This window comes from Leptospira stimsonii, assembly GCF_003545885.1.
Classification (GTDB): domain Bacteria; phylum Spirochaetota; class Leptospiria; order Leptospirales; family Leptospiraceae; genus Leptospira; species Leptospira stimsonii.
This window is the reverse complement of the sequence record NZ_QHCT01000001.1, coordinates 288,358-344,626: the sequence shown is the minus strand read 5'-3', so window position 1 is coordinate 344,626 and position 56,269 is coordinate 288,358. Positions and strand designations below refer to the sequence as shown.

Sequence of the window (56,269 nt, the reverse complement as noted above, 5' to 3'; positions counted from 1 at the left end):
GTAATCGTTTTTCCGTCCGGGGAATAGGAGGACGCGTTTGAAATGAGGTTTAGAAGCATATGTTCCAAAAGGACCCAATCCGCGTATATCATCAGAGGTCCGTTCATCTCGACCACGAATTTTTGGTTCTTTGAAGAGATGACACCTTCCACGGTGTAACTTAAATTCTCCACCAAGGACTTAAGGGAGAATTCTTCATCTCCGGATATTTTTGTCTGATTCTCGATTCTTGTTATCGTGAGCATATCTTCGACGATACGGACCATTCGGTCGGTGTTTCTCGAGATCGCGTCGAGGAATCTTTTTTCGTGACTTTCCGGAGACAATTTGAGACGATCGAGTAACGTTTCCGTATAACCTTTGATAGACGTAATCGGAGTTTTGAGTTCGTGAGACGCATTCTGAACAAACTGTTCACGGATGATATGGGATTGTTTTTCCTCAGTGATGTTTCGGATAACGCCGATAAACATCAGAATTTTTCCGTTGGTTCTCAAGGGATACATCTTGATCGCGTAGAAGTTTTGACCGAGATCGATTTCCATTTTAGAATCGCCCGATCCTTTCAAATGAGCCGTAACAAATTCCAAAAGTCTGTGATCTCTCGTTGCATCGGCGACTTTTCTGGATCGAGAATTCGGCTCTATCAAAGAACCGGGAACACTTTTGTTTTGAAAAAGAATGGAAGCGTTGTCTGGATCGATCGCAAAAACGCCTTCCTTTAAGTTTTGCAAAACGGAATCGAATTTCTCTTTTTCAATCGTAAGATCCACGAATTGATTTTTGAGTCTGGTCGACATCAGGTTGATCGAAGAAGCTAGGTCGGCAAGTTCGCGAATGTCGGGAAGTCCCAGCTCCGAACCGAAATCTCCGGCGTTGATATCTCCCGTTTTTTTTTCGATTCGATCCAGAGGTTCGGAAACGCTCTTCGCGATCGAGTAGGACATATAAAACGTTCCGAACATCGCAAAGAGAACGTAAAATGAAAAAAGAAGAATTTTAAAATCGGGATGAACGAATTTTTCTACAAAGAGGACGGCGCCCGCTACAACAAGCAAAACGAGCAGGAGCAACCAGTTGCTAAGAAGAAGTTTTGAAAATAAGCTACGCCTCATTGAATCTATAGCCGATTCCGCGGATGGTCTCGAGTCTTTCTTTTTCTTCCCCGAGTTTATCGCGTAATCTCTTAATATTTACGTCGACCGCTCTATCCGTTACGTAAATATCTTTTCCCCAAACTCGATCCAATAATTTATCTCTCGTAAACGCAACGCCTGGATTAGTCATAAAAAGATTCAGAATCTTATATTCGATTAACGTTAAATCCACTTCGGTGTTATTGATAAACGCTTTGTGTGCTTTTAAATTTAGGAAAATGCTACCGATCGTGATATTTCCTTCGAATTGTTGTTCTTCTTCGGCATCTTTGGTTCTTCTTAAGACGGACCGAACTCTCGCGATCAATTCTCTTGTGCTGAAGGGTTTACGAACGTAATCGTCGGCACCGAGTTCTAAACCGAGAACCGCTTCCGTTTCTCCGGACTTTGCGGTGACCATGATGATCGGCATGGAATATTTTTCTTTGATTCTTTTGCAAAGATCCATTCCTCCGATACCGGGGAGCATCAAATCTAAAATTACGAGGTCAGGAGTATTCTTTTCGAGCTTGGGAAGAACTTCTAATCCGTTTTGGCACGTGTCTACTTGGTAGCCGTTTTCCTCGAGATGGAATCGGATCAATTCGGCGATATCTTCCTCATCGTCTACAACGAGGACTTTTTGTCCCGGGTTCCCTGATTGGTTTTTCATGAGTCCTATTCTTTTTTGCCGGCTTTACAGTTTATCTTACAACTTGATTTTCGTTTTCGAAAATTCTAAGTATAAAGATTCTGACCGATTTGGACAGATTGTCTATCTCTACCGAACAAAGTTTATAGTTCTAATATTCCAGAAATTCGTTACAATTAGAATACGAAAAAATTACAAACTCCAGAAAATCGATTCTCTCTAAAGAATTAGATGACAGAGAGAAAACAAAGGTTATTCTTTCTCGCCCAATTGTGAATTTATTTTACGAATCAACGCTCTTTGACGGAAAATTGAAAAGACGAGGAAACCTCCAAGTAATATGGATCCGATTAGATAAACTTCATTGAGACTTTTGAGTCTTTCTTGTTCTTCTTCGATCGCCTTGATAGCTTCCAAGTGAGAGATTAAGAAGTAAAATTTATCCGCATTCTGCCATTCCTTTTTGGATTCTTCCCTAATTTGAGTAATTAGTACCGCGGCGTCTTCCTTTTTCATTTTTTGAATGATCGGGAACACTTGGTCCAATTCGGAATTCAAATATTCTTTTGCGCTCATCACGGGTTTGGAATCGGAAGATATCTTATCAGCAAAAACCGCTCCAATCGGATAAAATAACAAAAGAGTAAAAATGGTAAGGATATAAATTCTCAGTGTAGTTTGGTTCATTCAAAAAAGCCTAATTTGTTTTTCCATTCTTTCGTATATGGATTTCTATAATGGACAAGATAGATTCCGGCCAATATCGCGAAAACACAAAACAGAATGCTACTTGTTACTAAAATCAGAGGTAACAACCCCGTTTCAATCAGAAATCCTATATCGATAAAGAAGAGGACAGTAAGAGGGGAGAATCCCAAAAGAAAAAGGCCGGATAAGATAATCTTAATATTTCGAACCGGAATGATGTGAAGCATCACCCTTTTTTTTAAATCGGGAGGAACGGTCATATTCTCGGAAGAGTTCCCTGGTTGTTCCTCGAAAAAATGCAATCTTTCTTCAAGGTCGGGAGGAACGGAATCCTGGAGTTGAGAGTGGGAAGGTGAATTATTCTTGTTTTTCATTCTCTTCCTTATTCAACCAATCTCTCATGATTTCTTTTCCCCTGAAAATATAACTCTTCAGAGTGTTCATTTTCAAGTTTAATTTTTTTGAAATTTCTTTATAGGACATATTCTCAAAGTAGTGGAGCGCGATCGGTTTTCGATATACATCGGGGAGGTTTTCCACGAGATTCCGAATCTTTTCCGAACTTTCTTGATTTAAAAGTTTGTTTTCTTGTTCGGAAGTGATTTCTTTTTTTTTCTCCTTTTCATTTTCGGCGAGAATCAAGGCATCCAAACCGGAAATCTCCGGGTGTTCTTTTCGATATCTTCTGATAATTTCATTTCGGGCGATCGTAAAAAGCCAAGTGGAAAATTGGGAACGCCCTTGAAAGGTGGACAAACTTTCAAATGCTTTTAGGAATATGTCTTGGGTGAAATCCTCAGCCTCCGTTTCATTTCGAAAGGCTTTGATCGCTTGCGAGTAAACCAGTCCTTGATACCGGTTCATCAATTGTTCGAAAGAGTTGAAATCTCCATGTAAGACTTTTTGAATGCAATCCCAGTCTTCCGGTTTGCATAGGATGGAAGGATTTTCCCTCATCGGGAATATTTATAATAGCAGAGTAATCCTAACCCGGTTCCGAGGGGAACGAGTCCGCCGAGCATCGCGAGTGATTGTCCTAATACGGAAATAAATCCGATAGAAAGGGCGATTCCGACAAATGTGAGAATCAATCCTAAGAAAAAAGAATACGTTCTAAGATCGAAGGACTCTTTTTTGTAAAGCCCGGCTTTGATTATCTCAATCCGTTGTCTATACCACCAATAAAAAACAAAAAACAACAAAGCGCATCCGAAGACGATTCCAAAGATAGGTACAGAATACAGCACAACTTTATATTCCGATCCGGAGCTGGCGTTTTGATCCTGAAGGTGTTTCAGAATCAAATCCAGTGTTTGTAGTAATTTTGCTTTTTCTTCTGGGTTCATCTTACAATGGCAGTAGTAGTTTTTCTATTTTCCGCTTTCGTCTTGAAGTAAGGAAATCTTTCTTCAATGCCTGGGCGATTGATCAGAGATTGATACCATTCTTCTTCTTGAAAACTTTCTTTTAAGAATGAATTACGAATTTCGGTTTGAAATAAGTTCTTTAGTATTTTCATCGTTTTTACCTCCTTATAGATTATGTCCGATTAAATTATCGGCAGAATCAAAAATTCCATCCAATAATTTACGACTTCTGCCTTGCTCCGAATTATTTTCTACGAAAAAGGTGGAAGGGAAAGAGCCGTCTCTTTTCTACCGAATTCTTCGAGCCGTTTCCAAAATGACTTCTCTGAAAAGATCAAACTGGGAATTCAACGCGCGCTTCGAGTCGCTTCAAGGTTCCGCCCGTTATGGGACAAGTTCCTATCCACAATTTTCAGACGTAGATCTAGATGAAGAAAAAAAAGTCTTTTTAACTTTTTTTAGAGAATTTACGAATCGGATCAAAAAAAGGAGGAACTCCTAAGTTTGGTTCGACTCTGACCGGTTCACGATTGAATTCTGCGTGTTCTCGGAGAAAATTTACGATAATTCTTCCGGTTGCACCCCAAAGTAATCCTTCTTCCAAGTCGAAATAGTAAATTTCCAACTCTTTTGCGCCGGATCTTCGAATTCGAATCGAATAGAACGGAGAAGTTTCCAGGCGATTTAGATCCAATAAAATAGATCGTTCTACTTCTTCCGGGTTTGTATTGAACTGAAACGTTCCGTTGTATCTCGCTATAAACGGTGAAATGTGAAATCCAGTATGAGTATAAAGTCCCGGATATTCTCCTAAGACGTCGAGGACGGAACTCGGTTCTCCCATTTCCTCTTCCCATTCTCGAAGTGCGGTTTGTAAAAGATTCTTATCTTCCGAGGAATGCGCGCCTCCCGGAAAGGAGATTTGTCCCGGATGGGCCTTGAGATTGGAATTTCTTTTTTGAAGAATGATACCTTGCGTTTTGTCCGGTTTTTCGTAGATCGGAAGAATGACCGAAGAAGCTTTTGTTTTTTCTTCTCCGGGTAAGGGAGGCGCCGGAATTCCGTTAAAATTCTCCTGAGGAATCGCGAGTCGTTCTTTCAGCGTTTGAAAATCGAACTTCATCTTGAATCTACATTCAGAAAATTGAATCTTCCTTTATTCGAATTTTTTGTTAATCGGAATCAATCCTTTGAGATTCGATTCGTACGGAATGTTTTCCAGTGCGGATAAAATGGAAGGTCCATAATGAATTACTTTCCATTCCGAGAACAAATTCATTTCCCTCAGTTCGTCCAAGGTTTTCGGATTTCTCTGAGCGAGTTCGGCGATCATTTTATTGGAAGGCATCATCTGATGACTCATTCTTCGAATGGACATGATCGTTTCTCTCCAGATTCTCAAACGTTTGAATCTTTCGCCTTCTTCGTTTGTGAGATTTTCTCCGGGCTTTTTGAAAAGTTCCGATTTCTGAATCGGAGGTCCGCTCGGATTCGCATAAATTTGAAAGAGAGTTTCCGCGTCTTTTTTTCCGAGAACTTCCGTTAGCTTCGCCATATCTCTTCTGTTTTTCATGAGAAGGACCACTTTTTCGTTGTTAAAAACTCGAAAGGGGGCTTTGTTCAATTTGCGCGACTTATCATCGCGGAAAACCAACGTATCGTAGATAAATCTTCTCTCATCCGCGCTGAATTCTAAGATTTCGGGAAACTTATCCAAAGAGATGGAGTTCCCTTCGGAACCGGCTTCTTCCATCGCGATTTTTTCGAATTCGGAAAGCGCTTCGTCATAGAGGTTTCTCTTAATGAGTTCCTCTTTCATTTTTTCCCAAATCGTTTCTAAGTAAACGGTATCTAAAGCCGCGTATTGAAGCTGACTTTTTTCCAAGGGCCGCTTTTCCCAGTTAGACTTCTGTTCTTTCTTCGAAAGCTTTATTTTATGATAATAATCGACAAGATGTGTTAGGGAATATTGCTCATGATCCAAAAGACGAGAGCTGAATCCTGTATCCGCGATATTCTTAAACTTAAAACCGAAATCCTTTTTGAGGGCTTTGATATCATCAATGGCGGAATGGAAGATTTTTAGAATTTTTTCTTCTTCAAAGAGCGCGCCCAGACCCTCTAAGTTTTGTAACTTTAACGGATCGATGATGTAATTTTTTCCCTTCGCGGAAATTTGAATCAGACAGACTCTGGAAAAATACGTATAATATCCGGAGGACTCCGTATCTATGGAGATCGAGTCAGCCTGACCCAAATTGATGAGAACGAGTTGTAGGCTTCGAATTGTATCTACGACGATGTAATCGGAATTTATTTGCATGAAAAACGCGACCTGAGATTTTAAGCTTAAGAAGGCAGAGAATGAGCTCAATTCCCGATAAATCCAGAGTAAGAAGACAAGCCCAGGATGACAAACCAAAAGATGAATGCGCGATATTTGGTATTTTCAACGCACCGGAAGCTTCTAATTTCACATATTTAGGTCTCTACTCGATGCAACATCGGGGGCAGGAATCCAGCGGGATTGTTTCCTCGGACGGCGAGCATCTGTACCGATACGCTGGGATGGGATTGGTCGCCAATATCTTTACCGAGACCAAACTAAAAGAACTTCAGGGCAATTCCGCGATCGGCCACAATCGTTATTCTACAACCGGAGCCAGTTTTTTAAGAAACGCTCAACCTCTTCGGGTCGAATCCCATCTCGGTCCGGTTTCTCTCGCTCACAACGGAAATCTTGTCAATTCTTGGGAACTCCGGAGCCAACTGGAAAAGGAAGGGAGCATTTTTCAAACTACGATCGACTCCGAAGTGATCGTTCATTTGATGGCACGATCCGGAGAAACCGATTTTCTTTCCGCACTTTCCACCGCTCTGAAAAAAGTGAGAGGCGCTTATTCGCTCGTGATTCTTACCAAATCTCAATTGATTGCGGTCCGTGATCCAAACGGCTTTCGTCCGTTGGTAATGGGGCGAAGAGAAGACGGAGCCATCGTTTTTGCATCCGAAACTTGCGCCTTTGATATAACCGATACGAAATATGAAAGAGACGTAGAGCCTGGAGAAATGATCGTCGTTGATAAAAACGGAGTCAGTTCTTATTATCCGTTTCCAAAGGCGACACCAAGCCTCTGCATTTTCGAATACATCTACTTTGCCAGACCCGATTCCAATATTTTTGGAGAATCCGTTTACAAGGTTCGTAAGAATTTAGGAAGATTCCTCGCCAGAGAATTGCCGGTGGAAGCCGACGTGGTCATCCCGGTTCCGGATTCTGCGAGTATCGCGGCCTTAGGTTATGCGGAAGAATCAGGTATTTCTTATCAATCGGGATTGATTCGTTCGCATTACATAGGAAGAACTTTTATCGAACCGGATCAGAAGATTCGGGATTTCGGAGCGAAAATCAAATACAACGTTGTGCGAAATGTCGTCGAAGGAAAAAGAGTCATCGTAGTCGATGATTCTATCATGAGGGGAACGACGAGCCGAAAAATCATCAAAATGATCCGCAACGCGGGAGCGAAGGAAATTCATCTTCGAGTTTCTGCGCCTCCGACGGTTTCTCCTTGCTATTACGGAATCGACATCCCGACTCACAACGAACTGATTGCGGCAACACATACGATCGAAGAAATTCGAAAGTATCTCAGAGTGGATAGCATCGCTTATTTATCCGTTGAATCCATGAATCGTGCGGTGATCGATCATAAGGGCGGAGGTTTTTGCAACGCCTGTTTTACTTCGCAATATCCCGTTGAGTTTCAGAGCGAGTTGGGAAATCAGAAGAGTCTTTTTAAAGAATACCAAGTCGAAGAAAGAGCCGTTTACTAAATCGGCTCTTTCTTTTTTCAAGACGGAATTTTGATTATACCTTATCCGGTGTAGGATGTTGTTTATCTATTTTTACCTTTAGATTGTGGAAAGGTCTCTCGATGATGAGATACAAAATCCAACAAGAAATAAAAATCTTGAGACAAACGATCACGTAGATCGAGAAAAATCCGGACCAACTCAAGTTATCCATTCCTTTCCTGACAAATCGAATCGCTAAAATTCCGTGCCAAAGGTAAATCGTATAACTCAATCTCGAAATCGGTCTGAATAAGAACGAAGAGAAAAACTTATAGACCGGACTAGCGGGAATCATCGCCGAAATCGTAAGCAGAATAAAAACGATGTGGTAAAGATTATAGCTCAACGTGTGTTCCAAAACCGGATGTTTCCGAATTTGTACTCCGATGATAAATAAAACGACCGCGCCTAAGAATAAGAAAAAAGCATGAAGGCCGTTCCAGTTCTGAAAGTATCTCTTGTTGAAAATTTCAAAAGTGATGATACCGACGAAAAGTGCATCAAAACGCGTATGTGTCGCATAATAAATTCCGCCAATCGGTCCATAATAATAATGATAAAATCGAAAGAAAATGGGAATGATATAGATTACGGATAAAACGAGCATTCTTCGTTGAAACGGAAGTTTGAACAAAGCAAACAAACAGAGAAAAGGAAGGATGATATAGAAATGCTGTTCTAAGGACAAAGACCAACCGAATTCGAAAACACGGTTCGGATTGTAATTGGAATACAGAAAAATATCGGACCAAGGATTGGAAATTGCGACGGATGCTCGATTTAGAACGAAGGCTTCAACCTCGTTTAAGTTCGATTTCGCCTTCATTTCGTTGTAAATCACGATCGAAAATAAAAAGGTAATCATCAAAACCGTATAATAAGCGGGATAAATTCTTAATATTCTCTTCAGATAAAATTCTTTTATATTGAGTGTGGAATATTTTTCGTAAGCACGGAACAAACCCGCATAGATCAAAAGACCGCTCAAAAGGAAAAATAAATCCATAAAATGAATCATACTCAAAATCGAATTGAGAGATGATTCGGTTACCAATCCTTGTTCTAAAAATTGGTGGGCGTTGTTTTCCCATAAGTGAAAAAATAAAACGATTAATATTGAGAAGGCTCTTAAGCCGTTGAGAGATTCGATTTCTTTGGGATCTTTTTTAAAAACACCGAAAATATAATCCAGGATCTTGTTTTTCATTTTTTATCTTTGTACCGAACTGACTTCATTGAATTCTTTGGAAACTTCACCTTGATGACGGGTGACACCGCTATCGTCAACTCGTAAACAAGTGTCAGAAACGAGGTCTAACGAGCGTTTTATCCAAATTCAATTTTCCATCTGGCACGTTATTCGTTTGAGCCTATTGTAAGGGAAAAAAATTGATTAAGAATGTTTTAATTGCGCGGTTAGCTTTCCTAACGTTTTGATTTTTTCCTCTACCTTTGGTGTTAAACGAATTCCTCCGCTCAGTCTGAGGAAGTTTCTAAAGTTTCCCGTTCCCGAAAAAATAGGACCGGGCGCGATGGAAATATTGTATTTCCATGCTTCGTTTTGTAGAAGAAGACTATCCACTTTGGCCGGGAGTTCTATCCAAAACACAAGACCACCTTGCGGATTGGAAATTGAAGTGGTCTCCGGGAAATGTTTTAAAACCGATTCTCGAATCTTAGCAAGATTGGAAGAAAGATTTCTTCGAAGAATTTTTATATTTCTTTCATAGGAAGTTTTGAGATATTCACTCAACGCGATCTGCGGAATACTAGGAAGCGCTAATCTGGAAAGTTTTAATTGTTTTTGCAATTCCTGTCCTTTTTTTCCGGGAAGAATCCAACCGATTCTCAAATCAGGGGAAACAATTTTAGAATAAGAAGAAATCTTATAAACGATTTCTTTTTTATCGAAGGATTTTAAGGATAAGGGACGAGACGACGTAAAATAAAGATCTCCGTAAATATCATCTTCGATGATCGGAATGTTTTTATTCGAGCAAAGCTCCACGATGATTTTTTTGTTCTCGCTGGATAGAAGACTTCCGGTTGGATTTTGAAAATTCGGATTTAAGACGATACATTGAATCGGATATCGATTTAGAGCGTCTTCCAAATGAGAAAGACTCATTCCATGAATTGGGTCCGTGGGGATTTCTAAAACTTTTCTTCCCAACCTCTGAATGCTCTGGAGAATCCCAAAGTAAACCGGAGATTCAACTGCGATTAGGTCGCCCGGCTTTGTCAAAACTTGGATACAAAGATTCAACGCGTCTTGACAACCGTTTGTAACGATGATTTCGGATTCATGACTTGCGATTCCTTGAAGAGAGGATCGTAACGAAATTTGTTTTCTAAGTCCCGGATATCCCTGTGAATTTTGATAGTTATGACTATCCGCGATTAAGATCGCTTTTTTTAAATTCTTGTGGAGAGAGGGAATGGGTAGATATTCTTTTTCCGGAATAGCGGTTCCCAACTGAAGAATATCAGGATTTTGTAATGAATCCAAAAGAGACGAGATTCTTTCGTCGATCCCGAAGGAAGAAACGAGTTTCGGTTTTTTAGGCATCGTCGGAACTTTCAATCCAGTTTTCCTCGAAAGTACAACGTACCCCGATTTAGGCCTGGATTCAATGTAACCTTCGTTTTCTAAAAGTTCGTAAGCCAATAAGACTGTCGAGATGCTAACTTTGCTTTCAATGGAAACCTTTCGCAACGATGGAAGTTTATCACCTGCCTTTAGAGTTCCCGATTCGAGCATGGATTTGAGCGAAATTGCGATCGACTCATATTTAGAATTTTGATCTGTACTGGTTGAAATGTTCATTTCTGTATCTGTTATGATCGAGGTAAATTTGTTATAACATAATACAGTGCCAAAGGAAATCATTTTTTATGAAACTGAGAATTCTACAGATCGACGCTTTCGCTGAAAAAGTGTTTCAGGGGAATCCGGCCGCCCTTTGTCCTTTGGAAAAATGGATCTCTGAAGATTCCATGCAGAAGATCGCCCTTGAAAATAATCTGAGTGAAACCGTTTTTTTCGTACCGGAAGGGGACTTCTTTCGAATTCGGTGGTTTACTCCCGAACAAGAAGTAGACCTCTGCGGTCACGCAACTCTTGCTACGGCCCATTATCTTTTCGATCAAGGACTGATCAAAGGAGACGTGGCCCGATTTCAATCTCTTTCGGGTGAACTTTCCGTTTTTAAAAAGGAGAATCTTCTTTATCTCGACTTTCCTTCTCGAAAGCCGATTCGAGTGGAGAATACTCCGAAAGAAATTATAGAATCATTTTCAATTCTACCCAAAGAGGTTTGGAAATCCAGAGATTATCTTCTCGTCTATGAGAATGAAAACGATCTTCGTGAGCTTTCCTACAACGTCGAGATAGCGAAGAATTTGGATTCTTTAGGAATTATAGCGACCTGCCCCGGAAATGATTATGATTTTCTCTCCCGATTCTTTGCACCTGCCGCGGGTTTGTACGAGGACCCTGTTACAGGTTCGTCTCATTGTTCCTTGATTCCTTTTTGGTCGGAAAGATTGGGGAAGAAAAATCTAAACGCGTACCAAGCTTCTCGAAGAGGAGGAAAACTTTTTTGCGAAGATTTGGGGGAACGAGTTCGAATCGGAGGAACCTGTGTTCCGTATTTGGAAGGATGGATCGACGTATGAACGAAAACGAATTTTCATATTCGGATCGGATTTTAAAAACGAATCGATCTTTCATTCGAGAAATCTTAAAGGTGACATCTCATCCGGAAATCATTTCCTTTGCCGGAGGACAACCTGATCCCGCTTTGTTTCCTTTGGAAGAATTACGAAGTGCAACGGATTCCGCGTTTCAAAAATACGGTTCTCAACTGCTTCAATACGGTATTTCCGAAGGATATACTCCACTTCGGGAAAAAATCTTTGAAAGATATTATAAAAACATAAAATATCCTGGCGTGAGTTCGGAAAATATTCTTATTACTACCGGATCACAACAAGCTTTGGATTTGATCGGCAAAATTTTTATCAATCCGGGTGATCCGATTCTCATGGAACGTCCAGGATATTTGGGAGCAATTCAAGCGTTTTCTCTCTATGAACCGTTTCTGATCGGAGTTCCCTTGGAAGACGATGGATTGGATCTTGTCGCATTAGAAAATACTCTTTCTAAAACGAATCCGAAATTTTTGTATTCCAATCCCACTTTTCAAAACCCGACGGGCAAAACTCTTTCCTTACAAAAAAGAGAGTGGATCGCCGAGATTCTGGGAAAGCACAACTGCATTCTAATCGAAGACAATCCTTACGGCGAAATTCGTTTTGAGTCGGAGGCCATTCCTAGTATTCAATCTTTGTATCCTGAAAGGACGATCAGTTTAGGAACGTTCTCAAAAACTCTTTCACCCGGATTTCGAGTCGGTTGGATTTGTGCTCCGAAAGAAATCCAGAGCAAATTTTTAATCGCAAAACAGGCGAGCGATCTTCATTCCAATATTCTTTCTCAGATCGTATTGAGCGAGTATCTCGATCGTTTTGATCTGGATCTTCAAATCGACAAGATTCGAAATTCTTACAGATTCAAAAAAGAACGCATGGAAGAATCTTTGAATCGTTATATGATCGATTTAGCTGATTGGGTTTCGCCGAATGGAGGGATGTTCTTCTGGCTCACTCTGAAAAACGAAATGAATTCCATGAAACTTTTCGAGGCCGCAATTGCAAATAACGTGGCCTTTGTGCCAGGGATTCCTTTTTATACGGAAAAACCTGAAACGAATACGATGAGAATCAATTTTTCCCATTCTTCGATTGAAACGATCGAACTTGGAATTCAAAGAATCGGCGAATCGATTCGAAAACTTTCGACGATTTCTGTCTGAGAGGATATATGATAAGTCCGGAACACTGTAGACTTTTGGCTGAATACAATCGATGGATGAACGAAAAAGTTTATTCCACCTCTTCGAAGTTAAGCGATCTTCAGCGTAAAGAAGATAGAGGCGCATATTTTAAATCGATCCATTCCACTTTGAATCATATTCTTTGGGTGGATTTGTCTTGGCTGGCGAGATTTCAAGGAAAGGAACTTCCAAAAGGAACGGCCGGTTCTGATCTTTATTCGGACTTCGGTGAATTGTTTCGAAAGAGAAAAGAATGTGATGAAAAGATCATCGAATGGGCCTCAGGAATTGAATCGACTTGGCTTGAAACCCCTTTCCGTTTTTTCAGCATCGTTTATCAGAGAGAACTTGAAAAGCCGACTTGGGTTTTAGTCGATCATATTTTCAACCATCAAACCCATCATCGTGGTCAGATCACAACTCTCCTTTCTCAAATGGGTCTTGATGTCGGAATCACGGATCTGGCGTGGATGTAGTATCGATTTGAATTCTTCTTACGATTCGGATTCTTTCAAAACTATTTTCTTTAGAATCAGAAACGGTTTCTCGATCGCCAAGTATAAGATCCAAGAAACGAAAAAACAAGAGAGAATCGCCAATAATACGGCGATAAAAAATTCGCCGATGCCGGGAGATCGAACTCCTGAAAGAACTTTCGAAACTACAATGCCCGCGATTACGACATTCCATAAATACATCGTATAACTGAGTCTCGCGATCGGTCGTAAGATGGAAAAACTGAGTAAGGATGAAAGTAGGCCATCATTCCGAAGGGCGGAGTAGATTATCAATGTATAACCTATATTAAATAAATTGAAACCGATCGTTCTTCGGAACCAATGCTCTAACGGAAAAATGTGTCCCACGAAAAGGAATAAAATTGATAGAATTAAAACTGAATGTTCCTTCAGTTTTCGGTTTCTCGATTCTAAAGGTTGCGGAAGACATCGAATTTCCGCAAGGATCATACCCGCGATCAAACTGTCCATCCTAGTGTGTGAATAAATCAGAACTGAAATATCGGAATTCTTGATAAAGTAGAAAAATCGAAAGAACAAAGGAAGTAAGTAAAGAATCGTCAAAAAAAGAATCCTTTTCGAAGGCCTTAACCTCAGCAAAACAACCGTCGAGAAAAGGGGAAGCAGTAGGTAGAACTGTTCTTCAATTGAAAGAGACCAGCCGACCAAGGAAAGACGATGTTCGGTATAATTCGAGATATAAAAAAAATCCGAATAACTATTCTGCAACATCTGGGAAATTGAATTTAATTCCGCAGACTGAAATTCGTTCGGATTTGGAATACTGTATAATTTCTGAAACTGTCCGTGAAAATATATGAAAAGTATGATAAGGCAAAAATAATATGCGGGAAAGATACGAAGGCTCCTTCCGATCAAAAACCTTTTTTGACTAAATTTAGCCGGTTCATTTTGGTATTTTAGAATTCCTGAATATATCAGAAAGCCGCTCAAAACGAAGAAAAGGTCTACTCCGGAGTTAAAGTTCGAAAGTACGGTCTGAAGAATTTTCGGCATCTTTGTAACGGAAAACGGGAGCCAAACGTGATAGATGATTACCAAAAGAATCGCGATAGCACGGATTCCATTTAAGGATTGAATTTCTTTTTCATTCTTTAGAAAAGGGGAAAGAATATACTGGAGAAGTTTTTGAATCAAAGTCAGAACTCGGGATCAGTGTTTCGGAGATTTTTGCTTATAGAGCAGTTCTTTGATCAGATTCTTTTCCGATCTTCCTAAAATTCCTTTTTCTTCGAAAATTCCCAAAATCTCCATCGTTATTTCCGGCTCTAAAACGGAAAGATCGGCGTATAGAGATTGATGATTGAGTTTTCCTGATTTGTATTTTTCAAGAATCGTATGTGAAGACTCTATGATTTGTTGCTTTCGAGAAACTAATTCTTCCATCGTAGAAAGAATCATAAAAATTTCCGGATCGTCTTCAAAAAGTTTCAGAATGTGATGATAGATGCCCGGGCTTCGGATTGGAAGTTCGTAAATTCCGTCTTTGAGAGAAAGATATAATTCTTTCTCTTCCTCAATCGATAACCCGGCTAGAGTTTTTAGATCGGATACGGTTTCCGGAGGAAGAACGGTCAGAAATTGAGATGCAAATTCAGGGTCTCTCGCTTCCCGAACACAGTAGGCCACGAAGTTACAAATTCTTTTTGAAGAAAGGGATTTCCAAAAATCGTTGGATTTTAAATCCAAAAAAGTGATGTTCTTTCTTTCCCTTCGACGTTCGTCTTCGGACTGCATGAATATGTTGTATTCATGTATTACAATTTTATAAAGTAATTTGTCGCTAAACGCGTCTATGACTTCTTTGATTTTTTCCGGCTCGATGATCGCAAGAAAATATCTTAGAACTTCAAAGTAGACGTCCCCCCTTGCGATAAATCCTTCTAAGACGAGAGGATGCGCCTGCAAGAATGCCGATGCACCCACGTTGATCCCAACCCTTCCTTCCGCAAAGGCATTCATCTTCTCTTCGGCTATGCAAGATTCTCTGATTTCTCGACTCCATTCATTTGGAATGAGATTCTGTCTGCAATTTGCAGGACACGGCTCCCCTAGTGAAATTCCGATTTTGCAGAGAGTTTTTGTAGTTTTTTCCAGAGGTCTTCCTTAAATCAGGGAACAAGATCTCCACAGTCTCTCATTTCAGGAGCATATGGATTTTGTATTTTCGTACCTTGCAACACCCAGGTTTTTTTCACCATCGGACAGTAAAATTTATTAAAGACGCCGTTTCCGCCCGCGAGTTTCACGCTTTCTGCGAGAGTTTCGGAAAAAGAAGAATACGCTTGGAAAAATTTTTCAACGTCCTTCGAATCCTTATTCCGGAGCGAACTTAACATTTTCTCCGCCTCGGATTTTAGACCTCCGTTCAATGCGATCAGAGCCTGAACGTTCGTCTCCAATTTGGAGAGTTCGGGTATTTTTCCTTCTTCTTTCATCAAGAAGCTATGTATCGATTCATTCTCTAATAAAATTGACTGAAGGGCGTCTTTTTCAGGTTCTGTGATGGGGGTTCTTTGTTTCGTACAAACGGTAAGGAATAGAAGAATCCCGATGGATATTAAAAACGGACGGAACATTTTCAAGTTCTCCAAGATGATCATAAGGTTAAGTCTAAGATTCTAGAAAAAACCTTGGTGTAAAGTAAGGAAAAGATGAAAATACAAAAAATGAAAAATACCTTCTTTAACGATCCCCTTGATTTAGAAAAATGCAAGATGTTGGAAAAACCTTCAGATCGATTGTTGTTTGCACCCTTCTTTGATTTTCCCAATTTATGTCCGCCAAAACATTCGAAAAGTGATCCGATCCTCACGATTCCATTCGGGAAACAGGTTGCACAATCTACCTGGTTTTGGATTCTACTGAAAATGAAAAAGAGGTTCTTTTCCCATGGCTGACTTTTACAACAAACACATTTTTGTTTGCGAAAACGTAAGGGGAGAAGGGGAAAGGGTTTCTTGCGGACGCACCGGTTCGATTCAGCTATTGGCTTCTTTGAAGAAGAAAGTAAAGGACTTATCGATTCCCGGTAAAATACGAATCCAAAGAGCAGGTTGTTTGGATCGATGCGAACTCGGTCCTGTCCAAGTGAGTTATCCGGAAGGAAGATGGTTTTCTTTGAAGACCGAAGAAGACGTAGATATATTCTTAAAGTATTATATAGAATCGGAACAAATTGAAAAGGTAGAACATTTGATTATTAAGGAAAACGCATGAACCTTCCCAAAACATACAAAGCATTAGAACTCAGAGAATACAGCGAAAACAAAAACAGAGCGCAGATCGTTGAAAAAACGATTCGTCCTTTAAAAAAAGGAGAGGTCCTGATTCGGATGCATTCCGCCTCCATTAATCCTTCGGACCTCATGTTCTTACGCGGACTTTACGGTATTAAAAAGAAACTCCCGGTTGTCCCAGGTTTCGAGGGGAGCGGTCAAGTCGTTGCCTCGGGTGGAGGTTTTTATGGTTCTTATTTAAAGGGCAAGAATGTGGCCTGCACTGCGCCCGGAAGAGGAGACGGAGTTTATGCGGAGTATATGATCACGGAAGCATTCAGTTGTCTACCGATCGGAAAGGATCTTTCTCTAGAACAAGGAGCATGTCTTTATGTAAATCCGATCACGGCGATTGCGATGGTGGATCTCGCTGAAAAATACGGAGCTAAGGCGATCGTTCAAACCGCCGCGGCAAGCGCCTTAGGAAAAATGGTCGTCGGTATCGCGGCGAGAAAGGGAATGAAAGTGATCAATGTCGTACGCAAACCGGAACAAGAAACGGCTTTAAAGGCGGTCGGCGCGGAACATATTCTCAATTCCGAGGCATCCAATTTTGAAAGACAACTTCGAGTCCTTTCCAACGAACTCAAAGCGACAGTTTGTTTGGACGCGGTGGCTGGAGAATTGACAACAAAGGTTTTACTTGCAATGCCTTACGGAAGCCGTGCGATCATCTACGGCGCTCTTTCCGAAAAGGAAATCCCATTACATGCAGGAATGATGATATTCCAAGATAAGAAGCTGGAAGGTTTTTGGCTTTCTACATGGGTTCCTCAGCAAAGTCCTTATAAGATCTGGAAACTTTCCAAGGAACTGAGATCTTTGGCAAAGAAAGAACTAAAAACGGATATCGCCGCAAGATTTCCTTTGGAGAAGGCGGTGGAAGCAATCGATAACTACGCGGCAAACATGACGAAAGGAAAGGTTTTGATTCAAACTCCTTTCGCGGAAGGAAAATAGAATTTGAAAACAACGGAATCTAAAATTCGAATCGGATGCGTATTCTTTTTCGGATTCTTATTCTTTTTTCTTTCTTGTTCCGCGCTAAGGGAAAATTACAAGGCTCTTCAGAAATGTAAGTTTCAAGTTTTGTCTTTGGAAGCTCAAAAGGCGGAACTGATCTCTTTTCCGCCGGTTCCTAAAATTATCTTTTTAGCAAAAGTCGAAATCGAAAATCCGAACGAAACGGAAGTCACGATTCATAAATTCGATCTTTCCTTTTATGTTCCCGATTCTTCCGAAAAGGAATCGGAGTTGGCCCGCGTCCTATCGAATGAAAAAATCGTGATTCCTCCACTTCAAAAAAAATTGGTAGATCTTCAAGTCGAGACTTTATTTGAAAAGAAAATGGATCGAAACCTTCTTCAAATTGCTTTGGGGATTTTACAGGCGAGCCTTTCCGGAAAAGAACTCCTGTTTTCCATTCGAGGGACTTTCGAATACGAAACGATCTTCGGTGCGGTACAAATACCGGTGGATGAAAAAATTCCTCTCAAACCTTCAAAGAAGAATTCAATCGGATTTTGATGAGTCTTTCCTATTTGAAACCAAATGTCTTTCGGAAGAAATGGTGAATACGATGTATTTTTCATTTTGTAAGTTCTTTTTGCAAAAGAGTTCTCGGTCTTTTGCGATAGGATTCTTATTCTTTTATTTATTTAACGGATGTTATCAGAAGAATACGGATGCGGACTTTTACGACTTTGAGGACGCCAATACCAAATTGATCGTCGCTTATCAAGCAAAGGACGTTCTTTGTAATACAAGTCGTAGAGTGACCGCGTTCGTTCCGGGTCGAGCCAGAAAAAAGGACATCGATCTTTGCGTGAGCGCGGTTTTTGCGGTGAGCTGTCAATCTTGGTCCTCCACTTCCGCAGATGCCACGCCCGCAACCTGCAAAGCGATCGAGTTTCGATATTAAGGAAACTGAATGAAGCCGGCGGAATGGTTTTTCGGGATCAGCCTTTTGCTTGCGGGTTTGATTTATCTTTTTCTTCTTTTGGTAAGAAAGAAAGAAAAAACAGGGTCCAACTCGATTGTCAAATACGGTCTTCCCAAGGAGGATTCTGCCTCTGCTCAGAATCGTTCCGATTCTCGAGATTCAAAAAATCCGAAAACAAATATCCTGGAAGTTTTCGATTACAACGGAATCAAGATCATGCACGAGAACGGAATTTATACGGTGAACACCGGAGGGGAAATCGAAGTCTACGCTTCCTGGCAAACTCTTCCTTCTCGTTATCAAAGAATGGTCAAAGAGATGGACCATCGGGCCACGGGCGAGAAGAAAGCCGGAAAATATTATATGGAGATTCTCAACGGAGTTTATTACGTGATCTTTCCCGACGGCAAGAAACAAAAATACAAACACTTCGAGGAGATTCCGGAGAAAATCCGAAAGAATCTCGGTTATTAAGCGAAGTCATTTAAAAAAAATGATTCACTTAAAGAATAAAATCCGCTGTCTCTATCACATCCTTCGTAGCGGAAATCGTCTTTCTTATTCCTTAATCGATTCTTATTTAAAAACACGTTATTTGGTCTTTAACCCCAGTTTGTCGATTTTTGCGGAATCCTTCAATCCCATGCTGGATCTATTCCTAAAAGAACAGGGAAGAACGGAATGGGCGTATCTGACAGCCGCTAATCCCGGTTCGAAAATCATTTCTGTCGTAGAGAATCAAAAAAGAAATCAGGAACTAAGACTCGAGCTGAAAGCGTTTCCCGTTTTTGAGGGCGAAGGAAGAGGAGAAGATTCGTTTTGGAATCCGGAATTCAGTTTTCTTGTGCTCGGAATTTCGGAAAAGAACTCGCTTTCTCTTGGAAAAAAATTTCAGCAGAATGCGATCTTAGTCGGAAAGATGGATCAAAGATCTAAATTGAAATTTTTATACTAACTTCTAAAATCGCTTTTCTTTTCCTCTTCCTTTAAGAATCTTCCGTTCTGTGAATCGTATTACTTCTTTAATCGGATTGAGTATTTTTTTATTCTTTTCTTGCGGTCCATTTTTCACGCCGAATATCGATTCTACAAAAGTAAGAATTCCAGCCGATGGAAAATCCATTGCTGTGATCACGATCACAAATCCTTATTTCGGAGCCCCGGATTCTTTTCAATGGGATGAAAAGCGAGAATCTTTTTTGAAACTTCTCTCCTTGGAGAATTCCGATTCTAAACAAATCATACGTTTAATTGCAGGTTATAAACCGGGACGCGATTTGCTTCGCACGAAATTCGGAACTCTTATCGAGATCGAATTGTTTTCGCGAGAGGGAGATTGGGATGAGGATGGATTTCCGGATCAAGCCGAACTTAGATCGGAAGAAGATCGACAAGCATTTCGAGAATGGTTTGTTCAGATCGCGCTTTCACAGTATTTAAAGGAAACGGGTTCCTGGAATCTTAAAGAAAGAGACTGTAGCGGTCTCATTCGATTCTCATACAAAGAAGCTTTAAAAAAGCATGATTTACTTTGGCAAAAAAAAATCGGAATTCTTTTGGATAAGAATATTCCCGATGTCCGTGAATTTCAATATCCGGATATACCTTCTATTGGAATCAATTTATTTCAAACCGGTTCGAAAACCTTCGGCACCTTTGCCGATGCGGAAAGTCTCGAACAATACAATTCTTCCTTTGTATCGAAAGACTTAGAATCCGGACTTCCGGGAGATATTTTATTTTTCAGGGAAGATCGGGGAAATGGAACGAATTTTCACTCGATGATTTTAGTGGAAGAGAATAAAACGAATCCGCTGTTATTGTATCATACAGGATCCAATCGAGGGATCCAATTGATTCGGGCGAGAGAATTGCGTAAGAGTAATCGTTTTTCCCCGGAAACTAACAATCCTTCCTTTTTAGGATTGTATCGATTTCGCATTTTAGATTGAGGTTAGGAAATGAAGCGCTTTCAAAATAGGATTCTATGGTTGTCCGTTTGTATCGTATTGGTTTTAGGAGTTGCATTTCGATTTCCGATTTCGGGAAGTCCTAACTTTTATTTAGGAACGGATCGCAGTTTCGGGCCCGGTGAAAAACCGTATATAAACCTCGAAGGGAACGGACGCGCAGATTACGAATTTAGAATCTATAAAATTGCCGATCCCCAAGCATTTCTTTCCAAAAAGGTGAAAGAAAGACTCATTCAGGAAAATAACGAAGGAGCATTCGGAAATCCGATCGCACTTTTTTCCAGGACTATGGATAAGTTCGAAAGAAATTTTCGATCGGTGGCAAGAAAGGAATTTAACTCTTCCACTCGCTCGGCTTTGAAAGATACGTTAGGCGTCAATTACGATGCCCCGTCCCAGGAAAAGACCTTGGCTGTTTCCGCGATTCTTTCCGAACACGAGTTGGTTTCCACCTTTTTCGTTCCGAGCGTTGCTTCTTCTTGGGCTTACAGAAGAATTCCGGTGCCAGTACAGGAAAACGGGGTTTACCTCGTGGAAGGAGTTTCCGGTTCCAATCTTGCTTATACAGTTCTTGTACGATCGGGTTTGAACTTTTTAGTGAAACAGGCCAGCTCGGAAACGTTTGTCTACGTCGCAAGAAAAGATACGGGCGAACCCGTGGGCGACGTCGATCTGAATTTGTTCAGTCTGGAGAATGGAAGTATATTCCATTCTTCTAAAACAGGTTCGGATGGGACCTTTCTTTACAAAGGAAACACTCCGGTGAAAACGTTGATTCTCGCAAAAAAAGGCGGAGAGTATGCAGTCTCCGATCCGGAATTCTACTCGAGTTCTTTTTATGGGGAAGGTGGAGCCCGGGCCTATATTTATACGGAAAGACCCGTTTACAGACCGGGCGATACCGTTTACTTTAAAGGTGTCGTTCGCAATTTCAATCGTGACGATTACAGAGTCGCTTCCGGTGCCGCGACGGTTTCCATCCACTCGGAAGACGGAGAAAGTCCTTTGCCGGCGATCCCGGTATCTATCTCAGGAGACCAAGGAACCTTTTCGGGAGAATTTCAACTTCCGAACGAAGATTCGATCAAACTAGGTAACTTTACTCTCGTACTGAATTTTCAAGATAAAACATTTCAAACCGAATTCGCAGTGGAAGCCTACATCAAGCCAACGTTTCTCGTTACGGTTAACGTGCCGAAATCTAATTTTCTACAAAAGGAAGAAATCAACGCGACAGTCAAAGCAAGATATTATTACGGCCAACCTCTTTCCGGAAAGGAAGTTCAGTTCCGCGTTTTTAGAAGACCCAAATACGATTATTCTCCCGTTGGAAAAATGAATTTCGATGCGAGCGCCGATTATCTGGAGCAAGCTGGCCAGAGCGACAAACAAGAGTTAGTTCATAGTGGAAGCGGGTCTCTGGATAAAAGAGGATTTTATTCCATAAAATTTAAACCGAACAAAGTCGAAAGTGATTCGATATACACGGTGATCGCATCGGTTCAATCCGAAGACCTAACTTTGGACGGTGCGACCTCGTTTTCCGTAAACAGGAGCGCGTTCTTTTTGAAGATGGAGAAAGACCAAGCGGTATATGAACCTGGAAAGGAAAGCAAACTAAGAATCAAACTGGTTCCTTACGACAAAACGTTAAGCGACGAAGCTCGGAAAAAGGAAATCCAAGGACGTAAGGTCGAACTCGTTCTCTACAATCGGGAAATACAACATTCCTCCGAGGGTGGACGTTCCAAAATTTCTAAAACTTCCGCGACTACGAACGATTCGGGTGTAGCGGAGGTTTCGTTTCAGATTCCGAAACGAGGACAATACATTGTCACTGCGGAAACGGAAGACGGGGATGGAAACGAAACAAAAAGTGAAACTTTCTTTTGGGCTTCCGCCATATCGGATTCGATCGATATTCCTTTCAAGGATATCAATTTAAAACCGAGCAAGGATCTTTATTCCGTAGGGGAGAATGCGGAAATTCTTATCTTAAGTCCCGTTTCCAACGGTCACGTTGTTCTTACCGTGGAAGGGAATCGTATTTTTAAAAGTCAGGTCGTCAAGATGAACGGAAACGCTTTGAAGTATTCCGTAAAGATCGGTCCGGAGATGAGTCCGAATTTTACGTTATCCGCGGTTCAATTTTCGGGGAGTGAAGTTTATAAGAGTCAGGTCAGAATCGTGGCTCCTCCTGAAGAAAAATTCATCAAAGTGGATTTGGCTTCCGCGAATAAAGTATATCGACCGGGAGATAAGGCGGAGATCAGATTAAAAACAACCGGACTCGGAGGAAAGGCGGTTCCGGCGGAGATTTCCGTCGCGGTTGTAGACGAAGCGATCTATCAAATTAGGGAAGAAAAAATTCCGAACATCGGGACCTTCTTCTATCATCCACGAAGAAATAACGTCCAGACAACATTAGCTTCTTCTTATAAGTTTTTCGGTTATTCGGAAGAAAAACGTTTGAAACTAGCTTTGGCTAAAAAAGGAGAATCCGGTTATTCCGCGATCAAAAGCGAAGAAGAGAATCGAGATCGATTTAAGGATACGAGCTTTTGGAACGCAAAGGTAAAAACTTCCTCCGATGGTACTGCGGTCGTTAGTTTCGTACTACCGGATAATTTAACATCATGGAGAGTCACTGCGATCGCAATCACTTCGGATACAAAAGTGGGACGAGGACAAACGACTTTTGTAACGAAAAAAGATCTGATGATATTGGGCGGTCTTCCAAGATATATTCTCAAAGGAGAATCCCAAAAGGTAAACGCTACGATCTCCAATCAAACGAATCGAAAACTTCCGGTCAATGTCTCTTTAAAAATGGAGGGACTGAAAGTGATCGGGCCGGAAACTGCTACGATTCAACTGGAGCCGGGTCAGAATCAATCCGTTCAATTTACGGTACAAGCGGTCCAGGATCCGAAAGTTAAATTAGCAAAATTGAATATATTTGCTTCCAGCGGCGGATTATCCGATTCCATTCGATCTGAAATTCCGCTTAAGGTTTGGGGATCGCTTCGGGTTAGCTCTGACAGTCTCGGATTGAACAAGGGAGCTGATTCCGGAGTTTTAAAACTGAACGTAACCAAGGAGTTGGCGGACCCGCGCCTTGAAATCCGATTGAGCCCGGCGACGTTACCGGCATTGAAACAATCTTTAGAATACCTTGCGGATTATCCTTACGGTTGTGTGGAACAGACGATGAGTCGTTTTTATCCTCTTCTTTCCGCTCAAAAAGCCGGCTTTATCAATTCTCGAATTCAGAAAGAACTACCGAAGATGATCGATGCGGGTTTAAAAAGAGTTCAAGCTCTTCAGAGAAGCGACGGAGGATTCGGTTGGTTCGAAGGGAATTCTGAAAGCGACGTTTTGATGTCCGCTTACGTTTTAAGAGCTTTGGCTATCAGCCAGAAAAATGGACAGATTGTGACCGAGAGTTTGATTTATCGAGCGCGAACCTTTCTCTATTCTTCTCTGGAAAAAGGAGTAATTTCGGATAACGTAAAATCTCAGGTTTTGAACGCTTTGAGTGAAAGCGGATCATTAGAGAATTCTTTAGTGGAAAGTCTTTCCAAATCGGAAACCAAACTGAGCTTTTATGGGAAGGCTTTGTTGGGGTTGACCTTGTTCAATCAAGGTAAAAAAGCGGAAGCTTCTCGCATGTTTAAAAAAGCGTTGGCTGAAAGCGGAATCGGAAAAACGCCGTTTCTCAAGTTGGCTTCTTACGGTAAAAATCCGAATTGGGAAGAAGACAAAATAGAAGGTTTGTCAACTCTGCTGAGTCTTGGAGTTCGACTAAAAGAAAACGAAACCGTTCTCGAAAACTTAGCTTCCACGATTCTTACCAATCGAAACGGTTATGCTTGGAATAACTCCAGAGATACTTCTTTGGCGGTTCTAAGTTTATCCGAGTATTTGACCGTCGTTAGAGAATCGGACTCCGTAGCGGAGATTGAAATCAAACTGAACGGCACAACCTTAAAGAGCACAACCCTCTCTCCAAAATCGGAGGACGGTGAACTTTTTAAGATCGTAGTCGCAAACGAACTCATTCATTCCGGGGAGAATCGGATCGAAGTTATCAAAAAGGACGGTCCTTTGTTTTACGCAACCGCCTCCTTATTTTATAAGGATCGATCCAAGAAAATCTCCGCATTCACAAATGGAATTCAGGTACAAAGAAAATATTATAAAGTAAAACCGGCTTCGGACGGTTCAGGCATAGAAGTTTCCGAATCGAAATCGTTTTCTACCGGCGATATCGTATTAGTAGAATTGAATGTTTCTAAGGAAGGAAATCCGGATTCTTACTTTATGATAGAAGACGTTCTATTGCCAGGATTTTCTTTTCTTCAAAGGGACGCGGAATATTTTTCCGGAGATCGTAAGATGGAATACGATTCTCGACAAATCTTCGACGATCGAGCGGTGTTTTTTGCCGCAGGACCTTCAAAGGATTTTACCGTTCGTTATTTTCTCAGAGCGGAAGTTGGAGGAAAATACAAAGCGATCCCGGCGAGAGCAAACCTTATGTATTACCCCGAAGTTACAGGAGCGAGTTCCGATGATGAAATCAAAGTGGATTAAACGAACCGCCGCTTTCGGAGCATTAAAAATCATTCATATTCCTTCGGAGGTTTTTATGAAACTTAGAAATCGACACTTGGTCGAAGTATTTTTCCTATTCTTTTCTGTATTCTTCGCTTTTTCAAACGTATATTCTCAATCGTTAATTGTAGAATCTCCGAACGGAGGATTTACAACTGAAAGAATACAAAAAATTTCAGGGACCGTTTCCGGATTAAACGGAGATAGAATCACGATCGTCCTCAATGGAATTCCGCAGACTGTTCCCGTAAGCCAAGGAAGGTTCTCGATGAATGCCGTTGTCGCGCCGGGAAATAATTTGATCGAAATCAAAGCGGGAAAAACTTCTGAGAAGGTTTCTTTTTTCGCAAAGGTTCCTCCTCGGGACATCAAGGTGGTCTTGACTTGGGACACACAAACGGACGTGGATCTTTGGGTCATCGATCCGAAAGGGGAAAAGTGCTATTATTCCCATCCTTCCACGCAGTCTGGAGGAAACTTGGACGTGGACGTGGTTGACGGCTTCGGTCCGGAAACTTTTACGATGGCGAAAGCGTTACCCGGTAACTATTCGGTTCAAGTTCAATACTACGGTTCTTATGATAAACCCATCACTCGGGTCAATGCATACGTCGTTCTTTATGAAGGAAAATCCAATGAAAAACGGATGCAGTTTCAGTTTGTTATGACAAAGTCACAACAAGTATATCATCTTGCAAATTTCGAAATCGAACCGGAGAATTGAAGTTTGTTTCGAGTTTCCTTTTACGCACGGAAGACGTTCCTTTTTAAGTTAGGAATATGTTTTGTTCTATATTGCATTCAATATTCTTTATATTCTGAAACGAAGAGCGGATCTCGGTTTCAATATTTGGATTCTAAAATTCAGAATTTTGAAAAGGAAAATTCCGATTTAAGATCGTCGGTTCTAATCCTGGAAGCCGATTCAGGGATTGTTCGATACGTTTTTCGTCCGGAAATGGCTATTGAAAAAAAGTTTGGTCCCGGTTCTCTTCTAAAAACTTTCTCCGCTCTAGTCCTTTTAAAATATAAGAATGAGATGGCCTTTTCACCGTCCGAAAAAATTCACTGTGAAGGTCGATTTTATCCGGAAGATAAGATCTCGATTACGAAGATTGATTTGTCGCGCTTTCATCTTCCTCGGGATCAGAACGGAAAAAAATACTTACGTTGTTCTTTGAGAGAGGGGCATGGCCGAGTCGATTTAGAGCAGGCATTGATTCAATCTTGTAACGTATATTTTCTTAAAAACGCGAGTAAGAATCCCGAGTTTTTTTATTCGAAACTGAGATCCGAATTCGATTTAACAAATTCAGCTCAGTCGAGACTGACACCTTACAAAGAAACACCCGGAAATTTTGAAGAGTTTCCTACGAATCTGAGAAGAGTGAGTTCGTCGATCGGTGAAGGCGGATTCTTATTGAGTCCCTTAAAAGTATCACAACTGTATGCTTCCATTTGGACTTTGGGTCCGAGGCTTTCTCCTTCTTGGGAAGATTCCGGAAATAGAATCAAGGTAAGCGATAATCCGTTTACGAGTCGGGATATCCATCTTATTTTATCCGCTTTAGGCTCCGTTCCAAAAATAGGAACTCTCAAAGAACTCAAATCTTTTAACAACTCTGCTATAGAAATTGTGGGCGCAAAGACGGGAACCGGAACCATCTATTCGAAACGATATGAGACGCACGGTTGGATCACTTTGTATTTTAAGTTGAAAAGGAAGAATTATCTGCTGACCGCTTTTGTGGAAAAAGGCTCGGGAAGCAAACAAGCGCAGAGCTTGGTATTAAGAATCCTAAACGAAATCGGAAAACAGGACAACCTTTCTTGGAGAAAAGAATGAAGGAAAAAGTAAAAATCTGGATCGAAAAATCGAAGGCTTTCTGGAATCGAACCGTAATAAAAACGAAAGAAAGCTGGGACCGTTTTGTTCCGATATTCCAAGAGAAGATTTGGAAGGATCCTAAAAGACGATATTCTTTCCTTTTTGTCCTGGTATTTACTTTTTCCGGTCTTTCTTATCTGATATTCAGGGATAAGTATTCGATCGATTCTTCCATCGACGATCCAGCTTTAATGATTCCGGATAACGCGAGTTTGGTGCTAGAAGTATTTCGACCGGAAGAATTCATCGAAGACGTAGCAAAGACGGAACTCGGTAGAAAACTTTCCGAGGACGGTACGTTTCGAAAAACTCTAACACTACCGGAACTGAGAAAAGTAAGTTCCATCTTATATCTATTGGAAGCAAAGGCCGGGGTTTTGACTCAACCGAATCGATTGGCGAGTCTTTTCGACGGTCCCGTCGCAATGGCATTATTGCAAAAATCAGAATGGCTTGTGATAGGGAAGGCGAGCATTCAATCTAAGTTAGGCGTTAGTCTTTTGACTTTGTTTCAAGGCGAAAAAATTGCAGGAAAGAAAATAGAACCGCCTAAACCAAAGCCGCAATCCGAACAAAATTCTTCCGAAGACGGTTCCTCTGAAGACGGAACGGGGAATACGCATAGCGCAGATGACTTTACGGACCAATTCAATGTAGGTTCGGAAAAGTTCGGGAATCTGGAAATGTATCAGTACGATTTTGGCAATGAAAGCGTTTATATAACGGTTATCGGAAACTTCTTTCTGATAACGAACTCGAAGGAAACTTTAGATGTTTCTCTCGCATTGGCTTCCACTAAGAATAATTCATCTCTTGGAAATTTGAAAGGTTTTAGCCATTTGAGGAAATCCGCGCAGAAGAAAGAGAACAAACTTCTATTCTATGCCGGAACAAATTCTCTACTCTCTCCAGTCTTGAAACCTTGTTTTGGAAATTCGTCGATGGGACTTCTACTCGGTTGGAAGGAAAGAGGGCTGTTGGAAGGCGAGGTTTATAGAATCGGCGGTGATCAATCGGATACAAGTTCCAATACGATCACACCGAACCTTTCAAAAATTCTTCCCAAAGATCTTACGTTCGCGTTTTATTCCGAAACACTCAAACCGATCGAAGTCTGGAAAACATTGACGGAACTGGAAGGAGATTGGCAAAATCTTTCCAAAGGTCTCGATCAATTTGCGGAGAGCGCGGCGCTTAATCCGAAAAACTATTTTCAAGACTCGAAAGGAGTTGCTCTGTCTTTCCACGGACTCGATTCGAAGAACGGAATGATCTATCCAAGATTCGGAATTTCACTTTCTTCCGTCGTAAAAGACGATTTCGTTTTGAAATCGATTTTTAAAGTTGGAGCGAAAACGAAAGAAAATTTTCAGAATGTGGAGTATGCGACTTACGATTTAAAACAGGGCGGGTATTATTCTCCTTCGTTCGTAAAAGTGGGCGATTGGACATTTTTCGGATCCGATAAAAAGAGTGTCGAGGAAACGATCGCGACTCGGAACGGAAATAAACCGAACCAATCGGATCGATTCGGTTCCGGCTTGATCGAAAAACAAGGTTCCTATCCGAATCATCTCACAATTCATATTCCAAATTTATTAAGTGATTTGAAAACTTTTTACTTGTATGGCGCCAGCGATTCTATGGAATATTCCTCCAAAACGATCGAAAGAGACGTTCAGCCGATTTTGGATAAGTTGAAACCGTTCGCTCATTTTTCGATGTCGTTTGGAAGCGGTAATCCCGGCGAAGTATGGGGGAAGGCAAGAGTAGGAGTGGAATAGACTTTATTGAGTTTTTAAGAATTTAGAGTACAGAGTTTTCCATTCTTTTTCTTGTACCCTATTTTTAAGAAGATCTCTAAATTGAATTTCCCCTTGTTCTTTTAAAATCCAACTTCCCCAAGAAGAGAGAAGTTCGTATTTTTTAAGTTCTCTTTTCTTATCCGAAGATTTGTCTCGGTTGAATAGTTTGAACTGTTCCCATGAATTGGGAAACTGGAGAAATTTTTTTGAAACAATCGCGTTCGTCGGATACAAGGCTTCGCAATAGGATTCTTCGAGCCAGCGCAAATCGACATTGTCTATATGTGGGGAAAAATAATGACAAATCTCGTGTCGAATGGACGTCGAAAGAATATTCTTTTTTTTTAATAGACTCGGATTTTGAAAATGGAATTGTTCCGACTCCAAGAGGAAATGCGCGGCTATAAACGATGGTTGTCCGGTTGTTCGTGAGAAGATTTTCGTGTTTTGAGAAATAAAAACGGAAACAGAGGACGGCTTTTTGAGATTGAGCCGTTCTGATTCATTATTTAATTCTAATATAAATTGATCCGCAAATTCTTGAATCATTTCCTTTGTTTCGGTTTTAAGAGGAGAATTCGGATCTTTTAGAAAATAAAATTCGTGACCTTCGATCACAAAGCGAATCGATTCCGCAAAAAGAGGAGAACAAAAAAAAGTGATAAGTAAGAGAAGAACGGACGGTTTCAAAGTTTCACAAGCCTAGCGTTCGGAAAATAGAATTTTAGAATTTCAGCTGACGTTGCGCCTTGAAACGCCATTTCCCTCGCACCGTACTGGCAAAGTCCAACTCCGTGTCCAAATCCTTTTCCTTGAATGAGAAAACCGTTCCGGGAATTTTCGATCGTAAAATCGTTACTTTTAATCTGGTTCCATCCCAACCCTTTTCCGATTTTGGATAGAAATACGGCGATGGGAATCGAAGAATTCCCGTTTTCGGTTTTCACTAAGACTTCCGTGACCCTGGATTCTTTTTGAATCGTTTGCAACTGCGTGATCTTCTTCAATTCCAAAGCTTTTTCAAGGTCGATACGATGGATAACGTTTTCCCAGCGAAATTGTGGGGATGTTTCGCAAAGAACCCGATTCGTTTTCCAAAGATCTTTTCCTGAGCGAAACATGTTTTCTTGGCTTTTATGATTCTTCCACATTACGGAAGGTCGCGAAAGGTTGCCACCGCAGGCCGAGTGAAAGAATGCTTCAAGAATGTTACCGTGAGAATCCTTTAAAATATAATGGGAAGAATCCTCTTCTTGAACTTTCGATTTCCGATCCGTTCGACCCGAGTATTGAAGACAATGCGTTAAATCGCATAGATCGTATCCTTCCGATTTATGGCGGTTTAGGTTTGCGAGCGCGTAGGAAAGAACTACCGTTTCCGCCGCCGATTTGAATTCTTTTTTCCAATTCGGAGCCGTAATGTTTTGCGGGTTCGTATGAAACAACGTTCCGAATTCGGACTCGGTCGCGATTCGGGTATATTCATTTTTTGGAATGGATAGAATTAGGGCGAGTTTTCCTTTGATGGATGTGATTTCCAAATCTCCGGAATAACGAAAGACATCTTTCCGGTTTGGAAAAGAAATTTCGTAGGTTCCGCCTAAAAAACCGATGAACTCTTCGGAAAAATTTTTGGATTCGAGATGAACTACGATACGATTCGCGTTCGCTTTCAATCGTAACGTCGAATTTTTCTTTTCGATGAATCGTTTTCCTGCAATGACCTTCGCATTCCAAGATCGGATTTCAATTTCCGTCGGCGTATATTTGGATAGAATTCCAACTCGAATTTTCGTCGGTATCGATTCGCTAAAAATCGTTTTGTATGGAAGTAAAAAACAGATTACAAAACAGAGAAATCCGATTCTTAGAAGCATAAAATTATTGAATACGAATCGCTCTCGGAAACGTAGGACACGCGGACACACACTGGCCGCAACCCGTGCACGCTTTCGAAAACGAAGGTTTGGTTCCTTTGAAGTTTACGACACCTTCTACGGGGCAACTATCCTTACAATTGGAACAAGTCGTTTCTCCCGTTTTGTGATTGAGACAAAATTCGAAAATACCTTTCGCTTGTCCGAACTTAGGCGCTTCCTTCAAAGGCAAAAGCGCTTCCTCTTTGCAAGCTTTGATACAAGGCCAGTCCTCACAAAGCATACATGCGTTTAAGTTTACGTCCATTCTTGGAACGTGTTTTTCCGTCGTTTCGTCGAAAACGGGAAACAAAACGCTATAAGGACAGGCATAAATACAATCACCACAACCGGTGCATTTTTTTAAGAATTTGGTTTCGTCTAACGCACCAGGCGGCGCCTGTACGTTGCGGATCTTTTTCTTTCTACTGGATTTGATTTGGTGCGGAAGAAGAAAGGCCGCTTCCTTCTTGGAATTCTTCTTCGATTTTTTTTTCGGAGCCGGTTTTGTTGGATGCTCGGATGTGATTTCTTTAAAACCGGATGCGATATCGGCGGCGCTTTCTTGCGCGAGGTCCAGCATTCTTGCCAGACCCTTTTTAAAAAAATCCTTTCGGTTCAATCTTCTCTTACTCGTTCAATTCTTGCGCCAAGTGCTCTTAGACGTGTATCGATGTTTTCAAAACCGCGATCGATTTGTCCGATGTTGTGAATATAACTCGTTCCTTCCGCACACAAGGCGGCGATGATCATAGCCATACCCGCGCGGATATCGGGACTCGCAACCTTCTGACCGTAAAGTCTGGAATGTCCGATCACGATGGCCCTGTGCGGATCACAGAGGATGATCTGCGCTCCCATCGCGATGATATTATCCACGAAGAAGAGTCTTGACTCAAACATTTTCTCGTGGATCAAAACGGTTCCTTTGCACTGTGTCGCTGTGACTAACGCAACGGAAGTCATATCCGCCGGAAATCCAGGCCATGGAGAATCGTCGATTTTCGGCGTGGCTCCGTGGTAATCAGGAATGATTTCCATCTTTTGATCCGCAGGAACTAAGATACCGTTTTCATGAGGGCGGACTTCGATTCCAAGACGAGAATAGACCATTCGAATCATACGAATGTCTTCGAGTTCAACGTCGCGGATCATGAGTTCACCGCCTGTGACCGCGGCTAAGCTGATAAAGGAACCGACTTCCAAATAGTCCGAACCGATCTTATGATCTTTTTGCGGTGCTTTTAAAGATGTTACCCCTTCGATCGTAAGAATGTTCGAACCGATTCCCGATATCTTTGCTCCCGCAGAATTTAAAAATTCACAAAGTCGTTGTACATGAGGTTCGCTTGCGGCGTGTCTTAGAATCGTCGTTCCCTCCGCGAAGACAGCGGCCATCACTGCGTTCTCCGTACCGGTAACGGAGGCTTCGTCCATTAGGATGTCGGCTCCTCGGAGTCGGTCCGCTTTGATTTCATATCCGTCCGGAAAAACTTCGATGCTTGCACCTAACGCTTGTAAGGCGAGAAGATGCGTATCAAGCCTTCTTCTTCCGATTTTATCTCCGCCTGGTTTCGGAAGAAAGACACGTCCCGTCATCGCAAGAATCGGACCCGCTAACGTCACGGCTCCTCGGATCCGGGAACAGAGTTCTTCGGGAAGTTGGTTTTTGAGATTCCCATCGTGTTTGAATAAAAAAGTTCCGGGTTCTTCTTCCGTAATTTCCATCCCAAGATGACGGAGGACTTCCATGAGCATAAGAACGTCTGAGATCATCGGGATATTGGTGATTCGAACGGTTCCGGGAACCATACAAACCGCTCCCAATAAGGGGAGGGCCTCATTTTTATTTCCCTGTGGAACCACGGTTCCATGAAGAGGGGTCTTTCCAATGATCTTAAAATACGAAGAACTCATAATGATAAATTGTAGAATCCGGTCTTTCTGGCAATCGAATTGTAGCCCGTCGTTATTTTTGAATCCCCTCGACGAAATACAAAACATCATCGAACGGAATCTTTGAAAACGATTCCCCGTTCTTGTCGATCGTCGTTTCCCGATGAATTCTGTTGACTTCTCGTCCCAAAAAGGAGATGAACGTTTTATCCATGGATAATTTTCACCATCGTTTTCAGCAATTCCAGAAGACAGTCTGGTTTAACCTATTCTGTTATTTTTGGACCGGTATTTTTTCTTTCTTAGCGTTCGCTCCCATTTCCTTGAGCCATTTTGTTTGGATCGCTCCCTTCGGCCTTTTTTGGCTCAGCCTAAAATATCAGGGTAAGTATAAAAAGTTATTCTATCAAGGTTTGATCATCGGCGTCGTCTTCTACGCGATTTCTTTTCATTGGATCATTCATATGGCGATAACGTTCGGAAACTTTCCGTATGTGATCGCAGTGCTGATTCTTCTATTTGCAGGACTTTTGTTTAGTTTAAAGTTCCCGCTTTTTATGATGAGTTTTTCCTTTCTTTCCGGAAAGATAGGTCGTCATTCGGTTTGGGTCGCGGGTTTTTGCGGACTTCTTTCCGAATTGATCGGGCCACAGTTATTTCCCTGGTATTGGGGAAACTTGGCCGCAGGGAATATCGTTCTCGCCCAAAACGTAGAGATTACCGGTGTCTACGGTCTGAGTTTTCTCGTCTTTGTCGTCTCCTACACTCTCTTCCAATCCAATCCTTGGCATTGGAAAGAAATTCTTAATTCGAAAGAAAAAAGAAACCAGTATCTTCGTTTTGTCGCCTTACCATCGATCCTCCTTCTGAGTTTTGTAATTTCGGGAGCGGTTCTTTATAAAAAATGGGAAAACGTAAAACCTACGAAATCCGTAAAAGTTCTCGTGATTCAACCGGACGCACCTTTGAGTTTCCGTGACGGAAGAGAAGTGAAAGAATCCATCGAGGCTCTTATGGCTCGGATCGAAAAACTTGCCGATGAAGGGGTTACAAGAATGGGAAGCAAGCCGGATCTGATCGTGCTTCCCGAAGCCGGTGTTCCATTCTTCTCTGCTCACAACACTCCTGTGACGACGGTCGCGAGAAGATTGTATTGGCATCGTTTTGATTCTTTGATGTTTCTTCTTGCGAACAAATACAAAGCCAACGTATTCTTTAACGAAATCGACGCGGGCTACAAAGGAACGCCTGGTGCAAAAAATCTTCGATACTACAACAACAACGTTCTCTATGATCCGAACGGGGATCGAAGGGATTCTTATCAGAAAAAATTTCTCCTTATGTTCGGAGAATATATGCCATTCGATTTTCTCTACGAGTTGAGCCAACAGACGGGAAGATTCGAACCGGGATTAAACCACAATCTCATCCGTTATTATACTCCTCAGGAAAAGGAGAAAGCTCCGAAAGGCCTTCATCTTGGATGGTTGGATACGGAGAATCTAAGCCACGAAGCGGTTCGTGCTTACTACGAGTCTGCAAAAACGGAAGTGAAGGAATCAGGAAAATTTCTTCCCTTGATTTGTTACGAAGTGATTCTTCCCGAATTTGTGAGAGAATTTAGAACGGCTGGAAATCCTGAGTTTATCGTCAATCTAACGAACGATAAGTGGTACGGAACTACGACCGAAAGCGATCAGCACATGGAACTCGGAAGGCTTCGTTCTATCGAACTTCGAAGATGGATGGTTCGATCCACGAACTCCGGGATTTCCGCGAACATAGATCATCTCGGACGTTTTGTGGGAGGAAAAAAAACCGGCCTCATGACCTCCGAATCTCTTTCCGAAACCATCGACGTGATCGATTCTCCCCCAACGTTTTATACGCAGTATGGAAATTTGATTCCTTGGTTGATGCTCTTTCTCACGGGAATTTATTATTTGAATCTCCTGATCGGAATTAGAAAAGGAAAGAAAGTCTAAAAGAAAAGTCATCCTTTCATTTGAACTTTTCTGAAATTAAAAAGAAAGGATGACTAACGTTTCCGAAACTTGAATCAGATTCTGTCCGAAGATCCTTTAGCGAAGACGAACCGTCGGCGAAGATGCGGACGTTCTTTTTTTTGCAAATCGTAAAAAAGCAAAGTTTTGTGATTTTCCTTTTTACGATTTTTACTCCCTGCTTTCGAATTTGCCTTTGGTCAAAAACTGGAATGTCGCCGTCTGAACTTCCGGAGCATCCATAATGAACGTATGGGTCCTTGGGACCAAAAGAAAATCCTTCATCGTCGGAAGTTGTGCGCTTTCTACGGAAACCTTTCCGTCATCTTCCCCTGGGATCAGCATAGAAGAAATCGGATCCCAACTCCGATCACCGGTGATCACCCCGAATTCGAATTTTGGATTTCCCAAGCCCGAAAGAAATTCATTCGGGCCCGCCTTTAATTGGGAAAGAATGGGACCGAAGATCCAACGGAAGAATGGGATTCCGCTAAAAAAATTCGCTACTTCGCTTCCATGATTCGGAGGAGCCAACAAAACGACTCTTCCTAAATTTCCAATCGAATGTTTTGATAAAAAATATCGAAGTACGATACCGCCCGCGGAATGAGTTACAAAATGAATCCTCGTAGAAGGATATGTGCAGTTTGATCGAATCAAAGGAAGAATATCGTTTTCCGCCACTTCCTCGATTCCGTATTGTCTGGAAGGGTAATCGGCAAAAACGACTAAGAACCCTTTTTGATCCAGAAATTTCCCTAAGGACTCCAGTTGTTTTCCCGATCGTAGAAACCCATGAATCAAAATGACACAATCCTTTTCGGAAGAATTTCGGTTCCATTGAGCGGAATCGAAAAAGTTACAAAAAACAAAATTGGACAAAGAGAAAAGTAAGAATATTTTCAAGAATCTAAGTTTTATCTTCATAATTCTACTTCGAATGAGAATATTCTAAAATACGAAAGTAATGCAGAGCGCATGCGATTCTTATCTTCCCCGATGAAATTCGATTTTGGCCGTATGCAAACAAAGAGAAGCATTTTGCTTATATCCTAGTTTCTTTTTTTGTTTGAACCGTTTTTTTTATCATTATCCTTTCGTAGATTTCAAACATTGTCATGGGTTGATGAGATAATAAGAAAGAATTCCTTGAAACGGTTCATTAAAACCGGAAGGTAAATTTTTTCCGGGACAATGCAAATGTAAATCCGCTAAAGAATAGATCTGATAGGGCTTTGCAAAAAACAAACGTATAAAAAAGCGAAGAACGGAAGAAATATTGGAAAGAACATTGATACTCCCGACGGCTTGTTTTCTAACGATTTCCGCGGAACACCCTTCGTCAAAAGATATCTTTTCTCTAAGAGGGAGTTCGTATCCTGAAAATGGTTCCTTTGCCGTTTCGAGAACTTCGAACTTTGTGATTTTTCCCGAAAGAAGGTTTTTTCCGTTTGGATCCAAAAGTGCGATCGTTCTGAAATAACCGCCTGGAAAGGAATCGTTTCCTAAAAAACCCCCGGTATAAAATCGAAAATCCTTTCCATTGATGGAACGAAGAAGCTCCCATCTTTTGCTGTATTTATAGACTTCATAATTCGTAAGGAGATGTTCCAAACCTCCGGTCCCTAAGAGTTCTTTTTTCTTTCCGTCTTGAATCAAATACCCCCATGCGGATTGGAAAGAATAGGCGATATCCGCTTGCACAAATCGGTTGGCGTCTTTCACGGGATATTTTCCTCCTGAAAGGGAGGCGCCTTGTTTGAGTCCTGTTTTAAAAGATAAGAATAACTTAATGTCCTCGGTCTCCTGTTGAATTTCGATTCCTTCCGAATTCAATTCCATTCGATTGTTCTCGATTTTCAGATTGAATTTCCCTTTCTCTGCGATCAGTTCTTTGGAAGAAAATTCTTTCGTGATAAATCGAGTTCCTTCTCCTAAAGTATGAATCACCAAGCTGATTCCGCAGTTCCTTGTTCCAGGGCCGAGGTTGCTGACCAAAAAAGTTGCGTAGATAAAAGTTTTATCATCGGTAAAAGAATAATTCCAAGCTTCGAAATAACCTTCCTGTCCGTATGGTTGAAACGAATAATCTTTCAGACCTGCTTTTTTGAGAAAGACTGCTTCTTCCGCCTTGGGTGATTCTAAAAAGAGAACGCAGTTCGCAAAAATTAAAAATGCTACAAACTTACGAAGAGACGGAATTTTCAAAAAACTTTTTCCCAGATGAAATGGCTTCGACATGCGGAAGATCCTTAACCCTGGGAAAAAAATGATCAAGCAGAATCTTATTTGGTGGAAAAGGTTTTCGTTTCTTCTTCTTCCGCGAAAACGCAATCTTTTTCAAAAAGATCGGATACGCAGACGATATCGAAGACGGGATGATCTTTTGTACCTTCGTTCAAGAAACGATCTCTTTCTTCTTGAATCCCGTCGATATGAATCCAAGATTCATATTTTCCGTCGGCTTTTAGATAGATCAGAAAATCGTGTTCCCCTAATTTTTTTAAGAATGCTTCGAAATTCTTAAATCCTTCTTTCTCCAATTGGATTCTCAGCTTTTGAGAATTGCTGAATTGAGAGTAGGGAGTTCTTGCAACGTAGAATTGATTTAACACGGATACGATGTTCGTGAATTCTTCTTTTCTACTTACCAACTTCTTCCATTCTCCTCGATCTAAATCGACTGTTTCTTTCATGTTTTTACCCCTTCGCAAGAAGCGGTTCCCGGAACTTTCGGGACGGAGTTTTCAAATCGGTTTTTTTCTAAAAAACGTATAAAAAAGTGAGATAGAAGGATTCTAAGGGTGAATAGAATGAATCCTCGGAGGAGATCTTGAGGAACGCCTTTCGGAAGTTGTCTGTTTAATAAATCTTGCTAAAAAAGCGAAAATCAAAATAGTATCATTCAGAACTATGGAATCCGATCTACTGGGAATCTTTTGGACAGAAAAAATCAAGCTGACCCAATATATTATCCAGACCACGAAACATTACAGTTCCAACCAGCTTGATTTCTCCGTTACACCGAGGGAATCCGTCCGTTCTTTTTTGCAAGCTATGGTTGCAGGCGACTTCTTTTTGAGAGTTTCTCTTCCGATCTCCATCGGGATCAGTTCGATTCTTCCCATCTCCAGACAATCGGAAGAAGAGATCGAAAAAGACCTGGTTCGTTTCCGTGACCAGTTCGGATCTCCGGCCCTTCCGATTCATCTCAAAGACATTATCACTCAAAGCGCAGAAGAACTTTTTTTCGAGGATTGTAATCCGGAACTAAAGCCTCTCTTTTTACGCTGGAAAAGAATTCTGGTACGCCTGGAAAAAACGATCCAAGGGTTGAGTATGAAAGATAGTCTGAAGTATCGTTATTTTTCTGTCATCGGAATCGTTTCGCTTCCGGTCGCGATCAACTATTTTGAAATGCAGAACCTAACATGGCTCCGAAACGGAATCATGAAAATCACGGAAAATCCAAAATTTCCTTCTCAGTAGAACTTTAAAATAAAATCATATTCCACTATCGTATCATCGCAAAATTTTAAAGGAGAATTCAATGGCAAAGATCAAGGTAAAAACCCCGCTCGTAGAACTGGACGGGGACGAGATGACTCGGATCATCTGGAAAGAAATCAAGGATAGATTCATTCATCCTTATCTCGATATCGAACTGGACTATTATGATTTAGGCGTGGAATACAGGGACAAAACGGAAGACAAGGTCACCGTAGATTCCGCTCATGCGATTCAAAAATACGGAGTCGGCGTTAAGTGCGCGACGATTACTCCCAATCAGGACCGAGTCAAAGAATACAATCTCAAACAAGAATGGAAATCTCCGAACGGAACAATTCGTTCCATTTTGGATGGAACCGTTTTCCGCAAGCCGATCATCGTAAATAATATTCCTCCAGCAGTTCGTTCTTGGAAAAAACCGATCACGGTCGGTCGTCACGCTTTTGGGGATCTTTACAAGGATACAGAACTCTACATTCCGGAAGCCGGAAAGGTGGAACTGGTTTACACTGGTAAAGACGGAAAGGAAAAACAAAGAGCGGTGATCCACGACTTCGACGGAGCCGGTGTGATCATGGGACAGTTTAACTTGGATAAATCGATTCTGAGTTTTGCTCAGGCTTGTTTTAATTATGCGATCTCCGAAAAGATCGATCTTTGGTTTGCGACAAAGGATACTATTTCCAAAAAATATCATGCAAGATTCCGCGCCATTTTTGATGAATTAGCAAAAGCGAAAGCGGCTGATCTCAAAAAAGCAGGCGTCGAATATTCCTATTACCTCATCGACGACGCAGTCGCGCAGATCATGAAGAACGAAGGCGGAATGCTCTGGGCGTTGATGAACTACGACGGAGACGTGATGAGCGACATGGTTGCATCCGGTTTCGGATCCTTGGGTCTGATGACTTCCGTTTTAGTTTCTCCGGACGGAAAGTTCGAGTACGAAGCCGCTCATGGAACGGTGACAAGACACTATCGTAAATACCAGCAGGGCGAAACCACTTCTACAAACTCCGTCGCCTCCATCTTCGCGTGGACCGGCGCTCTGATCAAAAGAGGGGAGTTGGACGGAACTCCGGACGTCGTGGCATTCGGACAAAAGCTTGAGAAAGCGGTGATTGATACGATTCAAGGCGGGGAAATGACAAAAGATCTAACCCTTCTTTGTACCGATCCGAACGCAAAATCTCTGGATACCTTTCAGTTTATGGAAGCGATCCAGAAAAAACTTTAATTTGATTTGAATTCGATTTCCCGACCGTGTTTCGGTCGGGAATTCTTTCAAGAATATGAAACTCAAAAGCCTTCTCCGAAAATCAAAAGAATTTCGAAGAGTCGAGGGTATTGCGTTTTTGATCTTCTTCCTCTTTTCCTTTTCTATCCTTTCCCAAAAAGCTCCTAAAGAACCAACTTTACCTTCCGAACCCACGATCAACGGAGATTCTCGAAATCCGAGAGGGGAAACAGGGAAGCAAACCGGGAGTGGTTTGGATGAGAAAGGTGAGAAAAAAATCAAAGTGATTTTTTGCGATGGAAGGGAAGTCGAAGGTTTTTGGAAGAACGCGCCGAACGAGTTCAAGTTCAAACATAAAAAAAGCAATATCACGTATTCGAAAGCGTTGAAGCTGGAAGAAGTTTCCAAAATCAAAATTGTCACCTGGAAATTAAAGGCTTCGAATCCAAGAAAAGAAGGAACTCCTTATCGAGCCGAGCCGTATCAGATTCAAATGTTTTCTTTTTCGGGAGAATCCTTTTTGAAAGAACCATTGGAAACCGGAGAAATTCAGCAAATTTCGTTTAACAATCAATTCGGTGATGCGACACTTTTCTTATATTGGAATGATCTTCAATACGAGAACGGACAGTGGTTTTCCGGTTTAAAATCGTTTTCGGGAGAATTTAGATCGGATTGTCATCCGGACGTGATCCGCGAGATTCAATTCCCCGCAGTAAATTAAGTTTTTTGAATATATTCTAAAATATTTCTTTCGGAATAAGGTTTATGAAGAATCTGAACGTTTTTCGGAAGTTTTGAAACACTGATTCCTTCGTTTTCTTCCAGTCCCGTGATAACTGCGATCGGAATGGAATCGAAACGATTCTCTTTTCGAACCTCGCCGACGAATTCCTCTCCGGAAAGGTCCGGCATAATCCAATCGGTAAAGATATTTGAAATGTCCTCATTCGCTGACAAAAGAAATTCCAAAGCTTTTTTTCCTTCCGTAAAAGCCTGAACTTGAAAGCCGTTCTTTTTTAGGATTTTCCCGAGCAAAAGAAGATTGAGTTCGGAATCGTCGACGATGACGACCTTTTTGTTTCCTTTGGGAACGGGAGGGTTTGCGCTTACCTGACCGTACGCTAATTCTATGATTTCTTCGATCACCACTTTGAATTCCTCGATTCCCGACGGTTTCGGAAAAATTCCGTCAAAGCCGAAATCCTTCGCCTTATCTCGATTTGATTCTATATCGCCCGAGGTTATAAGATAAATTTTAGAGTTCTTACAAGCGCTCGGTTTTTTATCTCTTAGGCTGGTCCGAATGATTTTACAAACAGTAAATCCGTCTGCGTCGGGGAGAACCATCCCGATTGTTATCAGATCGAAAGATTCTTGAAATGCAAGGTCAATACCTTCTTTTGCAGTTGCCGCCTCCACGATTTGAAAATCTTCCGCAGGAAAAAAGGAGGAGATGATTTTTCTGACCGTCGCTCCGGAATCTAACACTAATACTTTCAAATACGATTCTCACTTGCATTGATTTCGGAAATTCCATCCTCATATATTTGAATGGATTGGATCAATTCGCTTAGAATCTGTTGGGAATCTTCGATCCATTCTCCGTTCGGTTTGGTCCATGAGAGCGAATTTGATTTATTGGTATCGAGGCTGAGATAATAGATCGGTGATGCTAAGGGCGCGGAATTTATATTTTCGGGAATTAAAGTAAACGATCCAAAGATCGAAAAGACGGTTTTATATTTTTTTTCACAGACGAAAATTTGAAAAGAACGCGGCCATTCTTCCGGATCCGATTCCGGTTTTAAAGAAAAAGAAACGTTCAGAAAGGAGATAAGCTCCTCCGTTTTTTTAATTCTACTTTCGAATGAACTCGTCTGATTCATAATTCTAATTCTTTGGCTTTGTCCCAAAGTTTATCCATTTCTTGGAGATTGGAATCCGAGGGCGCCTTACCTTGACTCTGTAACGTTTCTTCTATGTATTGAAATCTCGTTTTGAATTTTGCGTTCGTTCTTGTTAGCGCGGATTCGGACGAAATTCCCAAATGTCTTCCTAAATTTACGAGACTGAATAAGAGATCTCCAAATTCTTCTTCGATTCGAACCTGATTGGATCCGTCCACTTTTGTCCGACCGTATTCAACCAAGAACTCTTCCATTTCCTCTCTGACTTTCCCTTCTACATCGGAAATATCTTTCCAGTCAAATCCAACCTTTGCGGCCTTCTTTTGATATTTCTCTGCTTTTAAGAGAGAGGAAAAATTTTCCGGTATGTTAGTAAAAATAGACGAGTAACCTGGTTTCTTCTTTTCTTTATCTTTGATTTTTTCCCAATTTTCTATCACTTCTTGGGAAGAGGAAAGTGTGAGTTCTTCGGGACGGAAGACATGTGGATGTCTGAAAATTAACTTATCCGCAACACGTTCTGCAACGTCTGCTAAATCAAAGGCATTTCTTTCTTCTGCAAGTCTTGCATGAAATACTACCTGAAACAAAAGATCGCCTAACTCTTCCTTTAAGAGTTCGTCGTCTTTTTTAAGAATTGCTTCGATGACTTCCTGCGATTCTTCGATTAGATAAGGAACCAAGGTTTGATGATCCTGTTCTTTGTCCCAGGGACATCCGTTTTCCCCTCGAAGCGTAGCGGTTACGTCTCTAAGTTTATTGATTTCTTCGTTCAGTGATCTGAATGGCATCGTAGTCCCCTAAAATTCCAGAATGGGAATGATCCTATTTTTTTGGAAGGAGCGTAAATCGCACGTCTTTTCGGGAGGTTTTGGTTCGGGATTGGATTGACGGGAACTGCAAAAAACGAGTATAGTAATAAAAAATACTTTCTAGGCGCTCTATGATACGTTCAAAAAGTCTTATTGTTTTCTCTCTTATTCTGATCGCGGTTGCTGGTCGTTATTTTCCACATCCGGCTAATTTTTCGCCGATTCTCGCGATCTCTCTTTTTGCAGGAGCTCATTTTGCTTCCAAAAAACTTTCTTTGGTTCTTCCTGTTCTCTCACTTTTGATTGGTGACATGTTCATCGGGTTCCATGATCTGATGCCGGTTGTCTATGGGATGTGCCTTCTGCTTGTCGTGATGGGATGGAAACTGAGGGCTTCTTCTTCGGTGGGAAGAATCGTACTTTCTTCTCTTGTCGGATCGGTCGCGTTCTTTGCGGTTACAAACTTTTTCGTTTGGTTGACTTCTGGAATGTACACTTTGGATCTAAACGGATTTGCTCAGTGTTACATCATGGCAATTCCATTCTTTCCGAACAGTTTGTTGGGAGATCTATTCTACACGACCGTTCTTTTCGGAGCCTTTGCTCTGATTGAGAAGGCCGGTTGGTTGAAACTGGCTCCTGTTGCCGTGAAATAATCGGGATTCTTTTTGAATCTGAATTCAGTGTAGTTCGGAGTTCCGACCTCGATCTACACTGAAAATCTCCTTCTTCTTTTCTTGGTAAGAATCTGAAACGGTCTTATAAGATTAGAGAAACTCCTAAATAAAATCCATAGTAAGAATCTACGACCTCTTTCTCCAGAGCGGGTCTCGTCGATGCTAAGTCAACGGGTTTGGTGATTGTATTCAAAGCGGTCGCGCTGACAACATCGGGAATTAAGAGAGAAGCGTTGTAATTGTATCCTGAGACGGACGATCGCATCTCCGTATATTGAAAACCAAACGTAAACTTTAACCAGCTTGTTCTAGAAAAAGAAAGTCCCGTATCCAGTTGGTATCCCGTTCTTTTTACGAGATTCTCCCCAGCCGAGCCGGCGGTTTCCATCACGAGAAAATTCTGAATTCCGTTATAGTTTGTCGTTCCATTCGTTTTCAGATGATATTTTCCCAATGTCTTAAAATAATCGGCGCTTGCGTGAAATTGAAAATAGGAATTGAGCTTCTTTACGATTCGAAATCCGATCTGTGGTCCGAGTCCTCCGGCCTTTTCTTCCATGTTTCCAAAGCCCAATCCTCCCGGTAAATTTCCATATTCTTTGGAATAGGTATCCAAGTTTCGGATTCCTAAAGAGGGGCCGATTCTCGTGCCGGAACCGGTCTCAAAAAAATACAAGAGATTCAGTTGGATATCCGTTCTTCGAAGTTCCGGACTGTAAACACTATAGGATTGATTTAAGTTTCCTGGAGTCGGGTTTACGTTAACAGAAGAATAAGACGGATTGATTCTAAAATCTAAGAAAGTCGCCTCTACTCCAAATTTTTTGGATTCTGTTAAATATAAAAAGCGAATCGGATAGGCAGTCTTCGTATTTCCTTGAGGGCTGGAATAAAAATTTCCTGTGTTGTTTATTAGGTGAGCGTCAAAACCGCCGATCGCCGCTACGGAATTAATATTTCGATAAGCACCCGAAGTGTAAAGAAACGTGCTCATTTCGTTTGTGGAGACGTTTTGTCTTCTTGCTAAAGACTCCGGAACCCAAGTCGCTTGATGAAAGAGAACTCCGATTTCAAAAGTAGCACCTTTCGGAGTCTTGTTCAATTCTTGTTCGTGGAGAGCGTTTCTCAGTTCGGCCGCGTCCGTCCTCTTTCTTTGAATCTCCAAAATCAACCTTTGTCTTGTTACTGGATCTTGTGCTTTTCCCGCTTTCACTTCGAGTTCATCGGCTTCTCTTTCCAGTTGATCCGGATTCGGTTGCGGGGCTTTGGCCTGGGAAAAAATTCCGGAGGAAAGAAATACGATCAGGAAGTAAAAAAAGAGGGAAACTAAGTTTAGAATTTGTTTCTTCATATAATTTTAAGAGTGAGAGTTAGATAAGACGATAGGATTCGAAATTCAAACATTTTTTTCCTAAAAGAGGAAAAAGAAAAACATTACAGAATTCTCTCCCCAGAAAATAAAGAAAGGAGATGACCTTAGAAACAGAAATGATCCGAGCACAATCCGATGAGAAAAATCTGCTTCTGAAAAAAAGGGCCTCGATTCTCGCGCTCTTGGTTTCGGGAACTCTCCTGATCTTCAAGTCGGGAACGGGATGGTGGACGGATTCCATCGCGGTCTGGGCGTCCGCTATGGATAGTGGTCTCGACTTTTTAACTTCTCTGATCAATTTATTTGCGATCCTCGTAGCTTCCAAACCCGCCGACGAAGACCATCGATACGGTCATGGAAAAGCGGAAGCGATCGCGGGACTTCTCCAAAGTTTATTTATCTTTCTTTCCGGCTCTTTGATTCTTTACAAAGCGGTTCATTCTTTTTTTGATCCTCCGAAAGAAATTCAAGATCTCCCTGGAATCGTCGTGATGGTTTTTTCCTTGAGCCTTACCATTTTTCTCGTTTTGTATCAACGATACGTTCTGCGAAAAACGGGTTCTCTCGTTATCTCCGCTGACAGCGTTCATTATTCTTCCGATATTTTGAGTAACGGTGCCGTGATTCTTTCCTTGATCGTTGTGAGAATCACAGGAACGATCCAGATCGATTTTATCGTAGGTTCGCTCATTGCACTCTATGTGATTTGGAGTAGTGCAAGGATTTTTCGTTCGAGTGTGGATATCTTGATGGATAAGGACGTATCTCATTTTTATCGTCCTTCCATCGCTCGGATCATTCAGGAATTTAAACCGGAAGTTTTTGGATTTCAAAAACTCCGGACGCGCTCCGTCGGCGATTTACATATTTTAGAATTTCATCTTTCTATGCCGGGAAACTTGACTCTTGATAAAATCAAAAATATTACCGATTCCGTCGAAGAGAGATTAAAATTGGAATTTCCTACGATTGAAGTTTGGATTCATCCCGTTCCGTTGATCAAGAACGAAATTGAAAATAGCAAGGAAATTTGAATTCTGAAAAAGTCTTATTGAATAGAACTAAAAAAGAGAGATTATGAATTTTACCAAGTCAGCTGTTTGTGTTTTTTGCGGTTCTCGCAACGGTAACAATCCCATCTATACGAAAGTCGCGCAGGAGCTCGGAGCCCTTCTCGTTGAAAAGAATCTCGATCTTGTTTACGGAGGTGCCTCCTGCGGACTTATGGGAACGATCGCAGATGCAGTCCTTGACAAGGGCGGGTCCGTTTCCGGAATCATTCCCGACTTTTTGACTGTAAAGGAAATCAAACACGATCGTGTGAAAGATATGATGATCGTTTCTTCCATGCACGAGAGAAAGTTTAGAATGTATGAAAAGTCCGCCGGTTTTATCGCCCTTCCCGGCGGAATTGGAACTCTCGATGAACTCGTGGAAATCACGACTTGGAATCAACTCAAACTCATCTCAAAACCTTTGGGATTGTTGAATACAAATGGCTATTTCGATCATCTCTTCAAACAATTGGATCGAATGGTGACCGACGGATTTATGGATCCGTCAACTAAGAACGCGCTTGTCATTTCCGAGGATTCGTCCGAACTTTTGGATTTGTTAATCGCGAAGTTTTGAAATCGTTTCTTCTCGAAAAATAATCGACTAATAGTGATTTGTTTTTTTCGGCTTTTCCGCAAAAGAAATGAGTTCTTCCGAAATTTGATCTGAGACGGACTTTAAGTCCGTTTTCAAAAAGTTTTTTCGGTTCGTTGATTTGTCGGAACAAGGATGATTCTAAGATTGGAAGAATCGAATTTTCTTTCGGAAACTATTCTTTCTCAGGTTCCGGTTCTAAAATTTGAACGAGTTCTTGTTTTTCGGCTTCTTTTGCGAGATCCAATGCGGATTTTCCTTCTAAGTTTTTTAAGAATGGAGAGGCGTTTTCTTCGAATAGAAGTCGGACGATCGAGACTTGATCCTGAATCACGGCAACGTGAAGAGGTGTGTTTCCATCGAGGTCGATGGAGTTCGGAGAAATATCAAGCCGGAGAATTGTCTTACAAAGATCTTCGTCCCCCGTTTTTGACGCTTCGAATAGGCGCTCGACTAAAACCTTCTTCAGAATCTTCACTACGTGATGGTATTTCTGTCTTTCCGCTTCCTCTAAACCCGTTTTCCCGGATGAATTGATCTTAAGTGGATCGGCTCCGATTGTAAGAAGTCTTTCGAGACATTCCACGCTATCGTGCGACGCCGCGAGTAAGAGTGCCGTGTTTCCATCCGCATCACGATTTTCTAATATGGATTTGCTATCTTCCCTTTCCAAAAACAAATCCAAGATTTCAAAATCATTGTGAAGAGATGTGAGATGAAGAACGGTTCTTCCTTCCGAGTTTTTTTTCAGAAAATCCGCGTCTTGGTTCAAGAGATATTCTACGATGAAGAAATGTCCGAGATCGACTGCAAGAAGTAGAGGAGTATAACCTTCTCCGTTTCTTTCTTCAAGGTCGGGGCGAGGTTCTTCGTTTTCATAGACCGATTCCACGATCTCCATATTTCCGGTACTCACTGCTTTTGTAAGTGGAGTGTTACCTGCAAAATCCTTTTTACCACAATCTGCGCCCGCATCTAAAAACCTTCGAATCAAGTCTTCATTTCCAAGATCCAAAGAGGTTAACAAAGGAGTTTCTCCGCGAGAATTGGTTTCGTCGGGATCGGCACCCGCTTCCAAAAGAAGTTCGATCGCTTCTAAATCCAAATTCTTAACAGCCCAAGAAAGAACCCCGGAGCCATAGTTGTCCCTATAGTTTTTCAACCAATCTGTTAGGACGTCTTCTCCTTCCATTTCGGAAAGGAGCCTTGTGATTTCTTCATTCTTTCCGGTTTTGACCGCGGAAAAAAGGTCGATCAGTGATTCAGAAAAATCGGTCAGAAAAAATTCTCCAAAAGAATATAGAGTAGAAATAAGGTAGGAACCGAGAATAGAAGTCCGATTCCAGGAAACGCCGCCGAAAGGATGGGTCGAAATCCCATCTGAAGAGAAACGATCGACGCGGTGATCATCGGAGCCATTCCCGCTTCCAATACCGCAACCTTTGTATGTTTCGGGTTTACTTTCAGAAAGTAATAACAAAGAAATATTAAAATCGGCGCAAAAAGCAATTTATAAATGAGTCCGATTGCAAGGGCGCTTCCATAATGGGATTCCGATTCTCCTTTTTGAGAATTTTGATCGGGAAGTTGCAATTGAAATCCGACCGTGAATAAGGCAATTGGTACCAATGTATCTCCCAAAATTCGAAACACGGAATGGAGTTCTTCCGGGATTGTGAAAAGTCTTAGGAAAAACGAAAAAAGTAAAGCAAGAAACGGTGGGAAACTAAAGAGCTTTTTCAGGATGGGCTCGAAGAGTTTTTTATCGTTTCTTTTTTCATTTTCGGGTAAGTAGCGGACCGCAAGGATAAATCCCGGAATCGCCAAACAGAGAAATGTTCCGAACTGATCCGCGATTAAGACCGCATTGGTAACTTCTTCTCCGTAAAACATTCGTAAAACCGGAAGTCCGACAAAGGAAGTGTTTCCTAGTCCGCAACAAAGAGTCACTGCAATTCTGGTCTCCAAAGTCCAACGAAAGAATTTGCCCGCAAAGTAAAAGAAGAGGATCGATATTCCGAAGACCAACCAAGGCATGAGAGCTAAATAAACGAAGGAAATCTCCAAAAGCATCGCCGGAACGTTCGCTAAGATGAGTGCGGGCAGGGAAACATAGATTACGAAAGCTCCGAAAACGTGACCTGAATTTTCCGGAAGAATTCTCCCTCGTTTGAGTAACCAACCGGCAAAAAGACAAACTGGAATTAATACGAAATGAGCCATCCGAGGACACAGTGCAGATGGGAAACGATAGGGCAAGAGTTTTAGAAATAGCCCGCTGCCGGAATTGAACCGGCGACCTTTTCATTACGAGGGAAATGCTCTACCCCTGAGCTAAGCGGGCGGAAAGATTCCTTTCGGGAAGGGAAAAATCTTCACTGCAATCTCCGGAACAACAAGGTTCGATGTTCGTTTTACAAAGACTACACTGACCGTGTCCGTGCACATACACAACTTCAGAAAGTTGATGGCAAACGGGACATTCTCTTTTAAGATCCATCTCTTCGCGACTTCTTGAATTCTTTTACCATCATCGCAGTGATACTGTCAAGATGTTTCACTTGTTCTTTGAGTTCCGGTTTTTCATGGCGGGAAGAAAAAGAATAACAGGAATTCTTAACTCCTCTGTCTTTCATCCACCAATGACGTCCGATTTCCCTTCTTTCCCTGGCCGGTAGCTCTCCTTCATACATTTTGTACTCGTCGAATTGCGCTGGAAAGTTTCTTTCTTTTAAGTAAAAAGCATAAGCGGAATGGAAATTCATCGCCGCATTTTGAATCAATTCGTTGATGTGAAGACAACCCATGGTTTTATCCGCAGGAAAACGGCTCATCAGTTTCGAATAAGACATCTCTTCGCCGACTAGATAATCGTAGTTTCGGATCGCGACCGGACAGGTTTCGTAGGGAACCCTCTTTTCTTCGACTCCTGATTTTACGATTTTCATCGTAGTCAAATCGACTTCAAGATAAAGAGTCATATCGTGATAGGGATCGTATTGGTTTACTTCTATGATACAAAACGGAGGAGATTCTTCCGGAAACCAATAGTATCGACTTTCATAGTTTCTTTGAAAATCCGTATTTCTAAATCGAATTCTATCCTTGATTTCCTGTAACATGCCTGCCCAAACCTCGCATTATTCGGAGGTATCTTTTTTAAAAAGTGCCTGCCGAATTCTTATAAGTTCATCTTTTTAGAACACTCGATTCCCTAAAGAATTTTTTAGGCTTATTTTCAATTGCTTTTTTTGCCTTTCTTATTATCTTCTGTTCGGCTTAGATATGACGTCCTTCTTTTTGGAAAAATCGTTTCTTGTTACCGGAGCCAGTTCCGGAATCGGAAAGGCTCTCGTTCTGGATCTCAACAAAAAGGGTGCGGTCGTAGGTGCGATCGCTCGAAGAAAAGAGCTTTTAAAAGAATTAAAAGACAAGGCCGCGTTTCCCGATATGATATTCACTTTTCCGGGTGACGTTTCCGATTCTTCTCAACTCAAAAAAATTACGGAAGATTTTAGAAAGAAAGTCCGACGCATCGACGGAATCATTCATAGCGCCGGTATTAGTATGCGAGCCCTCGCAAGAGAAACCGAGATGAAAGTTTATGAAAGTCTAATGGAGGTAAATTTTTATCCGCTCGTCAATCTTTTCAAACTTTGTGAAGCGGAACTCAGACAAAATCAAGGTCATTTTGTGGCAATATCTTCGTTACAAGGAAGATTCGCAACTCCGTATCGTTCCGGTTACGCGGCCAGCAAACACGCCGTTCAAGCGTTTATGGATAGCATTCGGCTCGAAACTTTTGATAGCAGAATGCACGTTATGACGGTTTCTCCGGGTTATGTGAAGACCGATATTTCGGTGAAGGCATTGTCATCGGACGGTTCCGCCTATGGAATTATGGATGAAGGAATTAAGAACGGACTTTCTACGGAAGTTGTCGCTGATCGAATTTTAAGGGCGATCGAGTCCGGAAAGAGAGACTGTTATCCTTCTCAGTTTCGGGAGCTTTTTGCTTTTTGGATCAGCCGATTCTCGCCTTCGTTATTGGACAAACTTTTAAGAAGAGCGAGAGTGACTTGAGTTTATCTTCCAGGTAGATCCCAGACCAAACGGATTCCGGCTCTTCGATCGGATCTCAAATTGGGAATGCCCCCAAAAGATCTGTGATACACCGTTGATTCTTCCTTTGTAGATGCGAAAGAACCACCTCGGATCACTTTGTGCATTTTTCCAAATGCGCTTCTTTTGAGAGAATGTCCTTTGTAAGGAAGGTAATCCGAACTCGTCCATTCCGCAACGTTCCCACACATTCCAATCACCCCGTAAGGACTCGCCGATTTTTTTGCGAGTTCATACACGTTGATCGTATCCTGTTTTTTGGTTTCTAACGTATTACAGAGGAGAGGATCGAAATCGTTTCCAAACGGATAATCAAGAGGATTCGGATAGAAAGAATAAGACTCGTCCCGATTGATCATCCAGGTAAGTCCCGTCCCGCGAGCGGCCTTCTCCCACTCCATTTCCGTGGGTAGACGTTTTCCGGACCAACGCGCGTAGGCTTCCGCTTCGCGGTATGTGAGACCGTTTACAGGATGATTTTCTTTACCCGTTGGAAGAATCCCATTCGGCCAGTGCGGAGGCGGTTGAGTATTTGTTTCCTTTAAGAATTTTGAATATTCTTGATTTGTAACTTCATACTTATCGATGTAATAGGAGGAAATGTCTTGGAGATTACCTCGATCCGGTTTGAAATAGAATGGATTGTAACTATCTTCAGACGCGTCATTTCCTTGCCCATGAAGAAAGAATCCCATGGACTCGTAGAACAATTCTCCGTTTTGTTCGTATCCGCCGGATACGAAGACCATTTCTTTTCCGTCTTTCGGATGTCTAAGTTGTTTTGCCGGCCGAGTCCTTCTTCTCTCATCCGCAAAAAAAGCGCCCGGCTCTACATAAGCGACTTCTTGTTTGTAATCTTGTATAAACGTTCCTGCGGCCAAAAGACTTTCCGGAACTCCGGCGTTCGCCGAAAAGGATCCGAAGAGTTCGACTTCGTTCGCTTTTCTTCCTTTAGAAGTATTTTGATAAGCGACAGAGATTTGTCGGATTGAGAACAAGCCGATTTCCTTTTCCGGATTGGTTTGTAAAACTGGATATTCCGATCTTCTTGCAAGAATCGCCTTGATCTCGTCTTCTTCCTTTCCGTAAAAAACGGATCCTCTGCGGATTCGAATTTTTACTTTTCCTTTTCCGCGATAGACCGCCTCTACTTCGCCTTTCCAAAACGGAACCATTCTTAAATTGAGGGATGGGTCTTCCTGATCTTGAGAAAATAGCATCGTCGATTCTACCCCGATCCAAAGAACAAAAAGTAGAATGAAAAATTTTGAAATTGTAAGAATGCGTGGTCGGATCATATTCTCGAATCGTTGATGGAAGAGCGGGATTCTCCTTAAATCTTCGGCAAAAATCCGTCGCTTCCAAGGAGAATTTTAGGGGGAAAGTGGATTTTGAGAACTTCGCCTTTAGTAATGGATTGAGGATTTCAAGAAAATTTTCGGTCTATCCACTTGTTCCGACAAACTATAGACTCCTGAAAAACACTTGATTGCGGACTTGAAGTCCGTTGCTCAAAGGATTTCGGAGATTCTTACTTTGATCGAATCGGAATCAAAGAATTCTTTTTGTAGGAACTCCAAAAAGAAAAACCCCGTCTTCTTAAGGACGAGGTTTGAACGTTTCTTTTTGGTTTCAGAAATCCTTATTTCTTCTTTGCTTTGTAAGGAGGTGGACCTGATTTTTTGCTTCGGTCTCCACCACCGCTCCTGGCGCCGCCTCCGCCGCTTCCCCCGAACTTGGAACGCGAGCCTCCTCCGGAACCGCCCCCACTCGGTCTTCCGGAATAGCTTCGATCCCGATTGTAACCGCCTGATTTACGCGAAGGTTTTCTGTCGTCGAAACGTTGTTCCGCTTCGAATTTCATACTCGGATCGAAAGTGCCGCTTTCTTTATGAATCGTAAGTTTGAAAAGTGCCGCGGCGATATCAAGAGCCGTGTATTCGGTTCCCATCAACCTTTCGACCTGATTCACATATTCGCTCAAATGACCCGCGTCTACGAGCCCTCTGATCTTCGCGGTATAAGAATGAATTTTAGTTTCCTCAAGATCGTCTAACGTAGGAATTTTTCCGGGTTCGATTTTTACGCCGTTCGCACGCTCGATTTTTTTGAGATTGTAGATTTGTTTTCCCACAATGAAAGAGAATGCGATTCCTTTTTTACCGGCTCTTCCCGTTCTTCCGATTCTATGAACGTAGTCTTCGCCGTCTCTCGGCAGATCATAGTTGAAAACCGCTTCCACGTTATTCACGTCGATTCCTCTTCCCGCCACGTCGGTCGCTACTAGAATCTCGATGGTTCCGTTACGAAACCCGTTCATCACTTTGTCTCTTTGTTTTTGGTTGAGATCTCCGTGAAGACCTTCCGCAAAATATCCGCGTGATTTTAACAACTCGACCAATGTGTCGACTTGAGCTTTTGTATTGCAAAAGACGAGAGCGAGTTTGATGTTTCTGTGCTCGATCAATCTTGCAAGGGCTTCTCCCTTCGCACTTTCTTGAATTTCAAAGTAGATTTGTTCGATTTTCGGAGCGCTGAGTTTCTGATGTGTTACGTCGATAATCTGAGGACTTTTTTGAAAACGTTTCATCATATTCAAGATGTCGTCTGTCATCGTTGCGGAAAACATGATTGTCTGACGTTCTGCCGGAGTGTCTTTTAGGATGATCTCCATATCATCTCTAAATCCCATATCCAACATTTCATCGGCTTCGTCCAACACGACGATCTTTATCTCATCCAGACGAATGGAACCGCGTCTCATGTGATCCATCATTCTTCCTGGAGTTGCGATTACGATCTGAGGATTTTTTCTCAGAGCTCGTAATTGTCTGTCGATTTCCTGTCCGCCGTAGATCGGGACAACCTCAAAGTTTCCTTTGTACTTCATCAGCTTTCTAAATTGTTCGCTGACTTGGATCACGAGTTCTCTCGTAGGGCAGAGGATCAATGCTTGCAGACTCTTGGAATTTACTTCCAACTTTTCGATCGTTGGAATCGCGAACGCGGCGGTTTTACCCGTACCAGTTTGCGCGTGTCCGATGATATCTTTTCCTTTTAAGATGACTGGAATTGCGTCCGATTGAATCGGTGACGCTTCTTCGTATCCCATTTCAGCGATCGCATTTTGGATTTCGGTGGATAAGTTTAGTTCACTAAACTTGAGTTTCTTCATAGATGTTCCTTTTAAAGTATTGAATCATCCCATATTCCGGGAACCTCTAATACTTTGAATTTTCAAGATGAACTATCCGGAAGATCAAAAAGCCAATTAAAACGAGAGGAAGGCTGGAATCAGGAGATATTTTGTGTCTGCGTAGATAAGACACGCTGTATGACTATAGTTTGAAAATAGGCTATTTTTACAAGGATAAAAGAAAAGGTCGAATTTCGATTTTTGAATTCATCAAAGGAGTTACGAATCGGAAAAAGATGGATTCTTTGCGAAAGTAGCAGGCTGAAAGTAGCTTCAAAAATTCTTATATAAGAAATGAAGATCGAAAGAACCTTCTCCATTTCTTTGAAGAATCATAGATAGGATTTTGAAAACTGAAATTCGATTTCTTAAAGTGGTTTTTGAATCGAGCCGTTCGTGTATGGATCCTCTGTTTCGGGCAATCGAAAAAATAGGGATCGAAACTGGTCCGATCTCCGAATTCTTGCAAGACAGGGGAACGTTCGCCAAAGTTGGAGACGAACAGATTGCAATTTTTCATTTCCAACGAGGAGATAAGTGGTATGCTTGTGCGAATCGCTATCTCATACGGGGAAATGGTTTGAGCAAAAGAACGGACCGAACCTAGGAAAAGGATCGGAAGGTTACTTTTCTTTGAATAAGAGACCGTTCTTTCTAAAAACGGGCGGACGAATTTCCGGATCCGTATTCTGATCGAACCTCGTAACAGCGGAAGACGGAGTGGTTTCTCTTGCTCTGCATTCTTCTTTGGTAGCGAAAGAATGATTTTGAAGAGGTCAGTATGATACGCGACGGTTTTGGAAGAAGTTTTCAAACTCTTAGAATCAGTCTTCTGGATCGTTGCAACTTCGCTTGTACTTATTGCGTGGATGAGGATATCCTTTTATCACGTAAGAATTCTTATTTAGAAGTGGAAGAATGGATTCGTATCGTTCACGATCTTCACGGTTTATTACATTTAAAAAAAGTGAGACTAACGGGGGGAGAACCGACTCTTTACCCCCACTTAAAAGTTCTTGTTCAAGAATTAAAAAATTTAGGAATCCCGCAAATTTCCCTTACGACAAACGGTTCGATTCTTTCGAAACAAGCATCGGATCTAAAGAAAGCGGGATTGGATTCCATCAACGTTTCTTTGGATTCGATGACCCCGGAAGGATTCCGTGCAATGAGTCGGCGTTCGGCGATCAAACAGACGTTACACGGAATCGAGGCCGCCGTCGAAATAGGTCTTAAGGTTCGAATCAATTGCACTTTGATGAGAGGAAAGAATGAAGACCAGATCATTCCAATTCTTGAATATTCTTGGAGCAAAGGTATTCTACCCAGATTTTTGGAACTGATGAAGATGGGTTATTTGCAAAATTCAGATACAATCCCGATTTTTTCTCAAAAAGAAATTTTGGATCGTGTTGAAGAACATTACGGAGTTCTTACTCCGCAAACGAGGAAGATTTCCTCGACAGCGAATTACTGGAATACGGAAAGCGGAAATTCTTTCGGCATCATCGCGAACGAGTCCGCACCTTTTTGTAGCGATTGCGATCGTCTTCGTTTGGATAGCAAGGGAAGTCTTTACGGCTGTTTGAGTTCGTCCACGGGGTTTCCGTTGCCGAAACTCAGGGAACAGGGAATCGATATGGAACAGATTCTTATCTTAGCATTGCGTCAAAAACAAGACGTTCGTTTTAAGGGAAGCGATCTTACCATGATGGCTATCGGAGGTTGAAGTTGGAAGTTGCGGTAAAAACATTCGGAATCTTAAAAGATCATTTTCAATCCGATTTCGTATTAAATTTAGAATCTCCGGTGCGCGTTTTGGACGTTGTGGAAGAGATGAGAAAGAAAAAGCCCGAAACGAGTCAGATTCTGGAAGTTTCGCTCTGGGCTGTTCAGGATAAAATGGTCGGAGCCGATCGAATCCTAGTAGAGGGAGAAACCGTTTTGATTCTTCCACCGTTAAGCGGAGGTTGATGTGCATCTTCAAGAAGAACCGATTGATCTGAACAAAATCCTTTCGCAAGGACACGATCCTTCTTGCGGCGCTGTCGTTTTATTTAGCGGAGAACCGAGGGACACCGCAAATTCGAACAAACAAGTCGACTATTTGTTTTACGAAGCCTATCCTCCGATGGCTGAGCCGATGATTGAAAAAATATTGGAAGACGCAATAACGATCTTTCGTTTAAAAAAAGCGATCTGCGTTCATAGGACCGGCACGGTTTATCCGGAAGAATCCTCCGTCTGTGTGATTACCGCATCTTCACATAGAAAGGAAGCCTATGAGGCCAACCGTTATATCATCGATCGTGTCAAACACGAAGTCCCGATTTGGAAAAAAGAATTTTATTCCGATGGAACTTCCGAATGGACTCTCAATTGCGCGGGTTGTGCGGCTGGGGCGGTCGGACATGAACGTTACTCTCCTTTGAAGACGAATCCATGACGGATCGAAAGCCGACTGGACTCGTTTTGTGCGGCGGAAATTCAAGAAGGATGGGGACTGACAAAGGTTTGCTTTCAACCGAAGGTAAACTTTGGGTGGAAGAAAGAATTCAAACCTTATCTTCTTTTACCGATCGTTGTTTGATTTCGATTCGCTCGGAACAAAAAGCATCCTATTCAAAAGTCTTGCTCGGGAGAAATTTGGTAGAGGATTCGTTTTCGAATATAGGGCCCATATCCGGAATTCTTTCCGCACACAATCGATATCCAGATGACGATTTTTTAGTTCTCGCTTGCGATATGCCGTCTTCGGATTCCTGGGTGTTTTCCGAACTTTTAAAGATTTATCAGACGAATTCAGAAATAGAGAGTTACTTTTGCAAACTCGAAGGAATGATAGAGCCGTTTCCTGCGATTTATACCTCTAAATTGTTAAACGAAGTCAGTAAAAGAAGAATGGAATCCGACTTTAACGTATCGCCGAAAAACATTCTGGAAAAATCGAACGGAATCGCAATTGAAGTTCCGAAAGATCATTCGAACGCATTCTTAAATTTGAATACTCTTTCCGATTTGAGCGCGGCCGGGCTTTAAAATGAAACCGAAGTTTGGAAAATATTATCTCTTCGACCCACTTCCGGAAGCCCAGAAATTGCTGATAGAGATGGTTGTCAAAATCTTAGCCAAGTAGAAGTCCTCTTGTACGGTGCTCTCATTGTGCCTTGAATTTTGCGAATGCATCGTACATTACGCGATTGTTTTTTTCTGTCGAAGACCGGGTCGGTACAGCGTCTACAAGCCAAGATCCATCAAGAGATGGCGGAATCGCTCTCATTGCAAGGACGCCTTACACTTGAAAGGC

General features: G+C 41.7%; 58 protein-coding genes and 1 tRNA gene (1 of these 59 cut by a window edge). 27 read left to right on the top strand and 32 right to left on the bottom strand.

Features of this window, described 5'->3' with window-relative positions; all coding sequences use genetic code 11:
* The 9 genes from DLM75_RS01705 to DLM75_RS01655 form a co-directional block, all read right to left on the bottom strand.
* On the bottom strand, positions 1-1,115 hold the 5' portion of the coding sequence (locus DLM75_RS01705) for a HAMP domain-containing sensor histidine kinase (RefSeq protein WP_118966824.1). The gene continues 277 nt to the left of window position 1, outside the view; the window shows 1,115 of its 1,392 coding nt (coding positions 1-1,115); the start codon lies at positions 1,113-1,115; the stop codon falls past the left edge of the window.
* Entirely contained in the window at positions 1,105-1,809 is a 705-nt protein-coding gene (locus tag DLM75_RS01700) for a response regulator (protein WP_118966823.1), read from the bottom strand. Before DLM75_RS01700 ends, DLM75_RS01705 begins: the two co-directional genes overlap by 11 nt.
* Before the next feature lie 231 nt (positions 1,810-2,040).
* A complete protein-coding gene (locus DLM75_RS01690) occupies positions 2,041-2,475 on the bottom strand; it encodes a hypothetical protein (RefSeq protein ID WP_118966821.1) in 435 nt (144 codons plus the stop codon).
* Entirely contained in the window at positions 2,472-2,870 is a 399-nt protein-coding gene (locus tag DLM75_RS01685) for a hypothetical protein (RefSeq protein WP_118966820.1), read from the bottom strand. The genes DLM75_RS01690 and DLM75_RS01685 overlap by 4 nt, the downstream gene beginning before the upstream one ends.
* Complete coding sequence (locus DLM75_RS01680; RefSeq protein ID WP_118966819.1) at positions 2,854-3,453, bottom strand: RNA polymerase sigma factor; 600 nt, start codon at positions 3,451-3,453, stop codon at positions 2,854-2,856. Before DLM75_RS01680 ends, DLM75_RS01685 begins: the two co-directional genes overlap by 17 nt.
* Positions 3,450-3,842, bottom strand: coding sequence for a DUF6249 domain-containing protein (locus DLM75_RS01675; RefSeq protein ID WP_069605861.1), 393 nt, complete (start codon positions 3,840-3,842; stop codon positions 3,450-3,452). Before DLM75_RS01675 ends, DLM75_RS01680 begins: the two co-directional genes overlap by 4 nt.
* The gene (locus tag DLM75_RS01670; protein WP_118966818.1) at positions 3,839-4,015 is read right to left on the bottom strand and encodes an LIMLP_16695 family PerRB-regulated protein; all 177 of its coding nucleotides are present in this window, start codon (positions 4,013-4,015) and stop codon (positions 3,839-3,841) included. The genes DLM75_RS01675 and DLM75_RS01670 overlap by 4 nt, the downstream gene beginning before the upstream one ends.
* Before the next feature lie 296 nt (positions 4,016-4,311).
* A complete protein-coding gene (locus tag DLM75_RS01660) occupies positions 4,312-4,986 on the bottom strand; it encodes an NUDIX hydrolase (protein ID WP_118966816.1) in 675 nt (224 codons plus the stop codon).
* A gap of 33 nt (positions 4,987-5,019) precedes the next feature.
* On the bottom strand, positions 5,020-6,186 hold the full coding sequence (locus DLM75_RS01655) for a ribonuclease D (protein WP_118966815.1): 1,167 nt from the start codon (positions 6,184-6,186) through the stop codon (positions 5,020-5,022).
* Positions 6,187-6,227: 41 nt separating this feature from the next.
* Here DLM75_RS01655 and purF point away from each other — a divergent pair, with 41 nt between their 5' ends.
* Entirely contained in the window at positions 6,228-7,700 is a 1,473-nt protein-coding gene (gene purF, locus DLM75_RS01650; RefSeq protein WP_118966814.1) for an amidophosphoribosyltransferase, read from the top strand.
* 34 nt (positions 7,701-7,734) lie between these two features.
* Here purF and DLM75_RS01645 read toward each other — a convergent pair whose 3' ends face one another.
* Entirely contained in the window at positions 7,735-8,928 is a 1,194-nt protein-coding gene (locus DLM75_RS01645; protein ID WP_118966813.1) for an acyltransferase family protein, read from the bottom strand.
* A 186-nt stretch (positions 8,929-9,114) separates the two neighbouring features.
* A complete protein-coding gene (locus DLM75_RS01640; protein WP_158586431.1) occupies positions 9,115-10,548 on the bottom strand; it encodes an aminotransferase-like domain-containing protein in 1,434 nt (477 codons plus the stop codon).
* Between the two features lie 68 nt (positions 10,549-10,616).
* On the opposite strand from DLM75_RS01640, the gene DLM75_RS01635 reads away from it, so the two are divergent.
* Genes DLM75_RS01635 through DLM75_RS01625 form a run of 3 tightly spaced genes read left to right on the top strand, consistent with a single transcriptional unit; the run spans position 10,617 to position 13,095 of the window.
* Positions 10,617-11,399 (top strand): PhzF family phenazine biosynthesis protein, encoded by a 783-nt coding sequence (locus DLM75_RS01635; protein WP_167731719.1) that lies wholly within the window; start codon positions 10,617-10,619, stop codon positions 11,397-11,399.
* A complete protein-coding gene (locus DLM75_RS01630; protein ID WP_118966811.1) occupies positions 11,396-12,598 on the top strand; it encodes an aminotransferase-like domain-containing protein in 1,203 nt (400 codons plus the stop codon). The genes DLM75_RS01635 and DLM75_RS01630 overlap by 4 nt, the downstream gene beginning before the upstream one ends.
* 8 nt (positions 12,599-12,606) lie before the next feature.
* The gene (locus DLM75_RS01625; protein ID WP_118966810.1) at positions 12,607-13,095 is read left to right on the top strand and encodes a DinB family protein; all 489 of its coding nucleotides are present in this window, start codon (positions 12,607-12,609) and stop codon (positions 13,093-13,095) included.
* A gap of 18 nt (positions 13,096-13,113) precedes the next feature.
* On the opposite strand, the gene DLM75_RS01620 is transcribed toward DLM75_RS01625, so the two are convergent.
* From DLM75_RS01620 to DLM75_RS01610, 3 genes are read right to left on the bottom strand one after another with little or no spacing between them, the layout of a single operon-like run.
* Positions 13,114-14,295, bottom strand: coding sequence for an acyltransferase family protein (locus DLM75_RS01620; protein ID WP_118966809.1), 1,182 nt, complete (start codon positions 14,293-14,295; stop codon positions 13,114-13,116).
* A gap of 15 nt (positions 14,296-14,310) precedes the next feature.
* Complete coding sequence (locus tag DLM75_RS01615; protein ID WP_118966808.1) at positions 14,311-15,255, bottom strand: hypothetical protein; 945 nt, start codon at positions 15,253-15,255, stop codon at positions 14,311-14,313.
* A 14-nt stretch (positions 15,256-15,269) separates the two neighbouring features.
* Positions 15,270-15,737, bottom strand: coding sequence for an LIC13259/LIC11441 family protein (locus tag DLM75_RS01610; RefSeq protein ID WP_118966807.1), 468 nt, complete (start codon positions 15,735-15,737; stop codon positions 15,270-15,272).
* Between the two features lie 313 nt (positions 15,738-16,050).
* On the opposite strand from DLM75_RS01610, the gene DLM75_RS01600 reads away from it, so the two are divergent.
* The 11 genes from DLM75_RS01600 (at position 16,051) to DLM75_RS01550 (ending at position 28,640) form a co-directional block, all read left to right on the top strand.
* On the top strand, positions 16,051-16,377 hold the full coding sequence (locus DLM75_RS01600) for a (2Fe-2S) ferredoxin domain-containing protein (protein ID WP_118966805.1): 327 nt from the start codon (positions 16,051-16,053) through the stop codon (positions 16,375-16,377).
* Positions 16,374-17,396: a zinc-binding dehydrogenase gene (locus DLM75_RS01595; RefSeq protein WP_118966804.1), complete on the top strand. Its 1,023-nt coding sequence runs from the start codon at positions 16,374-16,376 to the stop codon at positions 17,394-17,396. Before DLM75_RS01600 ends, DLM75_RS01595 begins: the two co-directional genes overlap by 4 nt.
* Positions 17,397-17,420: 24 nt before the next feature.
* A complete protein-coding gene (locus DLM75_RS01590; RefSeq protein WP_118967920.1) occupies positions 17,421-17,963 on the top strand; it encodes an LEA/WHy family protein in 543 nt (180 codons plus the stop codon).
* A 52-nt stretch (positions 17,964-18,015) separates the two neighbouring features.
* Positions 18,016-18,357: an LIC13255 family lipoprotein gene (locus DLM75_RS01585; RefSeq protein ID WP_241547806.1), complete on the top strand. Its 342-nt coding sequence runs from the start codon at positions 18,016-18,018 to the stop codon at positions 18,355-18,357.
* Positions 18,358-18,366: 9 nt separating this feature from the next.
* Positions 18,367-18,852 (top strand): hypothetical protein, encoded by a 486-nt coding sequence (locus DLM75_RS01580; protein ID WP_118966803.1) that lies wholly within the window; start codon positions 18,367-18,369, stop codon positions 18,850-18,852.
* A 19-nt stretch (positions 18,853-18,871) separates the two neighbouring features.
* Positions 18,872-19,333, top strand: a complete 462-nt coding sequence (locus tag DLM75_RS01575) for a DUF3293 domain-containing protein (protein WP_118966802.1) — start codon at positions 18,872-18,874, stop codon at positions 19,331-19,333.
* A 49-nt stretch (positions 19,334-19,382) separates the two neighbouring features.
* Positions 19,383-20,330 carry a DUF1175 family protein gene (locus tag DLM75_RS01570; protein ID WP_241547804.1) on the top strand — a complete coding sequence of 316 codons (948 nt, stop codon included), beginning with the start codon at positions 19,383-19,385 and terminating at the stop codon, positions 20,328-20,330.
* 9 nt (positions 20,331-20,339) lie between these two features.
* Positions 20,340-24,947: an alpha-2-macroglobulin family protein gene (locus DLM75_RS01565; RefSeq protein ID WP_118966801.1), complete on the top strand. Its 4,608-nt coding sequence runs from the start codon at positions 20,340-20,342 to the stop codon at positions 24,945-24,947.
* Positions 24,948-25,002: 55 nt separating this feature from the next.
* Positions 25,003-25,692, top strand: coding sequence for a YfaP family protein (locus tag DLM75_RS01560; protein WP_118967917.1), 690 nt, complete (start codon positions 25,003-25,005; stop codon positions 25,690-25,692).
* Between the two features lie 234 nt (positions 25,693-25,926).
* Positions 25,927-26,814, top strand: a complete 888-nt coding sequence (locus tag DLM75_RS01555) for a penicillin-binding transpeptidase domain-containing protein (protein ID WP_241547803.1) — start codon at positions 25,927-25,929, stop codon at positions 26,812-26,814.
* Positions 26,811-28,640 carry a hypothetical protein gene (locus DLM75_RS01550; protein ID WP_241547802.1) on the top strand — a complete coding sequence of 610 codons (1,830 nt, stop codon included), beginning with the start codon at positions 26,811-26,813 and terminating at the stop codon, positions 28,638-28,640. Before DLM75_RS01555 ends, DLM75_RS01550 begins: the two co-directional genes overlap by 4 nt.
* 3 nt (positions 28,641-28,643) lie before the next feature.
* On the opposite strand, the gene DLM75_RS01545 is transcribed toward DLM75_RS01550, so the two are convergent.
* The 4 genes from DLM75_RS01545 to murA all read right to left on the bottom strand — a co-directional run bounded on the left by DLM75_RS01545 (position 28,644) and on the right by murA (position 32,494).
* Entirely contained in the window at positions 28,644-29,279 is a 636-nt protein-coding gene (locus DLM75_RS01545; protein ID WP_241547801.1) for a hypothetical protein, read from the bottom strand.
* Between the two features lie 68 nt (positions 29,280-29,347).
* A complete protein-coding gene (locus DLM75_RS01540) occupies positions 29,348-30,538 on the bottom strand; it encodes a SpoIID/LytB domain-containing protein (RefSeq protein ID WP_118966799.1) in 1,191 nt (396 codons plus the stop codon).
* Positions 30,539-30,542: 4 nt separating this feature from the next.
* Positions 30,543-31,199, bottom strand: a complete 657-nt coding sequence (locus DLM75_RS01535; RefSeq protein WP_118966798.1) for a 4Fe-4S dicluster domain-containing protein — start codon at positions 31,197-31,199, stop codon at positions 30,543-30,545.
* A complete protein-coding gene (gene murA / locus DLM75_RS01530; RefSeq protein WP_118966797.1) occupies positions 31,196-32,494 on the bottom strand; it encodes a UDP-N-acetylglucosamine 1-carboxyvinyltransferase in 1,299 nt (432 codons plus the stop codon). The genes DLM75_RS01535 and murA overlap by 4 nt, the downstream gene beginning before the upstream one ends.
* Before the next feature lie 191 nt (positions 32,495-32,685).
* Between murA and DLM75_RS01525 the strand changes: the two genes are divergently transcribed.
* Positions 32,686-34,458, top strand: coding sequence for an apolipoprotein N-acyltransferase (locus tag DLM75_RS01525; protein ID WP_118966796.1), 1,773 nt, complete (start codon positions 32,686-32,688; stop codon positions 34,456-34,458).
* Between the two features lie 189 nt (positions 34,459-34,647).
* Here DLM75_RS01525 and DLM75_RS01520 read toward each other — a convergent pair whose 3' ends face one another.
* The 3 genes from DLM75_RS01520 to DLM75_RS01510 form a co-directional block, all read right to left on the bottom strand.
* Complete coding sequence (locus DLM75_RS01520) at positions 34,648-35,403, bottom strand: esterase/lipase family protein (RefSeq protein WP_118966795.1); 756 nt, start codon at positions 35,401-35,403, stop codon at positions 34,648-34,650.
* A 189-nt stretch (positions 35,404-35,592) separates the two neighbouring features.
* Positions 35,593-36,717: a hypothetical protein gene (locus DLM75_RS01515; RefSeq protein ID WP_118966794.1), complete on the bottom strand. Its 1,125-nt coding sequence runs from the start codon at positions 36,715-36,717 to the stop codon at positions 35,593-35,595.
* 44 nt (positions 36,718-36,761) lie between these two features.
* Entirely contained in the window at positions 36,762-37,172 is a 411-nt protein-coding gene (locus DLM75_RS01510) for an LIC_13246 family protein (RefSeq protein ID WP_118966793.1), read from the bottom strand.
* A gap of 217 nt (positions 37,173-37,389) precedes the next feature.
* Here DLM75_RS01510 and DLM75_RS01505 point away from each other — a divergent pair, with 217 nt between their 5' ends.
* The 3 genes from DLM75_RS01505 (at position 37,390) to DLM75_RS01495 (ending at position 39,947) form a co-directional block, all read left to right on the top strand.
* Positions 37,390-37,965 (top strand): hypothetical protein, encoded by a 576-nt coding sequence (locus DLM75_RS01505; protein ID WP_167731716.1) that lies wholly within the window; start codon positions 37,390-37,392, stop codon positions 37,963-37,965.
* Between the two features lie 61 nt (positions 37,966-38,026).
* Positions 38,027-39,223 carry an NADP-dependent isocitrate dehydrogenase gene (locus tag DLM75_RS01500; RefSeq protein WP_118966791.1) on the top strand — a complete coding sequence of 399 codons (1,197 nt, stop codon included), beginning with the start codon at positions 38,027-38,029 and terminating at the stop codon, positions 39,221-39,223.
* A 55-nt stretch (positions 39,224-39,278) separates the two neighbouring features.
* Positions 39,279-39,947 carry a hypothetical protein gene (locus DLM75_RS01495; protein WP_118966790.1) on the top strand — a complete coding sequence of 223 codons (669 nt, stop codon included), beginning with the start codon at positions 39,279-39,281 and terminating at the stop codon, positions 39,945-39,947.
* Here the strand turns inward: DLM75_RS01495 and DLM75_RS01490 are convergent.
* The 3 genes from DLM75_RS01490 to mazG are packed head-to-tail and all read right to left on the bottom strand — an operon-like array spanning position 39,944 to position 41,924.
* A complete protein-coding gene (locus DLM75_RS01490; RefSeq protein WP_118966789.1) occupies positions 39,944-40,726 on the bottom strand; it encodes a response regulator in 783 nt (260 codons plus the stop codon). The two genes, DLM75_RS01495 and DLM75_RS01490, sit on opposite strands and share 4 nt — an antisense overlap.
* Positions 40,723-41,112, bottom strand: a complete 390-nt coding sequence (locus DLM75_RS01485) for an LIC_13241 domain-containing protein (RefSeq protein WP_118966788.1) — start codon at positions 41,110-41,112, stop codon at positions 40,723-40,725. Before DLM75_RS01485 ends, DLM75_RS01490 begins: the two co-directional genes overlap by 4 nt.
* The gene (gene mazG / locus DLM75_RS01480) at positions 41,109-41,924 is read right to left on the bottom strand and encodes a nucleoside triphosphate pyrophosphohydrolase (RefSeq protein WP_118966787.1); all 816 of its coding nucleotides are present in this window, start codon (positions 41,922-41,924) and stop codon (positions 41,109-41,111) included. The genes DLM75_RS01485 and mazG overlap by 4 nt, the downstream gene beginning before the upstream one ends.
* 152 nt (positions 41,925-42,076) lie before the next feature.
* Here mazG and DLM75_RS01475 point away from each other — a divergent pair, with 152 nt between their 5' ends.
* A complete protein-coding gene (locus DLM75_RS01475) occupies positions 42,077-42,601 on the top strand; it encodes a DUF6580 family putative transport protein (protein WP_118966786.1) in 525 nt (174 codons plus the stop codon).
* Positions 42,602-42,704: 103 nt separating this feature from the next.
* On the opposite strand, the gene DLM75_RS01470 is transcribed toward DLM75_RS01475, so the two are convergent.
* A complete protein-coding gene (locus DLM75_RS01470; RefSeq protein WP_118966785.1) occupies positions 42,705-43,973 on the bottom strand; it encodes an LA_2444/LA_4059 family outer membrane protein in 1,269 nt (422 codons plus the stop codon).
* A gap of 119 nt (positions 43,974-44,092) precedes the next feature.
* On the opposite strand from DLM75_RS01470, the gene DLM75_RS01465 reads away from it, so the two are divergent.
* Together DLM75_RS01465 and DLM75_RS01460 are read left to right on the top strand one after the other, a co-directional pair.
* Positions 44,093-45,028 (top strand): cation diffusion facilitator family transporter, encoded by a 936-nt coding sequence (locus tag DLM75_RS01465; protein WP_241547800.1) that lies wholly within the window; start codon positions 44,093-44,095, stop codon positions 45,026-45,028.
* 43 nt (positions 45,029-45,071) lie between these two features.
* A complete protein-coding gene (locus DLM75_RS01460; RefSeq protein WP_118966784.1) occupies positions 45,072-45,626 on the top strand; it encodes an LOG family protein in 555 nt (184 codons plus the stop codon).
* A 193-nt stretch (positions 45,627-45,819) separates the two neighbouring features.
* On the opposite strand, the gene DLM75_RS01455 is transcribed toward DLM75_RS01460, so the two are convergent.
* From DLM75_RS01455 to DLM75_RS01440, 5 genes are all read right to left on the bottom strand, one after another.
* Positions 45,820-46,974 carry an ankyrin repeat domain-containing protein gene (locus DLM75_RS01455; protein ID WP_158586458.1) on the bottom strand — a complete coding sequence of 385 codons (1,155 nt, stop codon included), beginning with the start codon at positions 46,972-46,974 and terminating at the stop codon, positions 45,820-45,822.
* Positions 46,920-47,867, bottom strand: a complete 948-nt coding sequence (locus tag DLM75_RS01450) for an AEC family transporter (RefSeq protein WP_118966782.1) — start codon at positions 47,865-47,867, stop codon at positions 46,920-46,922. Before DLM75_RS01450 ends, DLM75_RS01455 begins: the two co-directional genes overlap by 55 nt.
* Positions 47,868-47,916: 49 nt before the next feature.
* Positions 47,917-47,988 (bottom strand) — tRNA-Thr (locus DLM75_RS01445).
* Positions 47,968-48,144, bottom strand: a complete 177-nt coding sequence (locus DLM75_RS24185) for a hypothetical protein (RefSeq protein ID WP_158586430.1) — start codon at positions 48,142-48,144, stop codon at positions 47,968-47,970. The genes DLM75_RS01445 and DLM75_RS24185 overlap by 21 nt, the downstream gene beginning before the upstream one ends.
* Positions 48,134-48,766, bottom strand: coding sequence for a DUF2889 domain-containing protein (locus DLM75_RS01440; protein WP_118966781.1), 633 nt, complete (start codon positions 48,764-48,766; stop codon positions 48,134-48,136). The genes DLM75_RS24185 and DLM75_RS01440 overlap by 11 nt, the downstream gene beginning before the upstream one ends.
* Positions 48,767-48,929: 163 nt before the next feature.
* Here DLM75_RS01440 and DLM75_RS01435 point away from each other — a divergent pair, with 163 nt between their 5' ends.
* Complete coding sequence (locus DLM75_RS01435; RefSeq protein ID WP_118966780.1) at positions 48,930-49,727, top strand: SDR family NAD(P)-dependent oxidoreductase; 798 nt, start codon at positions 48,930-48,932, stop codon at positions 49,725-49,727.
* A gap of 2 nt (positions 49,728-49,729) precedes the next feature.
* On the opposite strand, the gene DLM75_RS01430 is transcribed toward DLM75_RS01435, so the two are convergent.
* On the bottom strand, positions 49,730-50,986 hold the full coding sequence (locus DLM75_RS01430) for a formylglycine-generating enzyme family protein (RefSeq protein WP_241547843.1): 1,257 nt from the start codon (positions 50,984-50,986) through the stop codon (positions 49,730-49,732).
* Positions 50,987-51,408: 422 nt separating this feature from the next.
* Entirely contained in the window at positions 51,409-52,941 is a 1,533-nt protein-coding gene (locus tag DLM75_RS01425; protein ID WP_118966778.1) for a DEAD/DEAH box helicase, read from the bottom strand.
* Between the two features lie 802 nt (positions 52,942-53,743).
* On the opposite strand from DLM75_RS01425, the gene DLM75_RS01415 reads away from it, so the two are divergent.
* From DLM75_RS01415 to DLM75_RS01400, 4 genes are read left to right on the top strand one after another with little or no spacing between them, the layout of a single operon-like run.
* On the top strand, positions 53,744-54,691 hold the full coding sequence (locus tag DLM75_RS01415; RefSeq protein WP_118966776.1) for a GTP 3',8-cyclase MoaA: 948 nt from the start codon (positions 53,744-53,746) through the stop codon (positions 54,689-54,691).
* 2 nt (positions 54,692-54,693) lie between these two features.
* Entirely contained in the window at positions 54,694-54,936 is a 243-nt protein-coding gene (locus DLM75_RS01410; RefSeq protein ID WP_158586429.1) for a MoaD/ThiS family protein, read from the top strand.
* Position 54,937: 1 nt separating this feature from the next.
* Complete coding sequence (locus tag DLM75_RS01405) at positions 54,938-55,408, top strand: molybdenum cofactor biosynthesis protein MoaE (RefSeq protein ID WP_118966774.1); 471 nt, start codon at positions 54,938-54,940, stop codon at positions 55,406-55,408.
* Positions 55,405-56,001 (top strand): molybdenum cofactor guanylyltransferase, encoded by a 597-nt coding sequence (locus tag DLM75_RS01400; protein ID WP_118966773.1) that lies wholly within the window; start codon positions 55,405-55,407, stop codon positions 55,999-56,001. Before DLM75_RS01405 ends, DLM75_RS01400 begins: the two co-directional genes overlap by 4 nt.
* The last annotated feature ends 268 nt before the right edge of the window (positions 56,002-56,269 follow it).

What these genes read in the sequence shown, in the direction of transcription:
- DLM75_RS01525 (WP_118966796.1), top strand. Translation starts at nt 32,686, where the DNA reads ATGGATAATTTTCACCATCGTTTTCAGCAATTCCAGAAGACAGTCTGG.
- murA (WP_118966797.1), bottom strand. Translation starts at nt 32,494, where the DNA reads ATGAGTTCTTCGTATTTTAAGATCATTGGAAAGACCCCTCTTCATGGA.
- DLM75_RS01660 (WP_118966816.1), bottom strand. Translation starts at nt 4,986, where the DNA reads ATGAAGTTCGATTTTCAAACGCTGAAAGAACGACTCGCGATTCCTCAG.
- DLM75_RS01670 (WP_118966818.1), bottom strand. Translation starts at nt 4,015, where the DNA reads ATGAAAATACTAAAGAACTTATTTCAAACCGAAATTCGTAATTCATTC.
- DLM75_RS01485 (WP_118966788.1), bottom strand. Translation starts at nt 41,112, where the DNA reads ATGAATCAGACGAGTTCATTCGAAAGTAGAATTAAAAAAACGGAGGAG.
- DLM75_RS01595 (WP_118966804.1), top strand. Translation starts at nt 16,374, where the DNA reads ATGAACCTTCCCAAAACATACAAAGCATTAGAACTCAGAGAATACAGC.
- DLM75_RS01685 (WP_118966820.1), bottom strand. Translation starts at nt 2,870, where the DNA reads ATGAAAAACAAGAATAATTCACCTTCCCACTCTCAACTCCAGGATTCC.
- DLM75_RS01690 (WP_118966821.1), bottom strand. Translation starts at nt 2,475, where the DNA reads ATGAACCAAACTACACTGAGAATTTATATCCTTACCATTTTTACTCTT.
- DLM75_RS01635 (WP_167731719.1), top strand. Translation starts at nt 10,617, where the DNA reads ATGAAACTGAGAATTCTACAGATCGACGCTTTCGCTGAAAAAGTGTTT.
- DLM75_RS01575 (WP_118966802.1), top strand. Translation starts at nt 18,872, where the DNA reads ATGATTCACTTAAAGAATAAAATCCGCTGTCTCTATCACATCCTTCGT.
- DLM75_RS01400 (WP_118966773.1), top strand. Translation starts at nt 55,405, where the DNA reads ATGACGGATCGAAAGCCGACTGGACTCGTTTTGTGCGGCGGAAATTCA.
- DLM75_RS24185 (WP_158586430.1), bottom strand. Translation starts at nt 48,144, where the DNA reads ATGGATCTTAAAAGAGAATGTCCCGTTTGCCATCAACTTTCTGAAGTT.
- DLM75_RS01700 (WP_118966823.1), bottom strand. Translation starts at nt 1,809, where the DNA reads ATGAAAAACCAATCAGGGAACCCGGGACAAAAAGTCCTCGTTGTAGAC.
- DLM75_RS01495 (WP_118966790.1), top strand. Translation starts at nt 39,279, where the DNA reads ATGAAACTCAAAAGCCTTCTCCGAAAATCAAAAGAATTTCGAAGAGTC.
- DLM75_RS01435 (WP_118966780.1), top strand. Translation starts at nt 48,930, where the DNA reads ATGACGTCCTTCTTTTTGGAAAAATCGTTTCTTGTTACCGGAGCCAGT.
- DLM75_RS01475 (WP_118966786.1), top strand. Translation starts at nt 42,077, where the DNA reads ATGATACGTTCAAAAAGTCTTATTGTTTTCTCTCTTATTCTGATCGCG.
- DLM75_RS01550 (WP_241547802.1), top strand. Translation starts at nt 26,811, where the DNA reads ATGAAGGAAAAAGTAAAAATCTGGATCGAAAAATCGAAGGCTTTCTGG.
- DLM75_RS01440 (WP_118966781.1), bottom strand. Translation starts at nt 48,766, where the DNA reads ATGTTACAGGAAATCAAGGATAGAATTCGATTTAGAAATACGGATTTT.
- DLM75_RS01555 (WP_241547803.1), top strand. Translation starts at nt 25,927, where the DNA reads ATGGCTATTGAAAAAAAGTTTGGTCCCGGTTCTCTTCTAAAAACTTTC.
- DLM75_RS01625 (WP_118966810.1), top strand. Translation starts at nt 12,607, where the DNA reads ATGATAAGTCCGGAACACTGTAGACTTTTGGCTGAATACAATCGATGG.
- DLM75_RS01560 (WP_118967917.1), top strand. Translation starts at nt 25,003, where the DNA reads ATGAAACTTAGAAATCGACACTTGGTCGAAGTATTTTTCCTATTCTTT.
- DLM75_RS01460 (WP_118966784.1), top strand. Translation starts at nt 45,072, where the DNA reads ATGAATTTTACCAAGTCAGCTGTTTGTGTTTTTTGCGGTTCTCGCAAC.
- DLM75_RS01645 (WP_118966813.1), bottom strand. Translation starts at nt 8,928, where the DNA reads ATGAAAAACAAGATCCTGGATTATATTTTCGGTGTTTTTAAAAAAGAT.
- DLM75_RS01520 (WP_118966795.1), bottom strand. Translation starts at nt 35,403, where the DNA reads ATGAAGATAAAACTTAGATTCTTGAAAATATTCTTACTTTTCTCTTTG.
- DLM75_RS01415 (WP_118966776.1), top strand. Translation starts at nt 53,744, where the DNA reads ATGATACGCGACGGTTTTGGAAGAAGTTTTCAAACTCTTAGAATCAGT.
- DLM75_RS01600 (WP_118966805.1), top strand. Translation starts at nt 16,051, where the DNA reads ATGGCTGACTTTTACAACAAACACATTTTTGTTTGCGAAAACGTAAGG.
- DLM75_RS01450 (WP_118966782.1), bottom strand. Translation starts at nt 47,867, where the DNA reads ATGGCTCATTTCGTATTAATTCCAGTTTGTCTTTTTGCCGGTTGGTTA.
- DLM75_RS01640 (WP_158586431.1), bottom strand. Translation starts at nt 10,548, where the DNA reads ATGAACATTTCAACCAGTACAGATCAAAATTCTAAATATGAGTCGATC.
- DLM75_RS01610 (WP_118966807.1), bottom strand. Translation starts at nt 15,737, where the DNA reads ATGTTCCGTCCGTTTTTAATATCCATCGGGATTCTTCTATTCCTTACC.
- DLM75_RS01510 (WP_118966793.1), bottom strand. Translation starts at nt 37,172, where the DNA reads ATGAAAGAAACAGTCGATTTAGATCGAGGAGAATGGAAGAAGTTGGTA.
- DLM75_RS01515 (WP_118966794.1), bottom strand. Translation starts at nt 36,717, where the DNA reads ATGTCGAAGCCATTTCATCTGGGAAAAAGTTTTTTGAAAATTCCGTCT.
- DLM75_RS01500 (WP_118966791.1), top strand. Translation starts at nt 38,027, where the DNA reads ATGGCAAAGATCAAGGTAAAAACCCCGCTCGTAGAACTGGACGGGGAC.
- mazG (WP_118966787.1), bottom strand. Translation starts at nt 41,924, where the DNA reads ATGCCATTCAGATCACTGAACGAAGAAATCAATAAACTTAGAGACGTA.
- DLM75_RS01585 (WP_241547806.1), top strand. Translation starts at nt 18,016, where the DNA reads ATGTATTTTTCATTTTGTAAGTTCTTTTTGCAAAAGAGTTCTCGGTCT.
- DLM75_RS01680 (WP_118966819.1), bottom strand. Translation starts at nt 3,453, where the DNA reads ATGAGGGAAAATCCTTCCATCCTATGCAAACCGGAAGACTGGGATTGC.
- DLM75_RS01425 (WP_118966778.1), bottom strand. Translation starts at nt 52,941, where the DNA reads ATGAAGAAACTCAAGTTTAGTGAACTAAACTTATCCACCGAAATCCAA.
- DLM75_RS01580 (WP_118966803.1), top strand. Translation starts at nt 18,367, where the DNA reads ATGAAGCCGGCGGAATGGTTTTTCGGGATCAGCCTTTTGCTTGCGGGT.
- DLM75_RS01675 (WP_069605861.1), bottom strand. Translation starts at nt 3,842, where the DNA reads ATGAACCCAGAAGAAAAAGCAAAATTACTACAAACACTGGATTTGATT.
- DLM75_RS01465 (WP_241547800.1), top strand. Translation starts at nt 44,093, where the DNA reads ATGACCTTAGAAACAGAAATGATCCGAGCACAATCCGATGAGAAAAAT.
- DLM75_RS01655 (WP_118966815.1), bottom strand. Translation starts at nt 6,186, where the DNA reads ATGCAAATAAATTCCGATTACATCGTCGTAGATACAATTCGAAGCCTA.
- DLM75_RS01565 (WP_118966801.1), top strand. Translation starts at nt 20,340, where the DNA reads ATGAAGCGCTTTCAAAATAGGATTCTATGGTTGTCCGTTTGTATCGTA.
- DLM75_RS01430 (WP_241547843.1), bottom strand. Translation starts at nt 50,986, where the DNA reads ATGCTATTTTCTCAAGATCAGGAAGACCCATCCCTCAATTTAAGAATG.
- DLM75_RS01630 (WP_118966811.1), top strand. Translation starts at nt 11,396, where the DNA reads ATGAACGAAAACGAATTTTCATATTCGGATCGGATTTTAAAAACGAAT.
- DLM75_RS01505 (WP_167731716.1), top strand. Translation starts at nt 37,390, where the DNA reads ATGGAATCCGATCTACTGGGAATCTTTTGGACAGAAAAAATCAAGCTG.
- purF (WP_118966814.1), top strand. Translation starts at nt 6,228, where the DNA reads ATGAGCTCAATTCCCGATAAATCCAGAGTAAGAAGACAAGCCCAGGAT.
- DLM75_RS01540 (WP_118966799.1), bottom strand. Translation starts at nt 30,538, where the DNA reads ATGCTTCTAAGAATCGGATTTCTCTGTTTTGTAATCTGTTTTTTACTT.
- DLM75_RS01470 (WP_118966785.1), bottom strand. Translation starts at nt 43,973, where the DNA reads ATGAAGAAACAAATTCTAAACTTAGTTTCCCTCTTTTTTTACTTCCTG.